The organism is Mesorhizobium sp. M0152 (assembly GCF_040322415.1).
GTDB lineage: Bacteria > Pseudomonadota > Alphaproteobacteria > Rhizobiales > Rhizobiaceae > Mesorhizobium.
The window spans coordinates 1-47,361 of sequence record NZ_JAMYTH010000040.1 but is presented as its reverse complement, the minus strand read 5'-3'; the positions used below and the strand labels follow the sequence as shown (position 1 = coordinate 47,361).

The following is a 47,361-nucleotide window of genomic DNA, read 5'->3' as shown; positions in this document are numbered from 1 at the left end:
CCCCCCCCCCCCCCGGGCGGGGTTCGCTGCCCCCCCCCCCGGCCCCCCCCCCTCCCACCCCCCCGCGGTGGGGGGTTGTGGGGCCCCCCCCCCCCCCCTAGGTTGGGGGGGTCGACCGGCTCGGACGTCGAAAACCCGCGCCATGCGGCCCAACCTGCCGAATTTTTGCTCGACCCCTGCGTTGCTTAATTGAATTGGGTCAGTCGCGGGAAAGCGCGGCGTGGAAGGCGATGGCTGCCAGCACGAGGCTGGCGATGGCGTTCCAGCCGGCCAGCGACAGGCCGAGGATGCGCAAGGCCGCCTTGTCGCAGGAGGGCGGCACGAATTTGTCGAGCGCGTCGAGCACGCCCTTGCCGCCGGTGTCGACCGGGCCGGCGCCCGCCGTGCAGTCGGTCGGGCCGGCCCACCACTGCCATTCGACGCCGGAGTGGTAGACGCCGAGATAGAGGCCGTAGAGCATCAGCAGGCCGCCGACGGCCAGCAAACCGCGCGTCAGCCACGCCGGCGCGCGCAGCATCGAAGCAAGCCCCGCCAGCAGCATCAGCGGTGCGCCGATATAATAGGGCGTGCGCTGTTCAAGGCAGAGATGGCAGGGGATGTAGCCGCCTATATATTGGAAGGCGAGCGCCGAGCCGACGGTCGCGGCCATGGCGACCGCGAGAAACAAGGCCGTCCGTGTCCGCTGGCGTCCGGTGTCGGCATTCATGGTCGCTGTCATGGGTCGTTCCGTTGTGTTCGCCGCTTGCCAGACCTTGTCCACGTCACGCACGCTGGCCGGCGTGGATCAGAAGGCGTATTTGACCAGGATATAGAGCAAAATCAGGGCAGCCGCCGCCGCGCTCGCGATCAGGCCAAGGCGCTTTTCGATGAATTCGCGAATCGGTTCGCCATAGTGGCGCAGCAACCAGGCCAGGAACAGGAAGCGGGCACCGCGCGCCACGATGGCGAGCACGATGAACAGCGCCAGATTGACGCCGATGACGCCGGAGAGAATGGTCACCACCTTGATCGGCGGCAGATGGGCGGCACCCGACGTGATCAGCATCAGGATGATAAAGCCGACGCCCGACGAGGTGCGCAGCGCTTCGAACTCGTCATACTTGCCGTAGAATTCGAGGATGGGCCTGGCCACCGCGTCATAGGCGTAGTGGCCGATGAACCAGCCGGCGATGCCGCCCAGCACCGAGGCGACGGTGGCGATCAGCGCATAGCGGTAGGCGCGGTCCGGCCGCGACAGCGCCATCGGCAGATAGAGCACGTCGGCCGGCACCAGGAACACCGAGCTTTCGACGAAAGCGATGAAGGCCAGCCACCATTCGGCGGATTTGCGCGCCGCCAGCGACAAGGTCCAGTCGTAAAGTCCGCGAAGCATCGGCACTCCTAATGCATGTCGCCCAAAAGGCGCGCAGCGGGTTTGGCGTAACGGCGTGCATGAAGACAAGGCCCCAAGCGCGCACCATCCACTCCGCCGGATGCGCAGCACTTTGGGGCGCCGCCTGTCTAGAAAGATTTTCCGCGCCGCACAATGGCAGCCCGGTCACGAAATCGAAAGGCGCAGTTGGTCGCATCCGGGGCGTCCGCGAATTGGCCAGTTGACGAACAGGCCTCCGACCGTATAGTCCGCGCCCATCCAGGCCGTCCGGCCTGAGCCCCTATGGCGGAATTGGTAGACGCGCTCGACTCAAAATCGAGTTCCGCAAGGAGTGCTGGTTCGATCCCGGCTAGGGGCACCACTGACCACCGTCAAGCCCAGTAAATGCAAGGCGCTCAAGGGCTTAGACGTCCCCCGAGGTACATCGTTGAGGTACATTGAGGGGTCCAACATAGTGGGTAGCGTGACCGTGGATTACTGGCAGGAGCGCAAGAGTAAGAAGCTGGGCAGTTCCAGCTATCGTTATCGGCGCGTCGTGGAGCGAGAGCTGCGACCTATACTGGGCAAGGGTGAGATCACCATTCCCTTGGGGAATGCCAAGGGTGACGCGCTGGTGAAGTACCGGCAAGTGCATCGCGAGGTCGAGCAGATGCTGGCGGCGGCGTGGGACGAACTGCGCGGCATCAATCGCCCCAAGACCGCGCGGGAGTTGTTCCAAGAAACCGTCGAACGGATTAAGGCGCTGGGGCTCAACCCATACCGGCAGCCGACCGATGATGACCGGGAGGGCGACGAGGACGACCAAGAGATGCGCGACTGGATCGAGCGTAGCGCTGTGGTTGATGGCATTGCGGCCAAGTACCCGACCGACCCCGAGACGGATCATCCGGTGGGGGTGAGCGCCGAAGATACGCGGCTGGTTCGGATGCTCAACACCGCCAAGCCCAAGATACCCACGCCGACCATCGAAGACGCCAAGAAGCTCTATCTCAAGGACCGCTTTGCGTTGAACGATCCGAAGCCCCTGGAACGCACGAAGGATGAGCAGCGGGCAGAGCGGGCGGTGGGGTACATTGCCAAGGCGCTGGAATCGACGCCCGACGCGGTCAAGGTAGCGAGCATCACCCGAGAGCAGGCCCGGAAGGTGCAAGACTTCATCCGGGGTGCGGTCAGGAGCAAGTCGACGGTCGACCGATACCTGAACGACGTCCGGGCAATCATCAATCACGCCATTGCCGAGGTGACAGAGCTTCACGGGCTGACCAATCACTTCACAAAATTGCCGGTGCTGGGGTCTGGACGTGGTGGTGACACCTCAGAGAAGAACAAGAGGTTGCCCTTCACGAAGGGTGAGCTTCAACGGATTAGGCACCGGATCAAGACCCATGCCGACAACCTTGACTTGCCCTTGATGTGGCGGCTGCTGGAGGGGACTGGTTGCCGCGTTGGCGAGGTTACTGGGTTGAGAGTGAAGGACGTAGTGGTTGATGGGGACCTGCCGTATGTCGAGGTCGAGTGGCATGAAGACAGGCGGATCAAGACCGACCCTTCAAGACGCCGAGTGCCACTGGTCGGAGACGCGCTGGATGCCGCTAAGGAGGCCCTCAAGCTGACCGATGGTCCCATGCTGTTCCCACGCTATGGGGTCGAGGGGGGCAACACGAAGGCGTCTGCGGCACTGGGGAAGCATGTTCGGAAGGTCACGGACGACCGCAGGAAGGTCACACACTCCCTTCGCCACAACATGGAGGATACGCTGGACCTTGCCGAAGTGGACACGCACGACCAGAACCTGATCCTTGGTCACACCCTAGGCGGCATGGCGGAGCGATACGGCGGGCCTGAGAGGCGGCTCGAGGTTGCCACGAGGGCTATGCGGAAGGCTATCGCTCCTGAGGCGCACCTAACGAACAAATGAGGATGCGCGTTGCAAGACCGGGAAGTCCCGAAGCTGACCCGAAGGCCGCCACCCATTTCCTTCGGCATCTGATGAAGGGCCGGCTGCAATTGCACGACGTGACAGCCGGACCACTGCTTGGGCAGTCCTCGGGCAGCATCGGGGAGACTACGGCGGGGATGAGGTGTGGCTTGAGGTGACCAGACGGGCGCTTGAGAAGGCTCTGACCAGACGGAAACCTTCAGCGCACGACTTTGCTGTTCTCGGCAATGATTTTGGGGTTCGGTCCAATCGCGATTGTGTAGCTGAAGCGCGCCACGCCTTTTGCCTGCTTGTGCCTTGGCAGGCTGCGGACAATCCAGTCATACGTGCCCGACACCATGCACCGCCCACTAGCACAAGTGACCATGACACTCTCGTCGTGGACATGATATCCACGTTCGGGCCATCGTTGGAAATAGCTCCGCTTGTCCGCGACAATTGAGCTTAGATCCGTTGGCTTGCCATAGTAGTCCACTATGCCGGCATAGGAAGTTAGAACCTGAGAGATTGCCAAATCTTCGTTGTCCCCGTGGCGCTCAATGAGCCCCTTGATGAAGGCCACCGCCGCGCTCTCCAGTTGATGTTCGTTGGCGCTGGCTTCAGCTGGGGGCGGATTTGGCGTTGACGGCATCTTTGATGCGTCTACCGGCGGCTGCGTGGGGGTAAGGTTGGTCACACCCAACTCTGTCATTTCACTGGCGGACAAGTAGCGCATGTCAGACCTGTCATAGCTCAATGCTATGGCCATGAGCTTTGGGTCTACGCCCATCTCGGTCATGTAAGACATAATGTCACCGGTGACGGCTTGAACGTTCGCGACGGCCTCGTCGGCGGACATCCCGCTGTCTGGCGCGAAGGATGAGCGATGAACGCCTATAGAACCCGGATCAGCGACGCGACGAACGCCGCCCATGAAGGCCAATGAACAGGCAGAAGCACACTGCAACTGACGAACTTGAAGCGTATCCAACCCCGCTGCCCGAATCATACGCCCGAGTTGCATTGCGCTCCCGATGCTCCCCCCTTGTGAATCGAAGACGATCACCCTGGCCCCACTGCTGGCGACAGCGCTGCTAAATACATTCAGAGGTTCATTGATCCCAATTTCGCCGGACACGATAAGAAACGGGAGTTCGCCCGGAGACGATACCGGCTTGTACTCCAGAGCCCTAGCCGACCATGTTGCCGCTGCGATTGTTGACGCAACAGCCAAAACTCTCAAAACTGACCGCATAACTGACTACCCTGACCTACCCGTCATAAGTAAGAGCCAGTTGATGCATTAATTCAAGCGTCAACTGTGAAGAATTGATTTATGGTCAAAGAACTCGTTGAAGCCTCACTGATCAGGCGCGGGCATTAGAAACATGTGCAATCTCTACAACCTCACAACGTCACAAGAGGCCATCCGCCAGTGGACCGGTACCTTGCGGGACATCTTAGGCAACCTTGAGCCGTCCATTGACATCTACCCCAACCAACCCGCCCGGTAGTCCGCAATGCGCCGGAACGACGGAACGATGAAAATACTCCTGCACAAGAAACGGCCGCGAAATCCAAGCCTAGACGGCTGCCGTAATGATGGATACCTCGCCTCTAGTTATCCTCAAAGAATGCTAACCTCGTTGGCGAAAGCTGCTCAGAACCGCTTGCGTTCCAACCGAGGGCGCTTTAAGTCTAAAAAAATTGGGAATGGGTGGGAGGCTTAAATGTCAAAGCGCAGTTTTCTGTCGCCGGTTGCTCTGTCGGCTTCAATAATCTTGGGCGCGCCACAGGTGCAGGCGGCGGTTTCAATAGATTCCCCTGCATCACTTACGAATGCCTCGGAAACCGGCGCGTCGCCTCGCAATGACGGGTTCGGAGTGGTCCTTGATCGTTCGAGCGGTAACGAGGTGAGGATGGCATATCATTCTAGCCATTCCAGTCATTCGTCGCACGCAAGCCACGCTTCCCACTGTTCCGGCTATAGCTATTGCTAAGTGCATATGCTCGCCGAGACCGTGGCGACGGTGAACTCCGTAGAAATCCGATTCGATCTGAAGGTCTTCACGTTGGATTGCGTGAAGCGTGCCGCCTATAGAGTGACCGGCGGTTCGTCAGTGGATATTGCGATCGAGGATGGGTTCGCGAAGTGCGTGCTTCATTTCAGTAAGCCAATGTCGCGGGCACAGTCTGATCACGCCGTTGAGGCGCTTCGACTTGAGGTACTAGACCAGGACCTGCGCGGCGTAGTGGCCGAGGAAACAGCCTCCGTTAGAAACGCAGTGCTTGCCTTGGCATTTTCTAAATCCGGCCTTCAATCAGTTGACTAAGTTCGCTCCACCTGCCGAATTTCGGGGGCCTGTCGAAGCCTCGTATCAACTGGCTTTCTTTCGCTTTTCACCGCTGAAGGATGACCGTTATGTGCTCAGCAATCAGGCAGGAGAGTATCTAGTACTGCCACGAGCGGTACTGTCGTCGTTCATTCGACACGAGCTGTCGAGCACCGACCCCCATTACTCGCGGCTTCGGCACCGACACTTTCTCTTTGACGCCTCATCTAACCTCGGCAAGGCTCTGCTCGCTAACAAAGTTCGAACGAAAGCGAAACGGCTAGAGAACTTTACCTCTCTTCATATCATGGTGGTCTCTCTTCGCTGTGAGCATTCCTGTCCCTATTGTCAAGTTTCCAGGCAGAGCGAGGACCGCTCCGCATTCGACATGACTGAGGAGACCGCTGAAAAGGCCCTGGCATTGATATTTCGCTCGCCAAGCCCTTCAATCAAGGTCGAGTTCCAGGGGGGCGAGCCACTTCTGAACTTTGAGTTGATCCGTTACGTCGTAGGGCGGGCCGAACAGATCAACTCATCGGAGCAGCGGGACCTGCAGTTCGTAATCACGACAAACCTCGCAGTTGTCGATGACGCGATTCTCGAATTTTGCCGTCTACATGACATTCTCATATCAACCTCATTGGACGGACCTGCGGACCTTCACAACTCAAATCGACCACGCCCGGGCAGGAATAGCTACGAGTTAGCTGTTGCAGGTATCGAGAAGGCGAGGAAAGTGCTCGGGCATGAACGGGTTAGTGCCCTCATGACGACAACCAAAACGAGCCTCTCCAAGGGCCGTCCGATCATCGACGAATACGTGCGCTTGCAGTTCCCGGGTATATTTCTTCGACCTTTGTCACCATACGGCTTTGCCATCAAAACAAAATCGTATGCGGCCTATGATGTCGACAAATGGCTGGATTTCTATTTCGATGGTCTGGAGTACATAATAGACCTGAATCGGAGGGGGTTACCCTTCAAGGAGCTATACGCGTCAACTATTCTGACGAAAATGCTCACCCCATTTGAGCCGGGGTATGTGGATTTGATGAGCCCAGCCGGAATTGGGATTTCGGCGGTCGTGTACAATTACGACGGCGATGTGTACGCCTCCGATGAGGCTCGAATGCTAGCCGAGATGGGCGATAAGACGTTCCGTATCGGCAACGTCCATGACAACACTTACTATGAGATATTCGCGTCAGACGCCCTGCTGGACCCAATAGAGCAATCCTTCGCTGGCTCTGCTCCAATGTGCTCGGAGTGCGCTTTTGAGCCTTACTGCGGGTCCGACCCTGTCTTTCACATGGCCACACAGCGCGACTTCGTAGGACTGAAGACGAGGTCTGCCTTTTGTCATCGAAATATGACGATCTTCAAGAGGCTCATCAGCTTAATGGAAGACAGCCCAATGATCCGCGAGTTGTTCTTACAGTGGGCGAACTAGGATGCTCCAGCTCAGCGGCTTCGCCAAGACAGACAATGTAGCAGCCAACCTTCGGCCCGTATTACTCCGGCTAGTCGGTGCTGATCGGGCGGGGCGGCATATCAACTCTGAGCACGACGCCTGCCTCTTCAGAGGCGGCAGCCTGGCAGAGGGTTTCGAATGGGTTGTCACCTTTGAAGCCAATAGGGCCGAAGCTGAGAAAGTGGCCGGTAACAAGCAACTCATCGTCCTACCGGACCATTTTGGCTATCTTGCCGATGGAGATGTCATAAGGTTCGTTCCCGGTCGGAACGCGATCCGGGTGCTTTTCCGGGCAACGGCCAGTGCCAACTATTTTCTGCTGACGGAACGCTGCAACCACTATTGCCTTATGTGCTCGCAACCTCCGAAAGATATTGACGACAGCTGGCTCGCTGCCGAGATGCAGGAGCTACTGCCGCTTCTGCCGGTCAGTATGCCGTTTCTGGGCCTGACGGGAGGGGAACCTACTCTGGTGGGGGAAGAGTTTTTTGCGCTTTTGTCCACTGCCAAAGCGCTCCTCCCAGACACGGCGGTCCACATTCTGTCCAACGGTCGGGCTTTCCAAGATTTCGAGTTTGCGTCGCGCTATGCGAGACTGAACCACAGGCATCTATCGCTAGGCATTCCTCTTTATTCGATTGATCCTGAAGTCCACGACTACGTTGTTCAATCCAAGGGGGCCTTTGACGAGACCGTTAAGGGCATTTTGAACCTGGGGGCGCTTGGACAGAAGGTCGAGATACGTATTGTCGTGCACAAGCAGACATGCCAAGGGCTGCTAGAGCTCTCAGAGTTTATCTTCAGAAACTTGACGTTCGTTGACCACGTCACGTTCATGGGATTGGAGATTACTGGGTTCACCCGCGCAAACATGGATAAGCTCTGGATTGACCCTTTCGAGTACCGTGAGGAGCTTCGGTCAGCAGTTCAGTTCTTGGCGGCGGCCAAGATGAATGTGTCGGTGTACAATCATCAGCTATGCGTGATTGACCCGTCGATTCATCGATATGCTAGGCAATCGATTAGTGATTGGAAAAATGAGTACCTCGACGAATGCTCCAAGTGCAGCCGCCGTGACGATTGTGGGGGCTTCTTCTCCTCAAGCAAGCTCGCACACAGTGCTCACATCGCGGCGTTCCAATAGAGCTACTTGGTGCCAGAACAGCTTGATCGCCGCGCCCGATTTCCTACAGACCTAGATCTATCGCCATACGTCCGAAGCTGCCTCAGACGCTTGCCAAAGACGTCTGGTCTCGATGTTCTAGACATCCCTTCCGGATTTGGCAGACACTCGTTGTTCTTAGCCGCCCAAGATAATCAGGTCGTGGCGGCTGATATAGATCAACACAGACTCGACCAGTCGCTGGCAAGCTGGCGAACCTTGATGCCACGCCAAGGGAATTTGCGGCCAGTTTTGGTCGACGCCGAACAGTCTTTGCCGTTCTCCCGGGAGGCCTTCGATCTCGTGCTGGTTGTGCACTACGTTTCTGACAAGATCATTGAGGCGGTCTGCCCTTTAATACGCGCCGGTGGGTTTCTCGTATATGAGACGTTCAGTGCCCACGGTCTTAATTCGAGAAACCTTCCGATTGCGGGGCAAACTGCGAATAGAGTTTCGGGATTTGAGGTGTTGGATTTGAGAGAGAGACCAGTTCGCAGCGCAGCCGGAGAGGTAGTTACAGTCAAGATGCTGGCGCGGAAGTTAGCAACTGCGAAGCCTCCCCTGCGGAACGCACCCCAGGTATCCTAGCCTCACTCCTCATCCCGCCAGATCACCCGCCGCATCATCTTTATCTCAGCAAGCCGCCTCACGCGTACGGCGAGTCAACGAAGCTCTTTGTGGGTGGGAGACGTGCCGGACATGGAATGAGGATTGGCCGCGAGACCTAAGTCGGCGGGAGGAACATGCTCTCCTCCTTGGCCGCCGCCTCGAATGCCCTGCGGACCTCCTGTGTGGGCACGTTGCCCTCCATGGCGGCCATGCAGGTCTCGACCGCCTGTTGCCACTTAGGGCCACGCTTGGTCCACTTCAGGAGCTGCTCGGAGGCACCCTCGACGTGGCTGACCCGAAGCGGATGCCAGGTCGGTCCGTCCTAACGTAGACCGAAGGGTTGAACCAATGGAGAGCCATGAGGAGACGCTAATGGAGGTCAGGAATGTTTGGTACAGATTTCTTTGAGCCCGATCAGACATAGGGCAATGCGCGACTACCCCCTACCCCTTCGACGCCACCACGCATCATCCTCAGGGACGCTTAGACGGCCTCGCTTCACCCGGCGGTTAGCGCGCCAAGGCCGTTTGTCAGGCCGGCTGAGCATTGCTCCCTCGCGAGAGCTAACGTGGGCTGGTGGTGGCAATCGTTGGGCTAAGGCCAGCATGGACCTACCAGCAAACTCACTGAGACGCGCCCTTGATTATTCCGATCCATGCTTTCGCTTGCACATTCGGCAGGAAGACGTAGCTATCACCACACACTGCGACAGGAGCTGTGAGCGCAGCATTCCATTGTCCCCATCCTTCCCCTGGAGTCGGCAGAGTTTTGGTGAACTCATCGGTGGGTCCCTTAAGATAAACAGTTCCAACCGGAGCGTCTTTGGGATTTTCTCCCGCGACCTGAGCCAATACCGCAACCTGCGAAGCTATCGTGTTACATGCAACATTGAACGGATGAGGTTTGGTGGAGGGCTCATCATCACACTTCAACGCTGTAGGCTTTAGCCGAGAACCGTCAATCGACAGAACCGGCCCAACACACGGTTGAAAATCGACCTTTTGGCCCGTCCGCTTCAAGACGTACCCCAATACGCCGACTCCCCCAGCTAATTCGTAAGGTCCATCCAAAACTACAATGCCGGCGATTTTCTCAGGAGCAGAGACCTCCGCTTCTTGTGCGGTACTCTGCACTGGCATCATCGCCGTGAGCACAATCGCCGCAAAAGCGCTTCTATTTCTCACAGCCCTCTTCCCCCTCGTTGAAACTATGGTTTTGAAGCGCCGAGTAAATAACGGCTCCAGCACTGGAAACGACGAACATCCTCCCTCGTAAGCATGGCAAGTCGGTATCCCGACAGAGAACATACATACGATCAGGAAAGCCAATTATTTGCCGAAGTCCGCGCCTTTCCCGGCACTGCTCAAATTCTCTGTAGGGTTCTTCGGCATGCGGTGTGATCAAAACCGGGACGCTCTGGGCTTTGTCTCCAGTCCAGACGAAGTTAGCCATCGCCCTCGCTTCTCCAACTGCCGCACTCTTTATGATGAAAAGAAATAAAACCAGAGCGATGAACGACAATGAAATAACAAAAGGGTTAACTCCCTCTTCGTTAGTGCCACTTATTCCGCCATACGCTATTAATATCGTCACTACTAAGCAAATCATTAGGAATATCAAGACTCTCGGCGACTCAAGAGGGATGAAAGCATACACTAATACCGTTGAGAGCGGGACCGTTACCTCAGTAGCGTCTACTCCAAACTCGCCAAGGTAGCTCGACAAGTAAGCCCAACCACTGAAGAAAACGATAGCTATTGGCAACGCCGCGATCACTGCGTCGACAAGCGCACCTCTGATCCCATTCATCTCAATTCCCCCTCCACTCGGAAATCTAACACTTTCAATTCAGTTAGACGAGCCAAAAGGAAGCAGGTTGGAATACTTAAGGACCTTTCTTGAGAGGCGTCCCAGGCCAAGCGGCATCCACATGGACGTCTCAAAAATGTATAATCTGTGAGACGGTCCGTTGACACGCCTCTTTTCATGTCTCATAAGTGCAGTCTCATAACGTCTAGACATTGGAAAGACCGCAACACATGACCGACCTCGCATACATCCGGGTTTCCTCCATTGGCCAGTCACTGGAGGTGCAACGGGACAAGATGGTCGCGGCGGGGGTTGAGCCCAAGAACTTGTTTGAGGAGAAGCGGTCGGGGCTGGACACTGGCAGGCCAGAGTTGAAGGCCTGTCTCAGGGCTCTGCGGCGGGGCGATACGCTCATCATCACCCGCATCGACCGGCTTGCGCGGTCAGCTACCGACCTCCTCAATATCGTGAAGGGTCTGGAGAAGGACGGCGTTGCCCTTCGGGTTCTCGACCAGCAGATTGACACTTCTAGTCCAGCAGGCCGCGCCATGCTCCAGATGCTGGCCGTGTTCGCTGAGTTCGAGACGGCTATTCGGTCTGAGCGGCAGATGGATGGGATTGCCAAGGCTAAGGCCATCGGGACCAAGTTCGGACGCAAGGTCAAGGCGACCCCGGAGAGAGCAGCGGAGATCGTCGCCATGCGCGCCGATGGCAAGACCGTTCCCGAGATCATGATGGCTACGGGGCTGTCCAAGGCGTCGGTCTATCGGGCTCTGGGGCTGGCTGTGGCAGGTTAGGGTGAACCGTGGCACTACCAAGCCGAATAGGGCCTGCCCCTAATCCCCATAGGGCCCACGCTAGCTCTATGAAGCCGGTCTGTTAGCAACCGCTAATTGGGGACTACACTAGCACTACCAGACCGAGATGGCCCGAAATACGATAGGGACACCACTAGCACTATGAAGCCGAAATGGCCCGACATGCGATAGGGGCCACACTAGCACTATCGCACATCTTTCTCCCAAGCTGGGCGACAATCCCATAACCCACCCACTAGCTCTACGGAGCCGAAACCCCCACTCGCTCGTCTGCGCGTCGGCCTCTTTCGTGGCGACAGCCGGAACGCACCAAATCATCTGACATAGCAGGAGAACCGACCATGACGACGAGCTACGAGGAGTACAGCCTCGAACAACTCGGGAAGGCCGCCTATGAGAGCTACAAGCGTGGTGAAGTGGCCAACAAGCGGGCCGGCGACCTCGCCAATACGAGCGGCCAATTCCTCGCTGAAGCCAAGCGCCGGATTGACACGGATCATCCCTATGGGAAGCGGACCCAGGCCTTCGAGAAGTTCCTCGTTGACCATTGCCCACTCCCGCGTGGAATAAGTCGCGCATACCAACTCATTGCGATTGCCACAGGCAAGACGACAGAGGTTGAGGAGCAGGAGAAGAACTCCACCGCAAACCGGGAGTATCGACAGCGTAAGAAGGCGAGTTGTCCATCACGTGATGGAAAACCTCCGCAGCGCCTATCACCGCCCAACACCGAACGAGCCGACCTCATGGCCACCATCACGGTCAAGTTGCGAGCGCTAGAGAGCGCACTGGCCAAACTCTCAATCGAACAACTCCACGCCCTGGAAAGGATCATTCCGACCGCAGCACACCTCGACCCCAACGGGACCGCAATGGCCGCCTGAGGCGATATTTTGCGGAAGCGACAGCCCGGGCCGCAGGGACCATTCAACAAACGCACACCAAAAGGAGCAATCATCTGAACGACAATAGCTTTGAGCCTGTCCATGTGGGCTTCTCCAGAATATCGGATCACTGGGAGAGAGAGCAGGCCGAGTACAGGAAGAAGGGTTCCCGGTGGGCATCTCCACGCTACCAAGCGACCATCCGTAAGGACAATGGGCGGGCACCGGACTTCCACCATAGGGCCGCCCATGTCCTGCGGTCAGTGGGCTTCTCAGGCCCAGCCACGGCGAAGGTTCTGGGCATCTCACTAAGGACCGTCCGCGATTACCTGTCTCGCCCCTGTGAGGCGCTGGAGGTCGAACGGCAGGAAACCATTAAGCGTGAATGCCTGGAACACCTCAGCCGGACCAGACAGGGACGCGCTCCGTTCGATGTCTGGGCGTACCTACGGAAGGCAGAGGCCCCTGTGGTCGCTGACCTCTTGGGCTTCGATCCTTGGACCAATGAGGACGCCGGGACCACCTCTAGAGATAAAGTCGGCTTCTGCCTTATGGATGGAGGGTGGTCTCAGGCCGAGATAGCGAAGATGCTGGGCGTCTCGCGTGCGGCTGTGTCCAATCACGCCAGAGCCATTAGAGAGATAGCCAGCATTCGGGCCAGGAGGCGAACAGCCATGATGGGGATTGTTCGAGCTTGAACAAATGGTGAGGTTATGGAGTACACCAAGTCAGACTATCCAATAATCACAATGGTTTGAAGGGTTGATAACCCTATATAGAGGGATCATCCCTATCGGGTTTCTTCCCCTCCCTAAAGGTTACCCTTAAGGTTTCTCCCCGGGTCCGCTGACCAAAGTACTTAGCATGAGAGTTATAATGTCACCCAGACACAGGAGCGGACGGAAGTCCCTCCCTCTGATGTCTCAGCCTTCAGGCTATCTTCTGATGAACGCCTCAGCTCTGTGGTCTGACACCTTACAGTAATGGCCAGAAATTAAGCTGAAGGTATGATCTTAAGTTGGAGGCTTGCGCCTCTTTCTTCTGGTGGTCTCAGTCTTATGTCTGCATCTTATGGTAACCCCTCTCTCCATCTCACGATAAACCCGAAGATAACCTTAAGTGCCACACACGATACTTATTACACACCACCAAGGAAGGAAACCTAATGAAATGACCGATGACCTACAGCCGTTCGACGTGGCTTTGTTCCTGCACGAACGGCAGACGATACAACTGGACCATAAAGACGACGCCAACGCCCTTGCCATGGCCACAGCCACCGCCAAGCGGCAGGCCAAGACAGCGCTGAGGGCATCCCAGGGCGACCGCACCGACTGGAAACAGCACCTCGTCAACGCCCCAGGCTATCGCAACATCGCCGACACCAAGCTCTCCCTTCGGACGAAACAGGCCCGCACCGGTTCCATCAAGGCGGCGGCAGATCGACGTGAGAAGCGGCGTGAGCAAGGCGTCACCATCCATTACGACCGCTTTGCTTGGAAGCGGCTGGGGCAGGCCAAACGTGAACAGTTCGACCAGAGTCGCAAGGCGCTGGCTTGGATCGGCCCGAGGTGGGACGCTAACCGTGATTTCGGCTGGTACGATGACCAGAGTGTCGGCCAGCACCTCGACCACCTTTTTCGCTTCGGGAGCGCTAAGGCGGTTCCAAAGACGCCATGGGTCCAACACTGTCGGGAAGGCCTTTAGGATCAAAACCCAATCGCTCTGAACGGCCGAGTTCCCAAAGCGGCCTTTACGCGGACACAAGGCATTTGATACCGTAGCTGGTCCCGCCTTGGCGCGTGGTCGCTACAGAATGTCAGAATGACTTAGGCGGCACGTACAGGCAGATCGTACTGTCAGGGCCAAATGGTATTTCACGATGCCGGTTTGCCGTTGCTTTTTGGGCATGGCACCAATGGAAACGCATGTCGTGTGACTGACGCACCCTGCTGTCCGCGTAAGGCAGCAACTCACCGGACGGCACCTTGAAGCCCTTGCTTGTTTCGCGAACGGTGCCATCTGCCATCGGCTCGCAATGTTCGTCCTGGCAGCACCGTTCTTCGTACCAACTATGCGCCGATGCCGACGGCACTCCGAAAGTGCAGGCTGCGGCGATGACAGCGCCCAACCCGAGTGCGCCGCCGCGCCTGCTCAATGGCCAGATCATAGATTTACATTAGACTCTTCTGATATAATGACGCAACAGTTCGAAACTCTTTTGCACATGCCCCCAGCAGCAAGTCTGAGCGTGTGACAGGACAGCGGCGAGCCGCCCCAAATGTCGAGTTCCCACCATCTCGGCCCTTGGCGGCAGCTTGATTGAGTTTCGGCCCACGGCAGGCCGTTCCCACCCACTGCTTAATCGGTCTGCCCCCCATCGCAACGCCCTCAAAACACCCAACGGTTTGACCGTGGAGCGGCTTTGCGTGCCTCCCCGGCACAATCCCCTATCCGGCACTTCCACCCTCACACCAATGAAAATGGAGAGCATGCACCATATCGAACTAATCGGATCATACACTTCCGCCGCGACCCTATCCGGCGAGGAAATCAAGATCACCACAACCCGCAAAGACCCTGTTCCTGTCCTGTGTCGGGAACTGATCAAGCGAGGCGTTGACCCTCAGGACACCGTCCACGTGACGAGGGCGGGCCGGCCGGTTTGGAAGGCCGACCTCACAGTCGCATACTGGGCTGGCATCGAGATAATCGAAGGCGACCGCGACGGGTTGCGAACGGTGAAGTACCGACCGTTCCCGAAGGGCGTTTAGAGCCCAGCGGAGGGACCACTGGAGCGCTGCTGAGGTTCTGACTGGCCGTTGTGCCGGCCGGCCTTAGCGGCGCTTGGCGGCCCTGCCGCTGTGACTGACTATCTACCCGAGCGTTATGCCAATTTGCCGGGTGATATGCGTTTTAAATTCCGGTGGTTGAGCTGAGGAGGCTTGACGCTGAGGTACAGCGCCTGATACCCCCTGAGGTACATTGAGACTATCGGACCTCCGGGGCGAGAAGCCAATAAGGTCTTGTTATTACTGAGAGATTGTTCGGTCTAAGTGCTGGTTCGATCCAGCCCCAGTACCCCGGCTAGGGGCACCACCACCTTTATGGAGGTGTTGAGTGCCGGAGCTTTTTCTAGTTTTTGTCCCACTTTTCGTTGTCGACTTTTTTGGTGGGACAATTTCATCCTGATTTTGTTCCGGAATGGCCAAGAGATGGGCGGCCTGTCCGGCCACAGGCCGCGACGTGATGGCGGTTCAGCTGTCAGATCATGTTCGACATACCGAGCGCGGTAAGCAGGTTGTTTTGGATAGGAGCGATGGCCTGATTCAGTCCCTCCACCCCGAAGTCCATGCCCTCTGGCATGACGACGGTGCGCAATGGGCGCCGTTCCGTAGCCTCGACTAGCCGTGCGATGGCGTCAGCCACCAACTGAGGGCAGGGTGGATTCGCAGGATCAAGTCCCTGATCGGAGTTGTTTTTGATTTGGCCTGGGACCAACGCAACTGCGCCATATGTCGCCAAGACCTGCTCGTCCGAGGGCGCTGGGCTAGATGGAAGCAGATTGCTCGGAAATGGCCCGGGTTCCACGATCACCGAGTCTACGCCGAAGCTGGACAGTTCATATCGATATGCCTCGGCAAGCGCTTCAAGCGCGAACTTGCTCGCGGAATAGACACCAAAGAACGGAAAGATGACGCGCCCCATCAACGAGGTGACATGGATCAGCACGCCGCTACCCGCAGCACGCATATGGGATAGGACGGCGCGGTCGGCCCTTACGGCCCCAAAAAAGTTCACCGCAAATTGCTGCTCGATGTCTGCCACCGTGTAGGCTTCCGTCACGCCGACGAACATCGTGCCCGCGTTGTTGATGAGCGCATCAATCCTGCCGTGTTGCTCGACGACCCGATCGATCGCAGCGTTGACCGACGCTTCGTCCGTCACATCCATCTCAATGACCTGCAGCTCATGCCCTTCGGCTTTTGCAGCGTTGATTAGCTCACTGCCTATCTGGCTGTTTTTGCCTTCGATGTCGCGCATGGTCGCGACCACCACGTGCCCGCGCCTGGCGAGCTCCAAGGCGGTGAGCTTTCCAAAACCGCTGCTCGCGCCGGTAACAACTACAACCTTACTGCTCATTTCTCGATCCTTTCGCTTGTCCCTCCGATGGGACGAAAATGGGTATATACAGACCTGTCTGTTCTTGCAAATGGAAAATAGGCAGACTATTCTGTCTCTGCAGCGAACGCGCAATGGCAGGCTGAAATGAAAACTTTGGATGTGAGTGAGTACGTCGACTTGGAACCGCTGCCGCTGGACGCCTTGGCTCCGCGAGAGCGAATTCTGAAAACGGCGTCCGAACTATTTTACCGGAACAGCATCCATACGGTGGGAATAGATCGCATCATCGCCGAGAGCGGCGTCGCAAAGATGACGTTCTATAAGCACTTCCCCTCGAAGGCCAATCTTGCAGCTACCTATCTGCGCCATAAAAGCGCGCTGTGGTTCGACATGCTGGCGACTGCGACCGAACAGGCCGGACCGGTGCCGCTGAATCGCGTGCTGGCCATATTCGACGCACTGAACGGCTCCTTCCAGGCGCCTACTTTTCGCGGCTGTCCTTTCGTTCGAGGGCTGGCCGAGTTCGGACCGGACGCGGAAACCCCAGAGGTGCTGGCGACGCTCGCAGCATATTTCCATGACTTACATGAGTTTGTCGTGTCGCTCATCCAGCCCTTGAAGTTAAAAAATCAAGAGAGCGTGGTCGTTCAGATCCTAGCGCTCATCCAGGGCTCGCTCGTGAACGCACAAGCCATGAGGGGGGGCATTGAACCTCTTGCAACGCGCGATGCGGCCAAGATGCTGCTCGAGGCTGCGGTTGAGCGCGGCTGATCGAAGGAAATTTCGGCGTGTGCGGCGCGCCTGACGGTCAGCTCAGACAAAAAAACGTGGCCACAGGCCGAGCGCGAGAATTTGGCGGCGAATGGAGCGCAATCTAAATCAGGCAGAGAGAGACCGATTGGTTGCTACTGCGGCAGCTCGGGTGAACTCTGCATCCGGCTTGGAGAACGATGCCATGATGGCGTCGCGGTTCGAAGGAGCGCGTTTCCTGTCAGCGGCGGTGAGCGCAGCCTTGAGTTCGTGGGCGGTCAACTCAGTGCAATAGGCGGGAGTGCCCGGCTGCAGTCGCCAGGACTCCTCAAGAGTACCCGCATCCACCGTATCGAAGCCAGTGACGCTGATGAGATCGGATACAAGTGCTTTGGCCGCGGCGTCGTCACCCGAAATCGGGATGGCAATGCGACCTGGAGCACCGGCCTCCAAACCGGCCTCTGCCAATGTCTGCGCTAGCAGCGCGTTCCAAGCCTTAACAAGGGGGCGCCCCACCTGCTCGCTGACCCAAACGGTCTCCGGCTTGCCGCTATCAACCTCGAAGATTTTGCTGTCACGGGTTGGATAGTAATTGGAGGTGTCCACCACGATTGTGCCAGCAGGGGCGCCGGCAAGAATCGTTGCCAGGTCTGGGTTCTTGGCAAAGGGCACTGACAGGATGACCACATCGGCATCCAGTACTGCCGCCTCTCTCCCAACGGCCTGGATGCCGGTGCCGGCAACTGTGTCCGCAAGACTTTCGGGGCCACGCGAGTTCGCCAGTTTCACCTGGTGGCCAGCGGCGTCCAGCTTCTTTGCAACCAGCGAGCCGATGTTGCCGGCCCCAATTATTCCGATTTTCATTTTACATCCCTTGGTTTTCAAATTTTAGCGGGGTGAGCGAAGTCATGAAGAGTGTCTCGCAGCGCAATGATCTCGTCCTCGGATATTTGATAGGCACTCTTGATCTTGCCGGAGATGGTCCAGACCTCGTCCTTGATGCTTTGAGCGGCAGGTGTGAGATCGACAAGGACCCGGCGTTCGTCCTCGGGATCGCGCATTCGCGTCACCATCCCGCAGGTATCGAGCCGCTTGAGCAATGGGGTGATCGTGCCGGTGTCCATGCCCAAAGAGTTTCCAAGATCACCTACGGACCGGGGCGCGGACGCATAGAGCTCCAGCATCACAAGGTACTGGGGAAAGGTCAGGCCCAGCGGATCGAGGAACGGCTTGTGCATGCGTGCCATCCGGCCCGCCGCCCCGTACAGGGCGAACGAGATTTGCATTCGAACCAAATGTGACGCGCTTTTTTGAGGTGCCATACCGGTGCCATCCATAGCCCAAAGAGAGAAACCGAGTTCACTGGCGAACTAGTATCTAGTGCACTAGATAATGTGACTATGGAGGATTGCAACCCTCCAGCTGCACTTGGAGCCAGTCCGCATGCGCGACTAATCTTCCGGCAAATGCGCCTTGGAGGGCCTGGGGTTCTCGAAAACCTGATCGACATATGTCCGGCAGGGGTCCCTCGGGTGGGCATCGGGGACGCTGGGCAATGGGAGCTTTCGCTCTGCGAGCTTCGAGTGGCGAGCCACTCGAAATTCGCCGAACTCACCGCCGCCGCAGCAGGCTCTTCATCCGGTTGCGCAGCAGGCGGGCCATGTTTCGGGTCTCGCGGTAGAGGTGCAGTTGCGAGGCGGCCTGGCGGGCGAGGCGGTCGGCGTCCGGCGTCAGGCCGATCACCAGCGTGCCCATCGGCTTGCGCTCGGTCCACAGCCTGCTCATCACCGGATGGTCCGGCACGGCGCAGGAATCGGTCATCATGATGTTGGGGTCGTCGAGATGCTGCCGCGTCACCTCGATCATCAGCAGCGTGCCCGGGGAATAGGTGGCGAGCGTCTCGTCATAGGCGGTCTTCCAGGTATAGGCGACGCCGGCCTCGACGAAGACGATCAGGCAGGCGACGGTACGGCCGTCGAGCGTCAGCGAATGGATGCGGCACATGTCCTGCTCTGCCAGCCGGTGCACGGCTTCGCGGGCGAAGGCGGCACGGAAGCGGTCGATCGCCATGGCGGTGCGCTCGCGGCCCTTCCATCCGGCCGCTTCCAGCGTCAGGAAGCTTTCGATGGCGTGGCGGATCTCGTCTGGACCGCGCGCCACGACATGCTCCAGCCTGCCGAGGTCGGCCAGGCGCCGCTTCAGGCGGCGGAACTCGCGGTAGTGGTGCGAGCGCAGCGAGGCCTTGAGATAGTCGTCGCCGTCGGCCTCGCTCTCCAGCACCGGGCGCAGCATCTGGCCGGTGGTGACCAGCATCAGGCCGCGCGTCTCGGCCACGGTGCCGATCAGGCTCGCCACCGGACCGTCGAGCCTGATGTCGGGCAGGACGAGGACTTTCGGCAGCTTGAGGTGCGGGCGCGACAGCATCGAAAAGAAGTCCTCGACGACGCCGACCGGATCGTCGCGGTCGATCAGCGGCGTGCCGAGCGGGCCGAACGGGCTCGACCATGTGCGCATGACCGGCACGCCGAGCGGCACCACCGGCCGCTCGACCGAGATCGGCACCAGAAGGCGCAGCCGGTTGCGGTATTCGTCGCCGTCGCGGATCACCGCCAGCCGCACCTCCCGGTCCTCCAGCCGAGGCATGGCTGGCGCCAGGAAACGCGGGTTGAAGAAGACGTTGGGCTCGATGGTGCGGGCGCAGAGATAGTCCAGTTCCTCGACCAGGTCGAAACCCGCCGATGCCGGATAGATGGCCAGTTTGCGCTCGGGCCTGTTGTTGGCGAGGATCTCGATATGGGCGGGGTCGGCGTCGCGCGCCAGGCCGGCAAGCCCCGACACCATGGCCCCGGCGCTGCCGCCGCTGGTTTCCTCGATCAAGGGGGTGGCGGCCATTACGCGGCTCCTTTGGCAGGCACGAAGATCGCCATGATGATGCCGAGCTTGCGCCAGACCGTGAAGGACAGCGCGCCGGCCTCGAAGATCATGGCGAAGGCGGTGGCCATAGCCGCGCCCCACAGGCCGAACAGCGGGATCAGGATCACGTTGAGCCCGATGTTGAAGGCCAGCGTCATGGCATAGACGGCGGCGCAGATATTCTGGTTGCCGCTCATGGTGAGCAGGCTTTCGCACGGACCGACGGCGGCCCGCGCGACGACGCCGAAGACGAGCAGGAACAACAGCGGATAGCCCGACGTGAATTCGGGGCCGAACAGCACCAGCATCGGTTCGCCCAGCAGCAGCACCAGCAGCGCCATCAGCAGCGACGGCCAGAACGTCCACGACACCGTCTCGCGGGCGAAGGCGGCGAGCTTTTCGGGCTCGCCATGGGTGAACTGCGCATAGCGCTGGGCAACGCCCGCCTTGACGGCGAAATAGACGAAATGCACCAGCGCCAGCGTCTTGACCGTGGCGAAATAGACGGCGACGTCGTCGGGATCCATATAGGCGCCGACCATCAGCACGTCGGCATTGGTGAGCAGGAAGAAGAAGCCCTCGACCAGGAAGATCGGCAGCGACACGATGAACCACTGCGCGAAATGCACCTTCATCGGCCCGGCCGGGATGTTTCTTTCCAGGCGCCGAGTGACGCCGACGAGCTGTCCCAGCGTGGTGGCATAGGTGGCGGCGATCGAGGCGAAGATCGCGGTCCTGGCGTCGGGGCCATAGCCGGCATAGAGCATCAGCGCCATGAACAGCAGGATCAGCACCGGTCGCACCAGATAGGTCGGCGACAGGGCGAACAGCGCCCAGCTGTTCGCCCTGGCCTGGCCCTGCAACAGATCCGACAGCGCGATCATCGGCAGGCAGATGACGCCGAGGATGAACGGCACCACGTAGTAATTCTCGATCCACGGCGAGGCGAGCCAGACGCCGAGCGCGCCAAGGCCGGCGATCAGCGTCGAGGCGACCAGCACGAACAGGCGGCTGGCGACGACGATGCCGCGCAATTCGTCCATCAGGCCGCGCTCGCGGTATTCGGGAATGAAGCGGATGACGGAGGTATGGAAGCCGAGACAGGCGAGGTTGCCGACGATGACCATCGTCACCCAGACGAGGACGAAGATGCCGTATTCGAACGAGCCCATCCAGCGCGCCATCAGCACCTGGCTGACGAAGGCGATGACGGCGCTGACGATGCGGATGGAGAAGGCGATGACCGACATGCGCCCGGCCTCGCCGCGCTCGTCGGCGGTGAACAGTACGGCATCGATGCGGCCAAGCAACGGCTTCACGCGCAGCGCCAAGCGCTGCGGCAAGAACCGCCCGGCAGTCGTTGCCGCGGAAAAGCGCACTCCGATTGAACTCCGTTTTCCGCTTCTTTTCAGGCGTGGGTGTAGCGAAGACACCTTAAGAAACGGTTGGGTGAGTGTCTCCTTCGCCCCGTCACTATACGGGGAGAAGGTGCCGGTCCACCCTCCGCAGCTGCTGCGGAGGACGGGCAGGCGGATGAGGAGCCGCGCCGGAATTCGGAGATTTTGCGCCAGGCTTACTCAGATGCTCGACGCGAGGCCGTGCGCGACGGGGCTCCGGTCATCGACCTGATCGATGGCGACGCGCTATGCGACCTGCTCAAGGATCAGAAGATCGGCGTGCGGATAAAGATGGTCGAGGAAGTGACCGTCGCGGCATTCGCGGGGTTCTAGAGCGCAGAGCGGCGCGACATCGCCCCCCTCTGGCCTGCCCGTCCTCCGCAGCTGCTGCGGAGGGTGGACCGGCCATCTCCCTCAAGTGGGGAGATTGGCTAATCTTTGAAGCCGGCGCTGCCCCTCATCCGGCCCTTCGGGCCACCTTCTCCCCGTGGAACGGGGAGAAGGGAAGAGGGCGCCCGTTACGCGAAGGCGCCGTGGCAGTGCTTGTATTTCTTGCCGGAGCCGCAGGGGCAGGGTTCGTTGCGGCCGACCTTGCCCCAGCTTGCCGGGTTGCTCGGGTCGCGGTCCTCGGGAGCGACGATGGCGGCTGTTTCCGGGCGGACCAGAAGGGCCGTCTCGCCACCTTCGAAATCGTTCTCGCCGGTAGTGCCGTCGATATGCGTGCCGAACATGTCGGGGGCTTCCGGCGGCGGTGCTTCGGCGGCCTGGCGGACCAGCTCGACGCGCATCAGCTGCGCGGTGACGGCCTGGCGCAGATTGCCGAGCATCGCCTGGAACAGCTCGAACGCCTCGCTCTTGTATTCCTGCAGCGGATCGCGCTGGGCGTAGCCGCGGAAGCCCACGACCGAGCGCAGATGGTCGAGATTGACGATGTGCTCGCGCCACAGATGGTCGAGCGTCTGCAAAACCACCGAGCGCTCGACATAGGTCATCACCTCGGGCCCGAAACGCTCGGCGCGCTCCTTGGCGGCGGCCTCGGCGGCCTGCGCAATGCGCTCGCGGATGTCGTCCTCGGCGATGCCTTCTTCCTTGACCCAGTCCTCGATCGGCAGGTCGAGATTGAGGAACTCGGCGACCTCGGCCTTCAGCCCGGCGACATTCCACTGCTCGGCATAGGCGTTTTCGGGGATGGCCTTGGCGACGATCTCGTCGATGACGCCCTCGCGCATCTCGGCGATGGTTTCGGACAGACCCTCGCCGTCCATCAGCTCGATGCGCTGCTCGAACACCACCTTGCGCTGGTCGTTGGAGACGTCGTCATACTTCAGCAGGTTCTTGCGGATGTCGAAGTTGCGCGCCTCGACCTTCTTCTGCGCCTTTTCCAGCGCCTTGTTGATCCAGGGATGGATGATCGCCTCGTCTTCCTTGAGGCCGAGCTTCTGGAGCATGCCGTCCATGCGCTCGGAGCCGAAGATGCGCATCAGGTCATCCTGCAAGGACAGGAAGAACTTCGAGCGGCCGGGATCGCCCTGGCGGCCTGAGCGGCCACGAAGCTGGTTGTCGATGCGGCGCGATTCATGGCGTTCGGTGGCGAGCACGTAGAGGCCGCCGGCGGCCAGCGCCTTTTCCTTCAGCCGCTCGACATCGGCGTTGATTTCCTTTTCCCGCGCCTCGCGCTCGGGGCCCTCGGGCATGTCGCCCAGTTCCTCGGCGATGCGCATCTCGGCATTGCCGCCGAGCTTGATGTCGGTGCCGCGGCCGGCCATGTTGGTGGCGATGGTGATGGCGCCGGGCTTGCCGGCCTGGGCGACGATCGCCGCCTCGCGCTCGTGGTGGCGTGCGTTCAGCACCTCGAAATCCGTGAAGCCTTCCTTGCGCAGGCGCTCGGCCAGCTGCTCCGACTTCTCGATCGAGGTGGTGCCGACCAGCGTCGGCTGGCCCTTGGCGCTGGCTTCGCGGATCTCCTTGACGATCGCCTTGTATTTTTCCTCGACCGTCCGGTAGACCTCGTCGTCCTCGTCCTTGCGGATGACGGGCAGGTTGGTCGGGATCTCGGTGACTTCGAGCCCGTAGATGTTGCCGAACTCCTCGGCCTCGGTCAGCGCCGTGCCGGTCATGCCCGAAAGCTTCTTGTAGAGGCGGAAATAGTTCTGGAAGGTGACCGAGGCGAGCGTCTGGTTCTCCGGCTGGATGGCCACATGCTCCTTGGCTTCCAGCGCCTGGTGGAGGCCTTCCGAATAGCGGCGGCCCGGCATCATGCGGCCGGTGAATTCGTCGATGATGACGATCTCGCCATTGCGCACGATATAGTCCTTGTCGCGCTGGAACAGCTGGTGCGCCTTGAGCGCGTTGTTGACGTGGTGGACGATGGCGACGTTCTCGATGTCGTAGAGCGACTCGCCCTTCAGCAGGTCGGCATCGCGCAGCATGTTCTCCAGCTTCTCGGTGCCTTCCTCGGTGAAGATCGAGGTCTTCTGCTTCTCGTCGATCTCATAATCCTGCGGCTGCAGCTGGATGATGAAAGTATCGATGGTGTTGTACATTTCCGAACGGTCCTCGAGCGGACCGGAAATGATGAGCGGCGTGCGCGCCTCGTCGACCAGGATCGAATCGACTTCGTCGACGATCGCGTAGTTATGACCGCGCTGCACCATCTGGGCGCGCTCATACTTCATGTTGTCGCGCAGATAGTCGAAGCCGAGTTCGTTGTTGGTGGCATAGGTGACGTCGGAGGCGTAGGCGATGCGGCGCTCTTCGTCGGACAGGCCATGGACGATGACCCCGACCGAGAGGCCGAGGAACTTGTAGACGCGCCCCATCCATTCGGAGTCGCGCGTGGCGAGATAATCGTTGACGGTGACGACGTGGACGCCGTTGCCGGCAAGCGCGTTGAGATAGACCGGCAGCGTCGCGACCAGGGTCTTGCCCTCGCCGGTGCGCATTTCGGCGATGCCGCCATTGTGCAGCACCATGCCGCCGATCAGCTGGACGTCGAAGGGGCGCATGCCGAGCACGCGGCGTGCCGCCTCGCGGGCCGTGGCGAAGGCGGGTATCAAAAGATCCTCAAGGCTGGCGCCGTTGGCGATATCCTGGCGGAATTTTTCCGTGCGGCCGGCGAGATCGGCGTCGGAGAGCGCCCGCATCTCGTTTTCCATGGCATTGATCGCCTCGACGCGTGGCCGGGTCGATTTGACCCGGCGATCGTTGGAGGAACCGAAAACCTTACGGGCGAGACCGCCGAGACTGACCATCCGATGGTCCTTTCGATAGAATTCTCAAACTTGAGACGGGCGCCGGCCGGCCCCATCAAATCCACGTGAACGCACCGCCTGAACACGGGCAAACACAAAAAGCGCCCGGAAAACGGTTCTGGACGCAAAGTCGTTGGACAGATAAGAGGGGGCTCAACTGATGTCAACGCCGCGCTGGCCCTGCCGGTCGCGCCAAATTCCGCCACAATCTGGCCGATCTGGAAGCCGCCCGCTCTTTGTAATCCCTCACCGGAGTCATGTTTATGTCCTTGTTGTTCCGCCGCGCGTCGTTCGCCAGCCTTGGCCTGGCATTCGGGCTGTCGGCTCTTTGCCTGTCGCCGTTGATGGCACAGGAAGCCGCTCCCGCCCCGGCAGGTGCCGCACCCGCACCCGCGGCGGCTCCGGTCGATCCCAACACCGTGGTCGCCACGGTCAACGGCCAGCCGCTGACGGAGGCCGACCTGGTGCTCGCCGAGGGCGAGCTGTCGCAGCAGTTCGCGCAGTTGCCGCCCGAACAGCGCCGCGCCGCGGCCCTTTCGGCGGCCATCGAGATCCGCGTCATGGCCGCCCAGGCGGTTGCCACCGGCCTCGACAAGGATCCCGACTTCCAGCGCCGCATGGCCTTCCTGCAGCAGCGCGCGCTGCATGGCGAGATGGTCGAGAAGGGCGTCGTCGACAAGGTCACCGATGCCGAGGTCCGCGCCCGCTACGATCAGGAGATCGCCAACACGCCGCCCACCAACGAGGTGCATGCCCGTCACATCCTTGTGAAGACGAAGGAAGAGGCCGAGGCGATCATCAAGCAGCTCGACGGCGGCGCCGACTTCCAGAAGCTCGCCAACGAGCACACCAGCGATCCCTCAGGCAAGTCCAATGGCGGCGATCTCGGCTGGTTCGGACCTGGCCAGATGGTGCCGGAATTCGACAAGGCGGCCTTGGCGCTCGAGGTCGGCAAGTACACCGAGCAACCGGTGCAGTCGCAGTTCGGCTGGCATGTCATCAAGCTCGAGGACAAGCGCACCAAGCAGCCGCCGGCCTTCGACGACGTCAAGGACCAGGCCAAGCAGGCGGTCATCCGCGACAAGTATTTTGCGCTGGTCAAGTCGCTGCGCGCCGGGGCCAAGGTCGAGATCCCCGACGCCAACCTGAAAAAGACCATCGATACGCTGGAGAGCGCCAAGTAAGGCTCTGCGGCAGGTAGGGCATCCGTCCCGAGTTTGCCCGTCGGGCGTCGGCGCCGCCCCTCATCGCCCTGCCCGTCCTCCGCAGCAGCTGCGGAGGGTGGACCGGGCACTTCTCCCCGTATAGTGACGGGGAGAAGGACAGCCGTCATCGATGGTTTCGCCAATCGCCAGCGTTGAAGAACGGCGCCAAGGCCGAAATTTGCCCCTTCTCCCCGTCACTATACGGGGAGAAGATGCCGGCAGGCAGATGAGGGGCGGCGCCGAAATTCGACGATTGGCTGCCTTGGCAATCGCCTGATCATGACAGGGCGCCGTGCTTCGTCCTGTCACTCCTGCCGGGCGCGGCTATGCCCCGGGTCACATAGCGCACCACCTGGCGGATCGTCGCTTCGGGCTCGTCGAGCCGGTTGATCAGCAGATGCCTCCAGGCATAGGAGGCCACGAGGTCGGCGACCAGTGCGGCGTCGACATCGGCCGCGACCTCGCCCCGCGCCTTGGCGCGGTCGATGATCTGGCCGGTGTGGACGCGGCGTCCACCGGCATAGCCGGCAAGGGCCGCGGCCGCGGTTTCATCGGATTGCGCCTCGGCGATCAGCGATTTGAACACGCTGCCCGACGATGTCTCGCGCCAATGCGAGAACAGGTTCATCAGGAAGCCGACCAGATCCTCTTCCAGGCTTCCGGTATCGGGAGTTTCGACGCGTTTCTGGCGCTGGTAGACTTCGAGCAGCAGCGCGGCCTTGCTGGGCCACCAGCGATAGATCGTCGGTTTGCCGGCGCGCGCGCGGCGCGCCACGGCCTCGATCGAAAAGCCGGCATAGCCAGCCTCGACCAGCACGGCCTCGGCGGCATCGAGAATGGCGCCGGCGCTGTCGGGATTGCGCCGCGCACCGATCGATTTGCGCGGCGTGTCCGCTTCTCCGGCCATGGTTGTGGTCCCTTCGCCAACGATTTCGCCGGAATATACGTGACCCGACAGTCAAACGAAACGGCCCGTTTCGAGCTGCTGGGAGGAATCCGTTCTAACGGATTCCTCCGGGGCGTCCGCCGGCGCGTTGGTGGGAAACATCAAAACGAAAACCCGCCGTTTGGCGGGTCATTGGCGCAAATCTGCACCATAGATAAATATCTACCATAGCTGCACTCACCCTGTCAAGAAAAAATTCCTATCATGGAAGCTGCCGGCCGGGTCGGACTGGCTGTCGTCAGGCGACGAAAACGCCCTTGCGCCGGCGCGTCGTATCGGGCAAACCGGCCTTCCCTTGCGATTTTCCCGCCCGAGGCCCCATGTCCACGTCGATTTCCCCGCTTGCGCCGAAGAAATATCCGAAGATGCCGGCCATAGACGGGGTGCGCATCGCCACCGCCGAAGCGGGAATTAAATACAAGAACCGCACCGACCTGCTGGCCATGGTCTTCGACGCGGGCACCGCGGTCGCCGGCGTGTTCACCAAGTCGAAATGTCCCTCGGCGCCCGTCGATTTCTGCCGGCAGAACCTTGGCGCCGGCAAGGCGCGGGTGCTGGTCGTCAATTCCGGCAATGCCAATGCCTTCACCGGCAGGAAGGGACGGGAGTCAACCGCGCTGACCGGCGAGGCGGCGGCCAAGGCGGCCGGCTGCACCCCAGGCGAGGTCTTCCTGGCCTCGACCGGCGTCATCGGCGAGCCACTCGACGCCCAAAAATTCAGCCATCTGCTCGCCGGGCTGGTCAGCGGCGGCAAGCCGGACCTGTGGACCGAGGCGGCAAAGGCCATCATGACCACGGACACCTATCCGAAAGTGGCGACGCAGACGGTGAAGCTCGGCGACGCCGACGTCACCATCAACGGCATCGCCAAGGGCGCCGGCATGATCGCGCCCGACATGGCGACGATGCTGTCCTTCATCGCCACCGACGCGCCGATCGCGGCCCCGGTGCTGCAGGATCTGCTGTCGCGCGGCACGGCCAAGACCTTCAACGCGGTCACCGTCGACAGCGATACCTCGACCAGCGACACATTGCTGCTCTTCGCCACCGGCAAAGCCGCAAAACGCGGCGCGCCTGAGATCACCGATCCCAAGGACGCCCGTCTCGGCGCGTTCCGCCGGGCGCTCGGCAAGGTGCTGAAGTCGCTGGCTTTGCAAGTGGTGCGCGACGGCGAGGGCGCCCGCAAGCAGGTCGAGGTCAACGTCACCGGCGCGAAATCGGCCCGCTCGGCCAAGCGCATCGCGCTGTCGATCGCCAATTCGCCGCTGGTCAAGACGGCGGTCGCCGGCGAGGACGCCAATTGGGGCCGCGTCGTCATGGCTGTCGGCAAGGCCGGCGAGCCCGCCGACCGCGACCGCCTGTCGATCTGGTTCGGCGACAACAGGCTGGCGCATGAGGGCGAGCGCGACCCCGGCTATTCGGAAGAAAAGACCTCGGCCTACATGAAGCGCGACGATATCCGCATCCGCGCCGATGTCGGCATCGGCCGCGGCAAGGCAACGGTGTGGACCTGCGACCTCACCAAGGAATATGTCGCCATCAACGGCGATTACCGGAGCTGATCGAGTTGGTCTCGCGCCATCCGGCGAGCATGCTCGCGACCGTGCGCCGCTACGAGGCGGCAGGCTTTCGCGCCTGGCCGGCGGCGGCCGTCCACTATGACGGCACCTGGGTGGTGCGGCTGACCGCCGGCCATCCGGCCAAACGTCTGAATTCGGTCAATCCGCTCGATCCCGGCGACACCCAGCACATGGCCGACCGCATCGGTCGCGCCAGCCGCCGTTTCGATGCCTATGGCCGGCCGCTGACGTTCCGCATGTCGCCGCTGTCCGGTCCCGACCTGGCCAGCCATCTCGACAAGGAGGGCTGGAGCCGATTTGACGAATCCCTGGTCATGCGGTTGCCGCTGGCGGATGCGCAACTCGACGGCGCCATGGACCAGATCCCGCTCAAGGACATCAGCCGCTTCATCGGCGCGTCGCTCAAGGTCAGCGGCTCGGACGTTGCGCTGCGGCCCGGCCTGTCGGAGATCATCGGCGCCATCCAGCCCGAGGCCGGGCTGTTCGCGCTCGAGGACGGAGCAGAGCCGCTGGCGACGCTGATCTGCGTGCATGACGGCGATCTCGCCGGCCTGTTCGAGGTCGCCACCGACAAGTCGGCGCGCAACAAGGGCCATGGCCGCAACCTGATCCTGTCGGCGCTGAAATGGGCGCGGCTGCGCGGGGCGCGGGAAGCGTGGCTGCAGGTCGAGGCCGGCAATGTGCCGGCGCTGGCGCTCTACCATTCGCTCGGCTTCGACGAAGTCTATCGCTACCACTACAGGCGGCCGCCTGTTCATGGGTGAAATCGGGCATGAATGATGTGACGATCGCCGGCAAGCGCCTGCTCCTGGTCGCCGCCTGCGCGCTGGTCGACGCCGACGGCCGGGTGCTGCTGGCGCAGCGGCCCGAGGGCAAGCAACTGGCCGGCCTGTGGGAGTTTCCCGGCGGCAAGGTCGAGCCCGGTGAGACGCCGGAGCAGTGCCTCATCCGTGAACTGCACGAGGAGATCGGCATCGAGACCGAAATTCCGTGCCTGGCGCCGCTCACCTTCGCCAGCCATTCCTATGACGACTTCCATCTTCTGATGCCGCTGTTCATCTGCCGCCGCTTCCGCGGCATCGCCCAGCCCAGGGAAGGCCAGGCGCTGAAATGGGTGCGGCCGAAGCAGATGCGCGACTATCCGATGCCGCCGGCCGACGCGCCGTTGATCCCGTTCCTCATCGATCTTCTGTAGGACACAGCGGTCTCTGTAGGACACAGGCCGGTTTTCGTTTCGGGCGCCAGCGCGACTTCTCGGTCCGGACCGTTGCCGCACAAGCCAGTGTTAATCGAAGATTTATCTTGCCGTGAAAAATTGTGGCATCGCGGCCACACCGCGCATTCGCTGGGGAGCCACAAAAATGAGCCTGGACAGGGATTGGGATTCGATCCGGCCCGACCGCAGCTTTCGCGCCGCCGATGCGGGCATGGGCATATTGCGCGTCACGCTGCTGTTCGGGTCCGCCGCGGTGGCGCTGGCGCTGATCGCGACGCCTTTCCTCGACAGTCAGACGCGTTCGCAGTCGGCTCGCGACGTTTTTTCCGGCGGTCTCGACATGACGGCCACCGGTTCGATCAGCCATCGCGGCACCTATACGGTGCGCCGCAGCGTGCTGCAGGCGCAACCCGATTCGGTTTGCATCATCCGGTCGGACGGCAGGCGCAGCGGCGACTGCTGAGGGTTAACAGATTGCGGAAAGGCGACGGTTTCATCGCCTGTTAAGCCTTTGCCGTTAACCTTTCTTAACAGATTGGCGGTAAGGTCGGGGCCAGAGGGATTGAGGTCATGAAAGCAGTGCTACTGCGATTTCTGAAGGACGAGACCGGCGCCACGGCCGTCGAATATGGCCTGATCGTCACTGTATTGTCGCTGGCGATCGTTGCCGGCATCGGTCAGGTCTTCAACGCGATCACCTGGCTGTTCAGCGACAACGGCAGCAGGCTTGCGAACGCCTTCGCGCCCTGACCTGGCAGGCTGCGCCTGACCCCGATCATTGTCCGTCGGGAACCTCCAGTATTGTCTTCAGCGAGACCTTGGCCGAACCCGGCTTCAGTGGCTTTTGCTGCGAAGCGTCGGGCGCCCAGCCGGACATCCAGACGATCGAGAAACTTGCCCTGACGCGGCCGTCCGGATCGGAAAACCGTTCGGCGTAGATTTCCGCCGCGCGGGCAAACAGCCTGCGCGAGCCCGGCCGACGGCTGCGGTCGGCGAGCGCGCTGGTTTCGCCCATGGCACGCAGATCCGCCATCAGCGCGAACAGATCGGCATAGCGCACGGTGACCGTCTCGACGTCGGCGACCGGCAGCGCGAGGCCGGCGCGTTGCAGAAGCGCGCCGGCGTCGCGCACGTCGGTAAAAGGAACGACGCGCGGACTGGCGCCGCCATGGAGCTCGGTTTCGGCGGCAAGCAGGCTTTCGCGCAATTCCCCGAGCGTGCCGGCACCTGCAAACGCGCCAAGGAAGAGCCCGTCCGGCCGCAATGCGCGGCGGATCTGGATCAGCATGCCGGGTATGTCGTTCATCGCCTGCAGCGACAGAAGCGACACCGCAAGATCGAGGCTTTGCGGCTCGAAGGGTACTGTTTCCAGCGGGGCGACCAGGCCGGCGGCGCCGTTCAGGAAAGCCGCGTGCGTTTCGACGCGGACAATATCCGTCACCTTGCCGCTCCCGGCGAGCATTTCGGCTGCCGCAGGCGTCTGGCAGAACAGCACCGCTGCCTTGCCGAACTTGCGCTCGACGGCACCCAATCGGTCGGCAAGGTCCTCGGCGACGCGGTTCATGAGGAAATCGGCGCCGTCGACCGGATGGGCGAGCGCGCGCCGCTTGTGCGCCAGCCAGAGAGAAGTATCCATTATGGGCTGCAACTGGAAAATCCTTGTTTGTCCGCACCCCGATATAGTTGGTATACCCGGCGCGGAGCACCAACCACGTGGCCGATCCGATGCCCAAGATCAAGTCCGTCGAGATCAGGAGCCTGGCCCGGTCGGCCCTCGGCTGGCCGGCGCGTATCCTGTTTCCACCGGTCTGTGCGGGTTGCCGGCGGCATGTCTCGCAGCCCGGCGTGCTGTGCGGCGCCTGCTGGCCGAAGCTGCGGCTGCTGGAACGGCCCTGGTGCCCGGTCATGGGCACGCCGTTCACCCACCATATGGGCGAAGGGTTCCTGTCGGCGGAAGCCATAGCCGATCCGCCGCCCTTCGAGCGCGCGCGGGCAGCCGTCGCCTATTCCGGCGTCGCCCGCCAGATGGTGCAAGGGCTGAAATACCAGGACCGCACGGATCTCGGGCCATGGATGGCGCGCTGGATGGTGCGCGCGGGAGCCGATCTCATCGCCGAGGCGGACGTAGTGGTGCCGGTGCCGCTGCACTGGCGGCGTTTCTTGCGGCGGCGGTTCAACCAGTCGGCGGAACTGGCGCGGGCGGTTTGCGAGCTCAGCGGCCTGCCTTTCGCGCCCTCGGCCATGCGGCGCGTAAAGCTCACCCGTCAGCAGGTCGGTCTGGAGCGACAGGAGCGTGAGGAGAATGTACGGGCGGCCTTTCGGGTGCCGGTCGAGACGGAGATCGAGATTGCCGGCCGCAGGGTGCTGTTGATCGACGATGTCTACACCACCGGCGCCACCGTGCGCGCCGCCACCAAGGCGCTGAAAAGAGGAGGCGCGGCCGCGGTCGACGTGCTGACCTTTGCGCGTGTGCTGCCGGGGGACTTTCGGGCCGACGAGTCCGCCCCTATATAAGTCGGCAACGAACAGCGGAATCCGTCATGGCCGATGTCACCATCTACACCCGCATGATGTGCGGATACTGCACGGCAGCCAAGCGGCTTTTGGAGCGCAAGGGTGTCGCCTATACGGAGCACGACGCCTCCTTCTCGCCGGAACTGCGCCAGGAGATGATTTCGCGCGCTCACGGACGCGCGACTTTTCCGCAGATTTTCATCGGCGACACACATGTCGGCGGCTGCGACGACCTCCACGAACTGGAGGCAGAAGGCCGGCTGGACAAACTGCTCGCCAACGGCGCGACGATTTGAGGGGAATATGACGATGGGTGTTTTCAGGGCCGCTGCGATCCAGATGCGTTCGGGCGAGAGCCCCGAGCGCAATGCGGCCGATCTCGAACGGCTGGTGCGTGAAGCCGCGAGCCAGGGCGCCACCTACATCCAGACGCCGGAGATGACCGGGGCGCTGATCCGCGACAGGCAAGCGCGCGCCGCATCCTTCACGTCGCAGGACAAGGACATCATCGTTTCGACCGCGCACGGGCTGGCGCGCGAACTCGGCGTGTTCCTGCATATCGGCTCGACCGCCATCCTGCGCGCCGACGGCAAGCTCGCCAACCGCGCGCTGCTGTTCGGGCCGGACGGCGCCACGCTCGCGACCTACGACAAGATCCATATGTTCGACGTCGATCTCGACAATGGCGAGAGCTGGCGCGAATCCGCCGCTTACGAACCCGGCACCGAGGCTGTCGTCGCCGACATCGGCGGCGCGAAACTGGGTTTTGCGGTCTGCTATGACCTGCGTTTCCCGCAATTGTTCCGCGCCGAGGCGCTGGCCGGCGCCGACCTGCTTTCCGTACCCGCCGCCTTCACCCGCCAGACGGGCGAGGCGCACTGGCACGTACTGCTCAGGGCGCGCGCCATCGAGAACGGCGCCTATGTCGTGGCCGCCGCGCAAGGCGGCCTGCACGAGGACGGCCGCGAGACCTATGGCCATTCGCTGATCGTCGACCCGTGGGGCCGCATCATCGCCGAAGCCGCGCATGACGAACCGGCGGTGATCGTCGCCGAGATCGACCCGGCGCAGTCGGTCGCGGCCCGCAAGAAGATCCCCAACCTCAAAAATGCGCGGGATTTCGCCGTCAATGCCGGTTCGGGCGAGACGCCGCGTCTCAGGGGTGCCGCCTCTTGATCCGCTTTTCCCTAGTCTGCGAGCACGAGCACGAATTCGAAGGCTGGTTTCGCAGCAACGAAGATTTCGACACGCAGAAAAAGCGCGGCTTCGTCGATTGCCCGACCTGCGGCTCGCACAAGGTGCAGAAAGCCTTGATGGCGCCGGCGGTGTCGACGGCACGCAAGCAGGAAACGATAGCGCTCGCCATGGGCGAGGCGCAGAAGCAGGCTCTGGCGCAGCTGAAGGCAATGGCCGCGAAAGTGCGCGAGAATGCCGACTATGTCGGCGACAAGTTTGCCGAGGAAGCGCGCAAGATCCATTTCGGCGAAACCGACCCGCGCGGCATCTATGGCGAGGCGACGCTGGATGAGGCCAAGAGCCTGGCCGATGACGGCGTGGAATTCATGCCGATCCCGGTATTTCCCGACGACCGCAACTGAGCGATCAACTCACACTGCCGATCAGTTTCTCAAGCAGGCGGGCGAGCGTCTGCTGCTCGGCATTGGTTAGGCCCGCAAGTATCTTGTGCTCGTTGGCGACATGGGCACTGACAGCCTCATCAATTAGCGCGAGCCCCTTCTCGGTCAGCCGCACGACGAGGCCGCGCCGGTCGTTGGGGTGCGGCGCCCGCAGGATCAGTCCGGACGCTTCGAGCCGGTCGAGCCGGTTGGTCATGGCGCCGGACGTCACCATCGTCGCTTCATAGAGCGCGGTCGGTGTCAGCGCGTAGGGCGAACCTGAGCGGCGCAGCGTCGCCAGCACGTCGAATTCCCCCGACTGCAATCCAAAGCGCGCAAACAGCGGCGCGAGGCGTTCACGGGCGATAAGCGACGCCGCCTCGTTCAATCGCCCAAGCACGGCCATCGGCGAGACATCCAGATCCGGCCGTTCCCGTTTCCATTGTTCGATCGCCCGCGCTGCCCTGTCCATTGTCTTACCGCTATATATCTTGACGTTAAGCATCTTTGCGTTATCTTACCTCAAGATGCAATGCTGGCCAAGGGCCGCGTACGATAGGGCACGATCATGAAACTTCTCTGGGATTCGGCGCTCGGCCTGCTGGTCGTTACCGGCGGCCTGCTCGGCCTGACGCTGCCCTTCGGCAAGCTCGCCACCGCGGCAGGCGTGCCGGCCATGGTCTGGGCCTTCGTCATTTCGTTCGGTGCCGGCGGCGTGCTGCTATGCGCATTGCTGCTGCGCGGCCAGAGCATCCGGCTCAGTGCGCACAAATTGCGCTATTTCTTCGTCACCGCGGCGGTATCCTATGCCCTGCCCAATCTTCTGATGTTCTCCGCCATACCGCATCTTGGGGCCGGCTATACCGGCATCATGTTCACGCTGTCGCCCGTGATAACGCTGGTGTTCTCGATTCTGCTGCGTGTCCGGCGGCCCAACATGCTGGGAATAGCCGGCATCGCCGTCGGCTTCATCGGCGCCGTCATGGTGGCGCTGACGCGCGGCGAGGCCGGCCAGCCGGCCGATTTCTTCTGGGTGGTCATGGGATTGCTCATTCCCGTCAGTCTTGCCGCCGGCAACATCTACCGAACGGTCGACTGGCCGAAAGCGACTGGGCCGATCGAGCTTGCCGCCGGCAGCCATCTGGCGTCGGCCACGCTGTTGCTCGCCGGCATTCTCGCGCTGTTCGGCGTCAAGGCTTTCGCCCCGCTTGGCGCCGTGCCGCTGGTGGTCGTCGCGCAGGTCGCGTCGGCGTCGGCGATGTTCGCCTTCTTCTTCCGGCTGCAGGCGGTCGGCGGGCCGGTCTATCTCAGCCAGATCGGTTATGTGGCGGCCGCCGTCGGGCTGTTTGCCGGCACGATCTTCCTTGGCGAGCACTATCAATTGCTGACCTGGGCAGGCGCGGTCATCATTACCGCCGGCGTGTTCATCACCACCAGGGCGCAAAGCCAGAAAGCCTAATACATTCAGAGAGGCATACGCATTGCACTCGGCCGCCGCAGGCGGCGATGCCAGGCGGCAGTGATTGGTCAGACCGATGCTTTTTCCGCCAGCACCATGTAGTTGACGTCCATGTCCTTCGACCGCGACCAGCGGTCGGCCAGCGGGTTGTAGGTGACGCCGGTGCGGTCGATGACGGTCAGGCCGGCGCCGCCGAGCGCCTTTTCAAGCTCCTCCGGGCGCACCAGCTTGCCGAACTGGTGGGTCCCGCGCGGCAGCCAGCGCAACACGTATTCGGCGCCGATGATGGCCAGCCCCAGCGCCTTCAGCGTGCGGTTGATGGTGGCCACGAACATGATGCCGCCCGGCTTGACCATCTCGCCGCATTTGGCGACGAACAGGTCGATGTCGGCGACGTGCTCCACCACTTCCATGTTGAGGATGACGTCGAATTTTTCACCGGCATCGGCCAGGTCCTCGGCCGTCGTGGCGCGATAGTCGACGTTCACATTGCCCTCGGCCGCATGCAGTTTCGCCACCTCGATATTGGTCGCCGAAGCGTCGGCGCCGACCACTTCGGCGCCGAGCCGCGCCATCGGCTCGCACAAAAGGCCGCCGCCGCAGCCGATGTCGAGAAAGCGCAGGCCTTCGAACGGCCGCGCGGCGCGCGGGTCGCGGCCAAACCGCGCCGCCACCTGGTCGCGGATATAGGCGAGCCGGACCGGATTGAATTTGTGCAACGGGCGGAACTTGCCATTCGGGTTCCACCACTCGGCGGCAAGGGCGGAGAAGCGTTCCACTTCTCCGGCATCGATGGTCGATCGGCGGGGCTCTGGCATATGGCGGGTCTCCTCGAACGCTAGCAAGTCGGGTTCCCGGCCGGGAAAGTCAAGGCAGGTTTTTTCGCGTGCCGCCAGACGGACCGACAATGGCGTCGCGCGAGCCGGTATTGCCGGCCGCGATTTTGTCAGCACATGGCAGCTTGATCGGCTCGAGAGGGAAACAGGGCTGCTTTTGCGGACGAAGAGGAGGCATTGTCCTCAGACGGGAGTGCGACGATGCGGATCCTCGCTTCAGTCCTCTGGCGCCGGCTTGATCTCGAGGGCCACGACGCCTGCCTGCTTGCGGAAACCGAAGGCGGGCGAAGCCTTAAGGGCCAGGCGCTTTTTGTCCAGGACGGCAAACCGTGCAGCCTAGGCTATGAGGTGGATTGCGATGCCGGCTGGCGCACGCGCTCGGCGCGTGTCGACGGTTTTCTCGGCGTGGAAGCCCTGCACTACGAGATCGAGCGGCTTGCCGACGGTCAATGGACGCTGAACGGCACACGCCAGGCGGATGTCGCCGGTCTTGTCGATGTCGATCTCGGTTTCACGCCGGCTTCGAACCTGCTGGCAATCCGCCGTTTTGACCTTGGCGTCGGCAAGGCGACGCCCGCACCGGCGGCCTATCTCGCTTTTCCCGATTTCAGGCTCATGCGTCTCGACCAGACCTACCGGCGCCTCGACGCGGTCCGCTACGCCTATGCCGCGCCTGTGTTCGGCTACGATGCGGTGCTTGGTGTCTCGGCGTCCGGTTTCGTGTTCGACTATCCCGGCCTGTGGCGCAGCGTATCTTGATGTTCAGACGACGCCGGCCGGGAACGGCTCGCCCGACCTGACCTCAGCAGATCTCAAGACATAGCTGCGCCACCTCCCGTACGACGGAACCGAAATCATCTGGAGAGTACGACCATGGCATGACGCATGTCGACGCTAGCAGGGTCGATCGCCTGCATGGCGTCGCAATCGCCGATCTCGGCCATGATCCGCCCGGCCGCGGCGAGGGCCTGTTCCAAGCCCTGTCACCGCACGATCTCGATCCAACCGCCGCCATCGTCATGCCTGGCCAGATGCCGGCCAAGGAAACCCGGTTGCCGCACCAGCCAGTCGCTGACCAGGCCATTGGCGGCGACAAATCCCACCTCAGTCCCGGGCTTGAGCCGGAAACGGACGATTTCCAGGGTCTCGGTCATGATATCTCGTCCAGCTTGAGGTACGCGGACCAACCTATCACAGGGAATATGCCCGGATTGTCAGGAGGCTTGCGTCCGGCTGCAACTCCGGCAGGGATCGTTGTCGTCAGCCATCGCTTGCGAAATCTGGAGGTTTTGGCTAAGGAGGCCGCGCATTCAGCGGCCGGCGACAGTCGGGCGCTTTCTTCCGCTTCGGCGTTGAGCCGGCTTCAGTCAAAGGCATTTCGCTTCCATGGCGCGTATCGTGATGAAATTCGGCGGGACCTCCGTCGCCGACATCGCCCGCATCCGCAATGTGGCGCGTCACGTCAAGCGCGAGGTCGACGCCGGCCATGAGGTGGCGGTGGTGGTTTCGGCGATGGCCGGCAAGACCAACGAGTTGGTCCAATGGACGCGCGAAGCCTCGCCGATGCACGACGCGCGGGAATATGACGCCGTCGTGGCCTCAGGCGAGCAGGTGACGGCCGGCCTGCTGGCGATCACCTTGCAGAACATGGGCGTTCATGCGCGGTCCTGGCAGGGCTGGCAGATCCCGATCAAGACCGACAACGCGCATGGCGCGGCGCGTATCCTCGATATCGACGGCGCCTTCCTGGTCAAGCGCTTCGGCGAGGGACAGGTGGCTGTCATCGCCGGCTTCCAGGGCATCGGCCCGGACAATCGCATCGCCACGCTCGGGCGCGGCGGCTCCGACACCAGCGCCGTAGCCATCGCCGCGGCGGTCAAGGCCGATCGTTGCGATATCTACACCGACGTCGACGGGGTCTACACCACTGATCCGCGTATCGAGCCCAAGGCGCGCCGGCTGGCCAAGATATCGTTCGAGGAAATGCTTGAAATGGCCTCGCTCGGCGCCAAGGTTCTGCAGGTGCGTTCGGTCGAGCTTGCCATGGTGCACAGGGTGCGTACCTTCGTGCGGTCGTCTTTCGACGATCCCGATGCGCCCGGAATGGGGGATTTGCTCAATCCTCCGGGAACGCTTATTTGCGACGAGGAAGAGATCGTGGAACAGCAGGTCGTCACCGGAATTGCCTATGCCAAGGACGAAGCGCAGATTTCGCTGCGCCGCGTCGGCGATCGGCCGGGCGTCGCCGCCGGCATCTTCGGCCCGCTGGCCGAGGCCAACATCAATGTCGACATGATCGTCCAGAACATTTCCGAGGACGGCAAGTTCACCGACATGACCTTCACCGTACCGTCCGGCGACGTCGACAAGGCGCTTGCCGTGCTCGACCGGCTGAAGGCCGAGGTCGGCTACGATGTCGTGCAGTCGGAAGCCGGCATGTCGAAGGTTTCGGTCATCGGCATCGGCATGCGCAGCCATGCCGGCGTCGCCGCCACAGCCTTCAAGGCGTTGGCCGACCGTTCGATCAACATCCGCGCCATCACGACCTCCGAGATCAAGATTTCGATACTGATCGACGGTCCGTACACGGAACTGGCGGTTCGTACTTTGCATTCCGTCTACGGTCTGGATAAGCAGTAGCCAGACTGATTTGAGTTGCGTGTGCGCCGGCCGCGGTGGAAACTGAGGCGGGCAAAATGCCCATTGGAGAAGAAGCCGCGATGCGTGACCCGGCCAGTGGCCCGCGCGTTCTGCTGAAACGGCTCCGCGAGCTCATGCAGGAGCCGCTGGAGCCGCAGGAGCGGCTCGACCGGATCGTGCGCGACATCGCCTCCAACATGGTTGCCGAGGTCTGCTCGCTTTATGTGCTGCGCTCCGATTCGGTGCTCGAACTCTACGCCACCGAAGGTTTGAACCCCAACGCCGTCCACCTGGCACAGCTGCGGCTGGGCCAGGGCCTGGTCGGCACGATCGCCGCCAGCGCGCGGCCGCTCAACCTGTCCAACGCGCAGGAACACCCGGCCTTCGCCTACCTGCCGGAGACCGGCGAGGAGATCTACAATTCCTTCCTCGGCGTGCCGGTGCTGCGGGCAGGGCGCACGCTCGGCGTGCTGGTGGTGCAGAACAAGACCATGCGCCACTACCGCGACGACGAGGTCGAGGCGCTGGAAACGACGGCGATGGTCATCGCCGAGATGATCGCCACCGGCGACCTGGCGCGGCTGACCCGGCCGGGCCTCGAGCTCGACCTGCGCCGCCCTGTGAGTTTCACCGGCCTGTCCTTCAACGACGGCGTCGGGCTTGGCCACGTCGTGCTGCACGAGCCGCGCATCGTCGTCACCAATCTGTTCAACGAGGACAGCGAGGAAGAGGTCCGGCGGCTCGACGCCTCGCTCGGCTCCCTCAGGCTCTCCATCGACGACATGCTGGAGCGTCGCGACGTTGCCTTCGAAGGCGAACATCGCCAGGTGCTGGAAGCCTACCGCATGTTCGCCAACGACCGCGGCTGGGTGCGCCGCCTGGAAGAGGCGATCCGCAACGGCCTGACGGCCGAGGCGGCGGTGGAAAAGGTGCAGAGCGACATGCGAGCCCGCATGCTGCACATGACCGATCCATATCTGCGCGAGCGGATGAGCGATTTCGACGATCTCGCCAACCGGCTGCTGCGCCAGCTGATGGGGCGCGGCCCGGAGGACGTCGCCGCCTCCTTGCCGAAGGACGCCATCATCGTCGCCCGCTCGATGGGCGCGGCCGAACTGCTCGATTATCCCCGGGACAAGCTGCGCGGGCTGGTGCTCGAGGATGGCGCTGCCACCAGCCACGTCGTGATCGTCGCGCGCGCCATGGGAATTCCGGTCGCCGGCCAGATGAAGGGCGCCGTTTCCATGGCGGAAAACGGCGATGCCATCATCGTCGACGGCGAAGAGGGCGCGATCCATCTGCGGCCGCAGTCCGACCTCGAAGCCGCCTACGCCGAAAAGGTGCGTTTTCGCGCGCGCCGGCAGGAAGTCTATCGCGAGCTGCGCAAGAAGCCGTCGACGACCAAGGACGGCGTCCAGGTCGATCTGTTGATGAATGCCGGGCTTGCCGTCGACCTGCCGCAATTGGCCGAGGCGGGTGCGGCCGGCATCGGCCTGTTCCGCACCGAACTGCAGTTCATGGTCGCTTCTACCTTCCCCCGCGCCGAGGCTCAGGAGAAACTCTATCGCGACGTGCTCGAGGCGGCGCGCGGCAAGCCGGTCACCTTCCGCACCATCGACATTGGCGGCGACAAGGTGCTGCCCTACTTCAAGGGCTCGATCCAGGAAGAGAATCCAGCGCTTGGCTGGCGGGCAATCCGCCTCACCCTCGACCGGCCGGGATTGCTGCGCACCCAGATCCGCGCCTTGCTCAAGGCCAGCGGCGGGCGCGAGCTCAAGCTGATGCTGCCGATGGTGACCGAGCTCGGCGAGATCGCCCAGGCGCGCGAGATCATCGACCGCGAGGTGCGGCACCTCTCGCGCTTCGCCCATCACCTGCCGACCAGCCTCAAGCTGGGCGCCATGCTGGAAGTGCCGTCGCTGCTGTTCCAGCTCGACGAATTGATGAAGGCGGTCGACTTCGTCTCGGTGGGTTCGAACGATCTGTTCCAGTTCGTCATGGCGGTCGATCGCGGCAACACGCAACTGGCCAACCGCTTCGATACGTTATCGACGCCGTTCCTGCGCGTGCTCAAGCAGATCGCCGATGCCGGCGCCCGCAATCACACGCCAGTGACCCTGTGCGGCGAACTCGCCGGCAAGCCGATCTCGGCGATGGCGCTGGTCGGTCTCGGTTTCCGCTCGATCTCGATGTCGCCGGCCTCCATCGGTCCGGTCAAGGCCATGCTGACGGAATTGCCGCTAAGCGAGTTGCAGGCGTTCTTCGACGACAATCTGATGGCGCCGGCGCAGGGGCTGCCGATGCGGGCGCTGCTGCAGGCCTTTGCCGACGATCGCTCCATTCCCCTGTAGCCTTTGCCATGATCAATCTTCCCCGCGACCGCATGGACCAAGTCGTCAAACGTTTCGAGATGCTCGAAGCGCAGATGTCGGCCGGGCCGGCGCCGGACGCCTATGTGCGGATGGCGTCGGAATATGCCGAAATCCAGGACATGGTTGCCAAGGTCAGGGCGCTGCGCGAGGCCGAGCATGAGCAGGCCGACCTCGAAGCGATGCTTGCCGACAAGGGCACCGATGCCGAGATGCGGGCGTTGGCCGAGGCCGACCTGCCGGGCGTGGAGAAACGCATCGAGGCGCTGCAAAAGGACATCCAGATCCTGCTTCTGCCCAGGGATGCCGCAGACGACAAGAATGCCATCCTCGAAATCCGCGCCGGCACCGGCGGCGACGAGGCTGCACTCTTCGCCGGCGACCTGTTTCGCATGTATGAGCGCTACGCCGCCGCGCGCGGCTGGCGGTTCGAGACGGTGTCGGCCAGCGATGGCGATGCCGGCGGCTTCAAGGAAATCATCGCCACGATTTCCGGCAAGGGTGTCTTTGCCCATCTGAAATTCGAATCCGGCGTGCACCGCGTGCAGCGCGTGCCGGCGACCGAGGCGAGCGGCCGCATCCACACCTCGGCAGCGACGGTCGCCGTGCTGCCGGAGGCCGAAGAGGTCGATATCGACATCAGGGCCGAAGATATCCGCATCGACACGATGCGCGCCTCGGGTTCCGGCGGCCAGCATGTCAACACCACCGATTCGGCGGTTCGCATCACCCATTTGCCGACCGGCATCATGGTGGTGCAGGCGGAAAAGTCGCAGCACCAGAACCGGGCCAAGGCCATGCAGATCCTGCGGGCGCGGCTCTATGACATGGAGCGCAGCAAGGCGGACGAGGAGCGCTCGGAATCGCGCAAGTCACAGGTCGGCTCCGGCGACCGCTCGGAGCGCATCCGCACCTATAATTTCCCGCAAGGCCGCGTCACCGACCACCGCATCAACCTGACGCTTTACAAGCTCGACCGGGTGATGATGGGCGAGCTCGACGAAGTCATCGACGCGCTGATCGCCGACCATCAGTCGAAGCTGCTGGCCGATATCGGCCTTGATGGCTGACCATCTGCCCGAGACGCTGGGAGCGCTGCTGCGGGAAGCACGGGCCAGGCTTGCCGCCGCCGCCGTCGATGATCCGGCGCTCGACGCGAGGCTGCTGGTCGAACATTTCTCCGGCACGACGCGCACGCAGGCCATTGCCGATCCCGAGCGCAAGGTGGCTGCCGGCGCGCTTGCCCAGATCGACGCGGCCCTGAGACGGCGAGCCGGCGGCGAGCCGGTGCACCGCATCCTCGGCTATCGGGAATTCCATGGTCTGCGCCTGTCATTGTCCCCGGAAACGCTGGAGCCGCGGCCGGACACCGAAACGCTTGTCGAAGCGGTGCTGCCCTTCGTCAAGGCGACAGCAGCGCGGGAGGGCGAGTGCCGCATCCTCGATCTCGGCACCGGCACGGGCGCCATCGCCCTGGCGCTGCTCAGCGCCGTACCGGCCGCGATTGCCACCGGCGTCGATATTTCGGCGGGCGCGTTGGCGACGGCGACCCGCAATGCCGGGCAATTCGGGCTTGGCGACCGGTTCACGGCGCTCCAGTCGGACTGGTTTGAAAAAGTTTCTGGCCGATACCATGTAATTGCCGCAAACCCTCCCTATATACCGTCGGAAGGCATTGGAAATCTGCAGGACGAAGTCCGCGATTTCGACCCGCGCCTAGCCTTGGATGGCGGCGCGGACGGGCTGAACCCCTACAGGATCATCGCCGCCGAGGCGGCAAGGTTTTTGGAAGCCGAAAGCAGGATCGCGGTCGAGGTCGGCCACACGCAACGCATCGAGGTCAGTGATATATTCCGAACGGCCGGATATGCGGTCGGCGGGATGTTTAAGGACCTTGGCGGAAACGACAGGGTTCTTGTCTTTCACCGGGGAAAGCCTTGACGCAGTGCGAAAAAAGCGCTTGGCAATGCCGGGGAATGCGGCTAGGGTCGCGTCAACCGGATGAGACGAAGCAGGCAGTGCTCTTAGCGATTCGGTTCCCTTGGAAATAGCTGCCTTCTTGCGCAAACGACGCCCAAGCTTCGTGCGGGAATCGTCCGGCAAGTGATGTAACCGGAACAGGATGGCACGTGGCGCCAACGCAATCGATGCGGGCGAACGCCGGTGAAGAAACGAAACGGCTGGCTGCATGAGCGCCTCCGTTCGTGACGAGTTTTCGAAAATTTCAAAATGAAGAGAGTCGAATGAGGCCACAACAGCAGAACAGGCGCATGCGCGGTCGCAACAACAATGGCGGCGGCGGTAACAACAATAACAACAACAACAACCGCAAGGGGCCAAATCCCCTGACGCGCAACTACGAGAGCAACGGTCCGGACGTGAAAATCCGCGGATCGGCTCAGCAGATCGCCGAAAAATACGCCACCCTCGCTCGTGACGCGCAAAGCTCCGGCGACCGGGTCATGGCGGAGAACTATCTCCAGCACGCCGAACATTACAATCGCATCATCGCGGCCGCGCAGGCACAGATGCCGATCCAGAACGTGCAGCAGAATCGCGACGATTTCGACGATGACGGCGATGAGGATCGCGACGAGTTCGAGAATGCCGGCAATGCTGGCAGCAACATTTCGGATGTGCCGGTTCCGGTGATCAACCATGGCGCCGGTCCGCAGCCTGTTGTCGAAGGCATGCCGGCCGAGGTCGCGCTGAACCGGGAAACGGGCCGAGATAATCGGGACAATGGCGGGCGCAACAATGGCGGGCGCCATCGCGATCGCCGCCCCAATGGCGGTTACGGCCAGAACGCCCAGCGCGACTATGGTTCGTCCGCCGAGCAAGGCGGCCAGCAGCAGCCAAGCGAGGCCCCGACCCAGGCAGAAGCAGGCTCGCCAGCCGAGACCGTTGCGGCAGCCGAGCCTGCCCCGCTGTTCGAGCATCTTTCGCCGGCAGATCTGGCCGCCCAGGCCGAGCGCAACGAGGCGGCCGCCGAGAGCGGTGCCGCCCGTCGCCCGAGGCGCCCGCGCCGTCCGCGCGCCAATGCCGATCAGGCTCAAGGCGGCAACGACACTGCCGATGCGGGCGAGGTGACCACGGCTCCGGTCGACAGCGGCAACGCCGAACCCGTAAATGTCGACATCGACAACTGATCGAACGGTATTTCACGACTTGAACGGCGGAGAGCAATCTCCGCCGTTTTCGTTTGCGCGGCCGCGGAATATTATGCTTTGACCGACATCAAGGCGTCTTGAGACGGCATGGACCACATACCATATCTCGGCTGAACGGGATCCGGCTCGAATGAGCGGGTCCGTCACCGCAATCTGATCCGGTGCCGCGAAGCGGGCCGGTGATGGAAGGAGACAGATATGAACCTCGAGAAATACTCCGAGCGCGTGCGCGGCTTCATCCAGTCCGCGCAGACCATGGCGCTCTCGCGCAATCACCAGCAATTCACTCCCGAACATATCCTGAAAGTACTCGTCGACGACGACGAGGGTTTGGCCGCGTCGTTGATCGAGCGCGCCGGCGGCAGCGTCCGCGACGTCAAGCTTGGCGTCGAAACGGCGCTCGAGGCGATGCCCAAGGTGGAAGGCGGCAACGGCCAGCTGTATCTCGCGCAACCTCTGGCCAAGGTGTTTTCGACAGCCGAGGACGTGGCCAAGAAGGCCGGCGACAGCTTTGTCACCGTCGAGCGTCTGCTGACGGCGCTCGCGGTCGAGAAGTCGGCCAAGACCGCCGAAATCCTGGCCAAGGCCGGCGTCACGCCACAGGCGCTCAACCAGGTCATCAATGACGTCCGCAAGGGCCGCACCGCCGATTCGGCGAGTGCCGAACAGGGCTATGACGCGCTGAAGAAATACGCGCGCGACCTCACCGCCGACGCCCGCTCCGGCAAGCTCGATCCGGTCATCGGCCGTGACGACGAGATCCGCCGCACCATCCAGGTGCTGTCGCGCCGCACCAAGAACAATCCGGTACTGATCGGCGAGCCCGGCGTCGGCAAAACGGCGATCGCCGAAGGCCTGGCGCTGCGCATCGTCAATGGCGACGTGCCGGAATCGCTGAAAGACAAGCAGCTGATGGCGCTCGACATGGGTGCGCTGATCGCCGGCGCCAAATATCGCGGCGAATTCGAGGAGCGGCTCAAGGCAGTGCTTTCGGAAGTTACCGCCGCCGCCGGTGGGATCATCCTGTTCATCGACGAGATGCACACGCTGGTCGGTGCCGGCAAGGCGGAAGGTGCTATGGATGCGTCCAACCTCTTGAAGCCGGCGCTGGCGCGCGGTGAATTGCACTGCGTTGGCGCGACCACGCTGGACGAATATCGCAAGCATGTCGAGAAGGACGCGGCCCTTGCCCGCCGCTTCCAGCCCGTCTTCGTCGACGAGCCGACGGTGGAAGACACCGTCTCGATCCTGCGCGGCTTGAAGGAGAAGTACGAGCAGCACCACAAGGTGCGTATCTCCGACTCGGCGCTGGTGGCGGCGGCGACGCTGTCCAATCGCTACATCGCCGATCGCTTCCTGCCGGACAAGGCGATCGACCTGGTCGACGAGGCCGCCTCGCGGCTGAGGATGCAGGTCGATTCCAAGCCGGAGGCGCTGGACGAGATCGACCGCCGCATCATGCAGCTCAAGATCGAGCGCGAGGCGCTGAAGGTCGAGACGGACGATGCGTCGAAGGACCGGCTCGCCCGCCTGGAAAAGGAACTCTCCGGCCTTGAGGAGGAATCGACCGAGATCACCGCCAAATGGCAGGCCGAGAAGCAGAAGCTCGGGCTCGCCGCCGACCTCAAGAAGCAGCTCGACGAGGCCCGCAACGAACTGGCCATTGCCCAGCGCAAGGGTGAGTTCCAGCGCGCCGGCGAACTCGCCTATGGCAAGATCCCGGAGCTGGAAAAGAAGCTCAGGGAAGCCGAGACGCAGGACGGCAAGGCCGGCATGGTCGAAGAGGTGGTCACCCCGGATCACGTCGCCCATATCGTCTCGCGGTGGACCGGTATTCCGGTCGACAAGATGCTCCAGGGCGAACGCGACAAGCTGTTGCGCATGGAAGACGAGATCGGCAAGCGCGTCGTCGGCCAGGGCGAAGCGGTGCAGGCGGTATCGAAAGCCGTGCGTCGTGCACGTGCCGGCCTGCAGGATCCGAACCGACCGATCGGCTCGTTCATGTTCCTCGGACCGACGGGCGTCGGCAAGACCGAACTGACCAAGGCGCTGGCGAACTTCCTGTTCGACGACGAGAGCGCGATGGTGCGCATCGACATGTCGGAGTTCATGGAGAAGCACTCGGTCGCGCGGCTGCTCGGCGCGCCTCCCGGCTATGTCGGTTATGAGGAGGGCGGTGCGCTGACCGAAGCGGTGCGGCGCCGGCCCTATCAGGTCGTGCTGTTCGACGAGATCGAGAAGGCGCACCCGGATGTCTTCAACGTGCTGTTGCAAGTGCTCGATGACGGCCGCCTGACCGACGGCCAGGGCCGCACCGTCGATTTCCGCAACACGCTGATCATCATGACGTCCAACCTCGGCGCTGAATATCTGGTCAATCTCCGCGACGACCAGGATGTCGACGCCGTGCGCGACGAGGTGATGGGCGTCGTCAGGGCATCGTTCCGGCCGGAGTTCCTCAACCGTGTCGACGAGGTGATCCTGTTCCACCGGCTGCGCCGGCAGGATATGGGCCGCATCGTCGAAATCCAGCTCAAGCGGCTGGAGAACTTGCTGACCGACCGCAAGATCACGCTTGCGCTGGACCAGGAGGCGATCGACTGGCTGGCCGCCAAGGGGTACGACCCCGCCTATGGCGCGCGGCCGCTGAAGCGGGTGATGCAGAAGGACTTGCAGGATCCGCTGGCGGAAAAGATCCTGCTCGGCGACATCCTGGACGGCTCGACCGTCAAGGTGACGGCCGGCTCCGACCGGCTGAATTTCCGCTCGAAGCCGACGATCGTCGCGGCCGCGGCCGCGGGCGGGTTAAGTGGCCGGGGGGGGGGGGGGGGGGGGGGGGGGGGGGGGGGGGCGGGGGGGGGCGGGGGGGGGGGGGGCGGGGGGGGGGGGGGGGGGGCGGGGGGGGGGGGGGGCGGGGGGGGGGGGGGGGGGGGGGGGGGGGGTGGGGGGGGGGGGGGGGGGGGGGGGGGGGGGGGGGGGGGGGGGGGGGGGGGGGGGG

General features: G+C 62.2%; 46 protein-coding genes and 1 tRNA gene. 29 read left to right on the top strand and 18 right to left on the bottom strand.

What is annotated here, in order from left to right:
• Positions 1–199: 199 nt before the first annotated feature.
• Both NKJ26_RS27950 and NKJ26_RS27945 read right to left on the bottom strand, forming a co-directional pair.
• Positions 200–718: a disulfide bond formation protein B gene (locus NKJ26_RS27950; RefSeq protein WP_352698583.1), complete on the bottom strand. Its 519-nt coding sequence runs from the start codon at positions 716–718 to the stop codon at positions 200–202.
• Positions 719–784: 66 nt separating this feature from the next.
• Positions 785–1,372 (bottom strand): YqaA family protein, encoded by a 588-nt coding sequence (locus tag NKJ26_RS27945; protein ID WP_352698581.1) that lies wholly within the window; start codon positions 1,370–1,372, stop codon positions 785–787.
• Between the two features lie 276 nt (positions 1,373–1,648).
• Here NKJ26_RS27945 and NKJ26_RS27940 point away from each other — a divergent pair.
• Together NKJ26_RS27940 and NKJ26_RS27935 are read left to right on the top strand one after the other, a co-directional pair.
• Positions 1,649–1,733, top strand: a tRNA-Leu gene (locus tag NKJ26_RS27940).
• 66 nt (positions 1,734–1,799) lie between these two features.
• On the top strand, positions 1,800–3,290 hold the full coding sequence (locus NKJ26_RS27935) for a tyrosine-type recombinase/integrase (RefSeq protein ID WP_352698579.1): 1,491 nt from the start codon (positions 1,800–1,802) through the stop codon (positions 3,288–3,290).
• A gap of 220 nt (positions 3,291–3,510) precedes the next feature.
• Here NKJ26_RS27935 and NKJ26_RS27930 read toward each other — a convergent pair whose 3' ends face one another.
• Complete coding sequence (locus NKJ26_RS27930) at positions 3,511–4,281, bottom strand: COG3904 family protein (protein ID WP_352698577.1); 771 nt, start codon at positions 4,279–4,281, stop codon at positions 3,511–3,513.
• A gap of 1,015 nt (positions 4,282–5,296) precedes the next feature.
• On the opposite strand from NKJ26_RS27930, the gene NKJ26_RS27920 reads away from it, so the two are divergent.
• Genes NKJ26_RS27920 through NKJ26_RS27905 form a run of 4 tightly spaced genes read left to right on the top strand, consistent with a single transcriptional unit; the run spans position 5,297 to position 8,844 of the window.
• Positions 5,297–5,623, top strand: coding sequence for an HxsD-related protein (locus NKJ26_RS27920; RefSeq protein WP_352698576.1), 327 nt, complete (start codon positions 5,297–5,299; stop codon positions 5,621–5,623).
• Positions 5,580–7,073 carry a His-Xaa-Ser system radical SAM maturase HxsB gene (gene hxsB / locus NKJ26_RS27915; protein WP_352698574.1) on the top strand — a complete coding sequence of 498 codons (1,494 nt, stop codon included), beginning with the start codon at positions 5,580–5,582 and terminating at the stop codon, positions 7,071–7,073. Before NKJ26_RS27920 ends, hxsB begins: the two co-directional genes overlap by 44 nt.
• A gap of 1 nt (position 7,074) precedes the next feature.
• Positions 7,075–8,238, top strand: a complete 1,164-nt coding sequence (gene hxsC / locus NKJ26_RS27910; RefSeq protein ID WP_352698572.1) for a His-Xaa-Ser system radical SAM maturase HxsC — start codon at positions 7,075–7,077, stop codon at positions 8,236–8,238.
• Positions 8,239–8,247: 9 nt separating this feature from the next.
• On the top strand, positions 8,248–8,844 hold the full coding sequence (locus tag NKJ26_RS27905; RefSeq protein ID WP_352698570.1) for a class I SAM-dependent methyltransferase: 597 nt from the start codon (positions 8,248–8,250) through the stop codon (positions 8,842–8,844).
• 136 nt (positions 8,845–8,980) lie between these two features.
• On the opposite strand, the gene NKJ26_RS27900 is transcribed toward NKJ26_RS27905, so the two are convergent.
• From NKJ26_RS27900 to NKJ26_RS27890, 3 genes are all read right to left on the bottom strand, one after another.
• Positions 8,981–9,127 carry a DUF982 domain-containing protein gene (locus NKJ26_RS27900; protein ID WP_352698585.1) on the bottom strand — a complete coding sequence of 49 codons (147 nt, stop codon included), beginning with the start codon at positions 9,125–9,127 and terminating at the stop codon, positions 8,981–8,983.
• A gap of 361 nt (positions 9,128–9,488) precedes the next feature.
• The gene (locus NKJ26_RS27895; protein WP_352698568.1) at positions 9,489–10,049 is read right to left on the bottom strand and encodes a hypothetical protein; all 561 of its coding nucleotides are present in this window, start codon (positions 10,047–10,049) and stop codon (positions 9,489–9,491) included.
• Positions 10,039–10,674, bottom strand: a complete 636-nt coding sequence (locus NKJ26_RS27890) for a hypothetical protein (RefSeq protein ID WP_352698566.1) — start codon at positions 10,672–10,674, stop codon at positions 10,039–10,041. The genes NKJ26_RS27895 and NKJ26_RS27890 overlap by 11 nt, the downstream gene beginning before the upstream one ends.
• Positions 10,675–10,904: 230 nt before the next feature.
• Here NKJ26_RS27890 and NKJ26_RS27885 point away from each other — a divergent pair, with 230 nt between their 5' ends.
• From NKJ26_RS27885 to NKJ26_RS27875, 3 genes are all read left to right on the top strand, one after another.
• Positions 10,905–11,471, top strand: coding sequence for a recombinase family protein (locus NKJ26_RS27885; RefSeq protein ID WP_352698564.1), 567 nt, complete (start codon positions 10,905–10,907; stop codon positions 11,469–11,471).
• A gap of 362 nt (positions 11,472–11,833) precedes the next feature.
• The gene (locus NKJ26_RS27880; RefSeq protein WP_352698562.1) at positions 11,834–12,376 is read left to right on the top strand and encodes a hypothetical protein; all 543 of its coding nucleotides are present in this window, start codon (positions 11,834–11,836) and stop codon (positions 12,374–12,376) included.
• A gap of 1,170 nt (positions 12,377–13,546) precedes the next feature.
• Positions 13,547–14,083 (top strand): hypothetical protein, encoded by a 537-nt coding sequence (locus NKJ26_RS27875; protein WP_352698560.1) that lies wholly within the window; start codon positions 13,547–13,549, stop codon positions 14,081–14,083.
• Positions 14,084–15,640: 1,557 nt separating this feature from the next.
• Here NKJ26_RS27875 and NKJ26_RS27870 read toward each other — a convergent pair.
• Complete coding sequence (locus tag NKJ26_RS27870; protein ID WP_352698558.1) at positions 15,641–16,519, bottom strand: SDR family oxidoreductase; 879 nt, start codon at positions 16,517–16,519, stop codon at positions 15,641–15,643.
• A 126-nt stretch (positions 16,520–16,645) separates the two neighbouring features.
• Between NKJ26_RS27870 and NKJ26_RS27865 the strand changes: the two genes are divergently transcribed.
• A complete protein-coding gene (locus tag NKJ26_RS27865; RefSeq protein WP_352698556.1) occupies positions 16,646–17,272 on the top strand; it encodes a TetR/AcrR family transcriptional regulator in 627 nt (208 codons plus the stop codon).
• 108 nt (positions 17,273–17,380) lie between these two features.
• On the opposite strand, the gene NKJ26_RS27860 is transcribed toward NKJ26_RS27865, so the two are convergent.
• From NKJ26_RS27860 to NKJ26_RS27845, 4 genes are all read right to left on the bottom strand, one after another.
• The gene (locus NKJ26_RS27860) at positions 17,381–18,115 is read right to left on the bottom strand and encodes an NADPH-dependent F420 reductase (RefSeq protein ID WP_352698554.1); all 735 of its coding nucleotides are present in this window, start codon (positions 18,113–18,115) and stop codon (positions 17,381–17,383) included.
• A gap of 17 nt (positions 18,116–18,132) precedes the next feature.
• A complete protein-coding gene (locus NKJ26_RS27855; RefSeq protein ID WP_352698552.1) occupies positions 18,133–18,573 on the bottom strand; it encodes a MarR family winged helix-turn-helix transcriptional regulator in 441 nt (146 codons plus the stop codon).
• A gap of 289 nt (positions 18,574–18,862) precedes the next feature.
• A complete protein-coding gene (locus NKJ26_RS27850) occupies positions 18,863–20,143 on the bottom strand; it encodes a GNAT family N-acetyltransferase (protein WP_352698550.1) in 1,281 nt (426 codons plus the stop codon).
• The gene (locus NKJ26_RS27845) at positions 20,143–21,543 is read right to left on the bottom strand and encodes a lipopolysaccharide biosynthesis protein (protein WP_352698548.1); all 1,401 of its coding nucleotides are present in this window, start codon (positions 21,541–21,543) and stop codon (positions 20,143–20,145) included. The genes NKJ26_RS27850 and NKJ26_RS27845 overlap by 1 nt, the downstream gene beginning before the upstream one ends.
• A 219-nt stretch (positions 21,544–21,762) precedes the next feature.
• Here NKJ26_RS27845 and NKJ26_RS27840 point away from each other — a divergent pair, with 219 nt between their 5' ends.
• On the top strand, positions 21,763–21,894 hold the full coding sequence (locus NKJ26_RS27840; protein ID WP_352698546.1) for a hypothetical protein: 132 nt from the start codon (positions 21,763–21,765) through the stop codon (positions 21,892–21,894).
• Positions 21,895–22,079: 185 nt separating this feature from the next.
• Here NKJ26_RS27840 and secA read toward each other — a convergent pair whose 3' ends face one another.
• Entirely contained in the window at positions 22,080–24,812 is a 2,733-nt protein-coding gene (secA, locus tag NKJ26_RS27835; protein ID WP_352698544.1) for a preprotein translocase subunit SecA, read from the bottom strand.
• Between the two features lie 263 nt (positions 24,813–25,075).
• On the opposite strand from secA, the gene NKJ26_RS27830 reads away from it, so the two are divergent.
• A complete protein-coding gene (locus NKJ26_RS27830) occupies positions 25,076–25,996 on the top strand; it encodes a peptidylprolyl isomerase (RefSeq protein WP_352698543.1) in 921 nt (306 codons plus the stop codon).
• A 298-nt stretch (positions 25,997–26,294) separates the two neighbouring features.
• On the opposite strand, the gene NKJ26_RS27825 is transcribed toward NKJ26_RS27830, so the two are convergent.
• Positions 26,295–26,924, bottom strand: a complete 630-nt coding sequence (locus tag NKJ26_RS27825) for a TetR/AcrR family transcriptional regulator (RefSeq protein WP_352698541.1) — start codon at positions 26,922–26,924, stop codon at positions 26,295–26,297.
• A 359-nt stretch (positions 26,925–27,283) separates the two neighbouring features.
• Here NKJ26_RS27825 and argJ point away from each other — a divergent pair, with 359 nt between their 5' ends.
• The 5 genes from argJ to NKJ26_RS27800 all read left to right on the top strand — a co-directional run bounded on the left by argJ (position 27,284) and on the right by NKJ26_RS27800 (position 30,509).
• The gene (gene argJ, locus NKJ26_RS27820) at positions 27,284–28,525 is read left to right on the top strand and encodes a bifunctional glutamate N-acetyltransferase/amino-acid acetyltransferase ArgJ (RefSeq protein ID WP_352698539.1); all 1,242 of its coding nucleotides are present in this window, start codon (positions 27,284–27,286) and stop codon (positions 28,523–28,525) included.
• Between the two features lie 29 nt (positions 28,526–28,554).
• Entirely contained in the window at positions 28,555–29,307 is a 753-nt protein-coding gene (locus tag NKJ26_RS27815; RefSeq protein ID WP_352698537.1) for a GNAT family N-acetyltransferase, read from the top strand.
• Between the two features lie 8 nt (positions 29,308–29,315).
• Positions 29,316–29,738, top strand: a complete 423-nt coding sequence (locus NKJ26_RS27810) for a (deoxy)nucleoside triphosphate pyrophosphohydrolase (protein WP_352607257.1) — start codon at positions 29,316–29,318, stop codon at positions 29,736–29,738.
• 166 nt (positions 29,739–29,904) lie between these two features.
• Positions 29,905–30,222 (top strand): hypothetical protein, encoded by a 318-nt coding sequence (locus NKJ26_RS27805; RefSeq protein WP_352607259.1) that lies wholly within the window; start codon positions 29,905–29,907, stop codon positions 30,220–30,222.
• A gap of 107 nt (positions 30,223–30,329) precedes the next feature.
• Positions 30,330–30,509 carry a Flp family type IVb pilin gene (locus NKJ26_RS27800; protein ID WP_352607261.1) on the top strand — a complete coding sequence of 60 codons (180 nt, stop codon included), beginning with the start codon at positions 30,330–30,332 and terminating at the stop codon, positions 30,507–30,509.
• Between the two features lie 25 nt (positions 30,510–30,534).
• On the opposite strand, the gene NKJ26_RS27795 is transcribed toward NKJ26_RS27800, so the two are convergent.
• Positions 30,535–31,407, bottom strand: coding sequence for a methyltransferase domain-containing protein (locus tag NKJ26_RS27795; protein WP_352698535.1), 873 nt, complete (start codon positions 31,405–31,407; stop codon positions 30,535–30,537).
• A gap of 65 nt (positions 31,408–31,472) precedes the next feature.
• Here NKJ26_RS27795 and NKJ26_RS27790 point away from each other — a divergent pair, with 65 nt between their 5' ends.
• Genes NKJ26_RS27790 through NKJ26_RS27775 form a run of 4 tightly spaced genes read left to right on the top strand, consistent with a single transcriptional unit; the run spans position 31,473 to position 33,871 of the window.
• Entirely contained in the window at positions 31,473–32,273 is an 801-nt protein-coding gene (locus tag NKJ26_RS27790) for a ComF family protein (protein ID WP_352698533.1), read from the top strand.
• A 26-nt stretch (positions 32,274–32,299) separates the two neighbouring features.
• Positions 32,300–32,569 (top strand): glutaredoxin 3, encoded by a 270-nt coding sequence (gene grxC, locus NKJ26_RS27785; RefSeq protein ID WP_352698531.1) that lies wholly within the window; start codon positions 32,300–32,302, stop codon positions 32,567–32,569.
• A gap of 13 nt (positions 32,570–32,582) precedes the next feature.
• Positions 32,583–33,449, top strand: a complete 867-nt coding sequence (locus tag NKJ26_RS27780; RefSeq protein WP_352698529.1) for a carbon-nitrogen hydrolase family protein — start codon at positions 32,583–32,585, stop codon at positions 33,447–33,449.
• Positions 33,446–33,871: a DUF1178 family protein gene (locus NKJ26_RS27775; RefSeq protein WP_352698527.1), complete on the top strand. Its 426-nt coding sequence runs from the start codon at positions 33,446–33,448 to the stop codon at positions 33,869–33,871. Before NKJ26_RS27780 ends, NKJ26_RS27775 begins: the two co-directional genes overlap by 4 nt.
• Positions 33,872–33,875: 4 nt before the next feature.
• On the opposite strand, the gene NKJ26_RS27770 is transcribed toward NKJ26_RS27775, so the two are convergent.
• Positions 33,876–34,361, bottom strand: a complete 486-nt coding sequence (locus tag NKJ26_RS27770) for a MarR family winged helix-turn-helix transcriptional regulator (RefSeq protein WP_352607271.1) — start codon at positions 34,359–34,361, stop codon at positions 33,876–33,878.
• A gap of 96 nt (positions 34,362–34,457) precedes the next feature.
• On the opposite strand from NKJ26_RS27770, the gene NKJ26_RS27765 reads away from it, so the two are divergent.
• Complete coding sequence (locus NKJ26_RS27765; RefSeq protein WP_352698525.1) at positions 34,458–35,348, top strand: DMT family transporter; 891 nt, start codon at positions 34,458–34,460, stop codon at positions 35,346–35,348.
• A 68-nt stretch (positions 35,349–35,416) separates the two neighbouring features.
• Here the strand turns inward: NKJ26_RS27765 and ubiG are convergent, their stop codons facing one another.
• Complete coding sequence (ubiG, locus tag NKJ26_RS27760; protein ID WP_352607275.1) at positions 35,417–36,166, bottom strand: bifunctional 2-polyprenyl-6-hydroxyphenol methylase/3-demethylubiquinol 3-O-methyltransferase UbiG; 750 nt, start codon at positions 36,164–36,166, stop codon at positions 35,417–35,419.
• Positions 36,167–36,385: 219 nt separating this feature from the next.
• Between ubiG and NKJ26_RS27755 the strand changes: the two genes are divergently transcribed.
• Positions 36,386–36,943 (top strand): putative glycolipid-binding domain-containing protein, encoded by a 558-nt coding sequence (locus tag NKJ26_RS27755; RefSeq protein WP_352698523.1) that lies wholly within the window; start codon positions 36,386–36,388, stop codon positions 36,941–36,943.
• Between the two features lie 95 nt (positions 36,944–37,038).
• Here NKJ26_RS27755 and NKJ26_RS27750 read toward each other — a convergent pair whose 3' ends face one another.
• Entirely contained in the window at positions 37,039–37,161 is a 123-nt protein-coding gene (locus NKJ26_RS27750) for a hypothetical protein (protein WP_352698521.1), read from the bottom strand.
• 6 nt (positions 37,162–37,167) lie between these two features.
• Positions 37,168–37,338, bottom strand: coding sequence for a hypothetical protein (locus tag NKJ26_RS27745; protein WP_352698519.1), 171 nt, complete (start codon positions 37,336–37,338; stop codon positions 37,168–37,170).
• Positions 37,339–37,570: 232 nt separating this feature from the next.
• Here NKJ26_RS27745 and NKJ26_RS27740 point away from each other — a divergent pair, with 232 nt between their 5' ends.
• From NKJ26_RS27740 to clpB, 6 genes are all read left to right on the top strand, one after another.
• Positions 37,571–38,824: an aspartate kinase gene (locus tag NKJ26_RS27740; protein ID WP_027023235.1), complete on the top strand. Its 1,254-nt coding sequence runs from the start codon at positions 37,571–37,573 to the stop codon at positions 38,822–38,824.
• Positions 38,825–38,904: 80 nt separating this feature from the next.
• Positions 38,905–41,175, top strand: a complete 2,271-nt coding sequence (ptsP, locus tag NKJ26_RS27735) for a phosphoenolpyruvate--protein phosphotransferase (RefSeq protein ID WP_352607291.1) — start codon at positions 38,905–38,907, stop codon at positions 41,173–41,175.
• Positions 41,176–41,183: 8 nt separating this feature from the next.
• Positions 41,184–42,263 (top strand): peptide chain release factor 1, encoded by a 1,080-nt coding sequence (gene prfA / locus NKJ26_RS27730; RefSeq protein ID WP_352607281.1) that lies wholly within the window; start codon positions 41,184–41,186, stop codon positions 42,261–42,263.
• Positions 42,256–43,134, top strand: coding sequence for a peptide chain release factor N(5)-glutamine methyltransferase (gene prmC, locus NKJ26_RS27725; RefSeq protein WP_352698517.1), 879 nt, complete (start codon positions 42,256–42,258; stop codon positions 43,132–43,134). The genes prfA and prmC overlap by 8 nt, the downstream gene beginning before the upstream one ends.
• A gap of 302 nt (positions 43,135–43,436) precedes the next feature.
• Positions 43,437–44,342: a DUF4167 domain-containing protein gene (locus tag NKJ26_RS27720; RefSeq protein WP_352698516.1), complete on the top strand. Its 906-nt coding sequence runs from the start codon at positions 43,437–43,439 to the stop codon at positions 44,340–44,342.
• 219 nt (positions 44,343–44,561) lie between these two features.
• Positions 44,562–47,361 (top strand): ATP-dependent chaperone ClpB (gene clpB / locus NKJ26_RS27715; RefSeq protein WP_352698514.1); only part of this gene is annotated, 2,800 nt, incomplete at its 3' end.

What these genes read in the sequence shown, in the direction of transcription:
- NKJ26_RS27850 (WP_352698550.1), bottom strand. Translation starts at nt 20,143, where the DNA reads ATGGCCGCCACCCCCTTGATCGAGGAAACCAGCGGCGGCAGCGCCGGG.
- NKJ26_RS27720 (WP_352698516.1), top strand. Translation starts at nt 43,437, where the DNA reads ATGAGGCCACAACAGCAGAACAGGCGCATGCGCGGTCGCAACAACAAT.
- NKJ26_RS27810 (WP_352607257.1), top strand. Translation starts at nt 29,316, where the DNA reads ATGAATGATGTGACGATCGCCGGCAAGCGCCTGCTCCTGGTCGCCGCC.
- NKJ26_RS27950 (WP_352698583.1), bottom strand. Translation starts at nt 718, where the DNA reads ATGACAGCGACCATGAATGCCGACACCGGACGCCAGCGGACACGGACG.
- NKJ26_RS27860 (WP_352698554.1), bottom strand. Translation starts at nt 18,115, where the DNA reads ATGAAAATCGGAATAATTGGGGCCGGCAACATCGGCTCGCTGGTTGCA.
- NKJ26_RS27755 (WP_352698523.1), top strand. Translation starts at nt 36,386, where the DNA reads ATGCGGATCCTCGCTTCAGTCCTCTGGCGCCGGCTTGATCTCGAGGGC.
- NKJ26_RS27865 (WP_352698556.1), top strand. Translation starts at nt 16,646, where the DNA reads ATGAAAACTTTGGATGTGAGTGAGTACGTCGACTTGGAACCGCTGCCG.
- ubiG (WP_352607275.1), bottom strand. Translation starts at nt 36,166, where the DNA reads ATGCCAGAGCCCCGCCGATCGACCATCGATGCCGGAGAAGTGGAACGC.
- argJ (WP_352698539.1), top strand. Translation starts at nt 27,284, where the DNA reads ATGTCCACGTCGATTTCCCCGCTTGCGCCGAAGAAATATCCGAAGATG.
- NKJ26_RS27825 (WP_352698541.1), bottom strand. Translation starts at nt 26,924, where the DNA reads ATGGCCGGAGAAGCGGACACGCCGCGCAAATCGATCGGTGCGCGGCGC.
- prmC (WP_352698517.1), top strand. Translation starts at nt 42,256, where the DNA reads ATGGCTGACCATCTGCCCGAGACGCTGGGAGCGCTGCTGCGGGAAGCA.
- NKJ26_RS27745 (WP_352698519.1), bottom strand. Translation starts at nt 37,338, where the DNA reads ATGACCGAGACCCTGGAAATCGTCCGTTTCCGGCTCAAGCCCGGGACT.
- ptsP (WP_352607291.1), top strand. Translation starts at nt 38,905, where the DNA reads ATGCGTGACCCGGCCAGTGGCCCGCGCGTTCTGCTGAAACGGCTCCGC.
- grxC (WP_352698531.1), top strand. Translation starts at nt 32,300, where the DNA reads ATGGCCGATGTCACCATCTACACCCGCATGATGTGCGGATACTGCACG.
- NKJ26_RS27945 (WP_352698581.1), bottom strand. Translation starts at nt 1,372, where the DNA reads ATGCTTCGCGGACTTTACGACTGGACCTTGTCGCTGGCGGCGCGCAAA.
- NKJ26_RS27830 (WP_352698543.1), top strand. Translation starts at nt 25,076, where the DNA reads ATGTCCTTGTTGTTCCGCCGCGCGTCGTTCGCCAGCCTTGGCCTGGCA.
- secA (WP_352698544.1), bottom strand. Translation starts at nt 24,812, where the DNA reads ATGGTCAGTCTCGGCGGTCTCGCCCGTAAGGTTTTCGGTTCCTCCAAC.
- NKJ26_RS27880 (WP_352698562.1), top strand. Translation starts at nt 11,834, where the DNA reads ATGACGACGAGCTACGAGGAGTACAGCCTCGAACAACTCGGGAAGGCC.
- NKJ26_RS27765 (WP_352698525.1), top strand. Translation starts at nt 34,458, where the DNA reads ATGAAACTTCTCTGGGATTCGGCGCTCGGCCTGCTGGTCGTTACCGGC.
- NKJ26_RS27780 (WP_352698529.1), top strand. Translation starts at nt 32,583, where the DNA reads ATGGGTGTTTTCAGGGCCGCTGCGATCCAGATGCGTTCGGGCGAGAGC.
- NKJ26_RS27740 (WP_027023235.1), top strand. Translation starts at nt 37,571, where the DNA reads ATGGCGCGTATCGTGATGAAATTCGGCGGGACCTCCGTCGCCGACATC.
- NKJ26_RS27815 (WP_352698537.1), top strand. Translation starts at nt 28,555, where the DNA reads ATGCTCGCGACCGTGCGCCGCTACGAGGCGGCAGGCTTTCGCGCCTGG.
- NKJ26_RS27890 (WP_352698566.1), bottom strand. Translation starts at nt 10,674, where the DNA reads ATGAATGGGATCAGAGGTGCGCTTGTCGACGCAGTGATCGCGGCGTTG.
- prfA (WP_352607281.1), top strand. Translation starts at nt 41,184, where the DNA reads ATGATCAATCTTCCCCGCGACCGCATGGACCAAGTCGTCAAACGTTTC.
- NKJ26_RS27885 (WP_352698564.1), top strand. Translation starts at nt 10,905, where the DNA reads ATGACCGACCTCGCATACATCCGGGTTTCCTCCATTGGCCAGTCACTG.
- NKJ26_RS27805 (WP_352607259.1), top strand. Translation starts at nt 29,905, where the DNA reads ATGAGCCTGGACAGGGATTGGGATTCGATCCGGCCCGACCGCAGCTTT.
- hxsC (WP_352698572.1), top strand. Translation starts at nt 7,075, where the DNA reads ATGCTCCAGCTCAGCGGCTTCGCCAAGACAGACAATGTAGCAGCCAAC.
- NKJ26_RS27875 (WP_352698560.1), top strand. Translation starts at nt 13,547, where the DNA reads ATGACCGATGACCTACAGCCGTTCGACGTGGCTTTGTTCCTGCACGAA.
- NKJ26_RS27920 (WP_352698576.1), top strand. Translation starts at nt 5,297, where the DNA reads ATGCTCGCCGAGACCGTGGCGACGGTGAACTCCGTAGAAATCCGATTC.
- NKJ26_RS27855 (WP_352698552.1), bottom strand. Translation starts at nt 18,573, where the DNA reads ATGGCACCTCAAAAAAGCGCGTCACATTTGGTTCGAATGCAAATCTCG.
- NKJ26_RS27870 (WP_352698558.1), bottom strand. Translation starts at nt 16,519, where the DNA reads ATGAGCAGTAAGGTTGTAGTTGTTACCGGCGCGAGCAGCGGTTTTGGA.
- NKJ26_RS27770 (WP_352607271.1), bottom strand. Translation starts at nt 34,361, where the DNA reads ATGGACAGGGCAGCGCGGGCGATCGAACAATGGAAACGGGAACGGCCG.
- NKJ26_RS27800 (WP_352607261.1), top strand. Translation starts at nt 30,330, where the DNA reads ATGAAAGCAGTGCTACTGCGATTTCTGAAGGACGAGACCGGCGCCACG.